Annotated in this window: 50 protein-coding genes and 1 rRNA gene (1 of these 51 running past the window's edge); 13 read left to right on the top strand and 38 right to left on the bottom strand. The window is 74.0% G+C overall.

Translation table 11 applies throughout. The features are described 5' to 3' along the window. Together GA0070214_RS30115 and rpsT are read left to right on the top strand one after the other, a co-directional pair. Positions 1–758: the 3' portion of a phosphotransferase family protein gene (locus tag GA0070214_RS30115; RefSeq protein WP_091269910.1), read on the top strand. It extends 214 nt beyond the left edge of the window; only the last 758 of its 972 coding nucleotides appear in the window; the start codon falls outside the window, past its left edge; it ends in the stop codon at positions 756–758. 223 nt (positions 759–981) lie between these two features. Further along, complete coding sequence (gene rpsT / locus GA0070214_RS30110; protein WP_091269909.1) at positions 982–1,248, top strand: 30S ribosomal protein S20; 267 nt, start codon at positions 982–984, stop codon at positions 1,246–1,248. A gap of 363 nt (positions 1,249–1,611) precedes the next feature. On the opposite strand, the gene GA0070214_RS30105 is transcribed toward rpsT, so the two are convergent. The 11 genes from GA0070214_RS30105 to pepN all read right to left on the bottom strand — a co-directional run bounded on the left by GA0070214_RS30105 (position 1,612) and on the right by pepN (position 13,552). Next, the gene (locus tag GA0070214_RS30105; RefSeq protein ID WP_244167918.1) at positions 1,612–2,073 is read right to left on the bottom strand and encodes a hypothetical protein; all 462 of its coding nucleotides are present in this window, start codon (positions 2,071–2,073) and stop codon (positions 1,612–1,614) included. Beyond that, the gene (gene holA / locus GA0070214_RS30100) at positions 2,070–3,050 is read right to left on the bottom strand and encodes a DNA polymerase III subunit delta (protein ID WP_091269908.1); all 981 of its coding nucleotides are present in this window, start codon (positions 3,048–3,050) and stop codon (positions 2,070–2,072) included. The genes GA0070214_RS30105 and holA overlap by 4 nt, the downstream gene beginning before the upstream one ends. A 148-nt stretch (positions 3,051–3,198) precedes the next feature. Beyond that, positions 3,199–5,604, bottom strand: a complete 2,406-nt coding sequence (locus tag GA0070214_RS30095; protein WP_377463755.1) for a ComEC/Rec2 family competence protein — start codon at positions 5,602–5,604, stop codon at positions 3,199–3,201. Then, a complete protein-coding gene (locus tag GA0070214_RS30090; RefSeq protein WP_244167917.1) occupies positions 5,601–6,590 on the bottom strand; it encodes a ComEA family DNA-binding protein in 990 nt (329 codons plus the stop codon). The genes GA0070214_RS30095 and GA0070214_RS30090 overlap by 4 nt, the downstream gene beginning before the upstream one ends. Before the next feature lie 142 nt (positions 6,591–6,732). Further along, complete coding sequence (locus tag GA0070214_RS30085) at positions 6,733–6,945, bottom strand: hypothetical protein (protein ID WP_091269907.1); 213 nt, start codon at positions 6,943–6,945, stop codon at positions 6,733–6,735. Positions 6,946–7,361: 416 nt separating this feature from the next. Beyond that, complete coding sequence (locus GA0070214_RS30075) at positions 7,362–8,138, bottom strand: SDR family NAD(P)-dependent oxidoreductase (RefSeq protein WP_091269905.1); 777 nt, start codon at positions 8,136–8,138, stop codon at positions 7,362–7,364. 142 nt (positions 8,139–8,280) lie between these two features. Then, complete coding sequence (locus tag GA0070214_RS30070) at positions 8,281–9,132, bottom strand: DegV family protein (protein ID WP_091269904.1); 852 nt, start codon at positions 9,130–9,132, stop codon at positions 8,281–8,283. A gap of 48 nt (positions 9,133–9,180) precedes the next feature. Next, a complete protein-coding gene (locus tag GA0070214_RS30065) occupies positions 9,181–9,810 on the bottom strand; it encodes a histidine phosphatase family protein (protein WP_091269903.1) in 630 nt (209 codons plus the stop codon). Then, positions 9,807–10,211, bottom strand: coding sequence for a ribosome silencing factor (gene rsfS, locus GA0070214_RS30060; protein ID WP_030503099.1), 405 nt, complete (start codon positions 10,209–10,211; stop codon positions 9,807–9,809). The genes GA0070214_RS30065 and rsfS overlap by 4 nt, the downstream gene beginning before the upstream one ends. A 109-nt stretch (positions 10,212–10,320) precedes the next feature. Continuing rightward, on the bottom strand, positions 10,321–10,917 hold the full coding sequence (gene nadD / locus GA0070214_RS30055; RefSeq protein ID WP_091269902.1) for a nicotinate-nucleotide adenylyltransferase: 597 nt from the start codon (positions 10,915–10,917) through the stop codon (positions 10,321–10,323). A gap of 118 nt (positions 10,918–11,035) precedes the next feature. Next, complete coding sequence (gene pepN, locus GA0070214_RS30050; RefSeq protein WP_091269901.1) at positions 11,036–13,552, bottom strand: aminopeptidase N; 2,517 nt, start codon at positions 13,550–13,552, stop codon at positions 11,036–11,038. A 66-nt stretch (positions 13,553–13,618) separates the two neighbouring features. Between pepN and GA0070214_RS30045 the strand changes: the two genes are divergently transcribed. Then, positions 13,619–13,837 carry a DUF397 domain-containing protein gene (locus tag GA0070214_RS30045; protein ID WP_091269900.1) on the top strand — a complete coding sequence of 73 codons (219 nt, stop codon included), beginning with the start codon at positions 13,619–13,621 and terminating at the stop codon, positions 13,835–13,837. 10 nt (positions 13,838–13,847) lie between these two features. Here GA0070214_RS30045 and GA0070214_RS30040 read toward each other — a convergent pair whose 3' ends face one another. Then, positions 13,848–14,237 carry a hypothetical protein gene (locus GA0070214_RS30040; RefSeq protein ID WP_091269899.1) on the bottom strand — a complete coding sequence of 130 codons (390 nt, stop codon included), beginning with the start codon at positions 14,235–14,237 and terminating at the stop codon, positions 13,848–13,850. 236 nt (positions 14,238–14,473) lie between these two features. On the opposite strand from GA0070214_RS30040, the gene GA0070214_RS30035 reads away from it, so the two are divergent. Then, the gene (locus GA0070214_RS30035; RefSeq protein ID WP_091269898.1) at positions 14,474–15,721 is read left to right on the top strand and encodes a cytochrome P450; all 1,248 of its coding nucleotides are present in this window, start codon (positions 14,474–14,476) and stop codon (positions 15,719–15,721) included. A gap of 10 nt (positions 15,722–15,731) precedes the next feature. Here the strand turns inward: GA0070214_RS30035 and GA0070214_RS30030 are convergent, their stop codons facing one another. The 5 genes from GA0070214_RS30030 to GA0070214_RS30010 form a co-directional block, all read right to left on the bottom strand. Beyond that, positions 15,732–16,190, bottom strand: a complete 459-nt coding sequence (locus tag GA0070214_RS30030) for a hypothetical protein (RefSeq protein ID WP_091269897.1) — start codon at positions 16,188–16,190, stop codon at positions 15,732–15,734. A 2-nt stretch (positions 16,191–16,192) separates the two neighbouring features. Next, complete coding sequence (locus GA0070214_RS30025) at positions 16,193–18,637, bottom strand: molybdopterin oxidoreductase family protein (protein ID WP_244167916.1); 2,445 nt, start codon at positions 18,635–18,637, stop codon at positions 16,193–16,195. 6 nt (positions 18,638–18,643) lie between these two features. Continuing rightward, positions 18,644–19,174 (bottom strand): HPP family protein, encoded by a 531-nt coding sequence (locus GA0070214_RS30020; RefSeq protein WP_091269895.1) that lies wholly within the window; start codon positions 19,172–19,174, stop codon positions 18,644–18,646. A gap of 63 nt (positions 19,175–19,237) precedes the next feature. After that, entirely contained in the window at positions 19,238–20,416 is a 1,179-nt protein-coding gene (locus GA0070214_RS30015) for a zinc-dependent alcohol dehydrogenase (protein WP_091269894.1), read from the bottom strand. Beyond that, positions 20,413–21,054 carry an SRPBCC family protein gene (locus GA0070214_RS30010; protein WP_091269893.1) on the bottom strand — a complete coding sequence of 214 codons (642 nt, stop codon included), beginning with the start codon at positions 21,052–21,054 and terminating at the stop codon, positions 20,413–20,415. The genes GA0070214_RS30015 and GA0070214_RS30010 overlap by 4 nt, the downstream gene beginning before the upstream one ends. 139 nt (positions 21,055–21,193) lie before the next feature. Here GA0070214_RS30010 and GA0070214_RS30005 point away from each other — a divergent pair, with 139 nt between their 5' ends. Continuing rightward, positions 21,194–22,312 carry a glycosyltransferase family 2 protein gene (locus GA0070214_RS30005; protein ID WP_244167915.1) on the top strand — a complete coding sequence of 373 codons (1,119 nt, stop codon included), beginning with the start codon at positions 21,194–21,196 and terminating at the stop codon, positions 22,310–22,312. Positions 22,313–22,400: 88 nt separating this feature from the next. Here GA0070214_RS30005 and GA0070214_RS30000 read toward each other — a convergent pair whose 3' ends face one another. From GA0070214_RS30000 to GA0070214_RS29990, 3 genes are read right to left on the bottom strand one after another with little or no spacing between them, the layout of a single operon-like run. Further along, the gene (locus tag GA0070214_RS30000) at positions 22,401–23,051 is read right to left on the bottom strand and encodes a DUF3618 domain-containing protein (RefSeq protein WP_091269892.1); all 651 of its coding nucleotides are present in this window, start codon (positions 23,049–23,051) and stop codon (positions 22,401–22,403) included. After that, a complete protein-coding gene (locus GA0070214_RS29995) occupies positions 23,048–23,512 on the bottom strand; it encodes a phage holin family protein (RefSeq protein WP_091269891.1) in 465 nt (154 codons plus the stop codon). Before GA0070214_RS29995 ends, GA0070214_RS30000 begins: the two co-directional genes overlap by 4 nt. A gap of 31 nt (positions 23,513–23,543) precedes the next feature. After that, complete coding sequence (locus GA0070214_RS29990; protein WP_091269890.1) at positions 23,544–24,326, bottom strand: hypothetical protein; 783 nt, start codon at positions 24,324–24,326, stop codon at positions 23,544–23,546. A gap of 202 nt (positions 24,327–24,528) precedes the next feature. Here GA0070214_RS29990 and GA0070214_RS29985 point away from each other — a divergent pair, with 202 nt between their 5' ends. Then, positions 24,529–25,011, top strand: a complete 483-nt coding sequence (locus GA0070214_RS29985; RefSeq protein ID WP_091269889.1) for a DUF4383 domain-containing protein — start codon at positions 24,529–24,531, stop codon at positions 25,009–25,011. Between the two features lie 124 nt (positions 25,012–25,135). Beyond that, positions 25,136–25,795 (top strand): DUF6766 family protein, encoded by a 660-nt coding sequence (locus GA0070214_RS29980; RefSeq protein ID WP_091269888.1) that lies wholly within the window; start codon positions 25,136–25,138, stop codon positions 25,793–25,795. A 9-nt stretch (positions 25,796–25,804) separates the two neighbouring features. Here GA0070214_RS29980 and GA0070214_RS29975 read toward each other — a convergent pair whose 3' ends face one another. The 10 genes from GA0070214_RS29975 to GA0070214_RS29930 all read right to left on the bottom strand — a co-directional run bounded on the left by GA0070214_RS29975 (position 25,805) and on the right by GA0070214_RS29930 (position 38,471). Further along, complete coding sequence (locus GA0070214_RS29975; protein ID WP_091269887.1) at positions 25,805–26,254, bottom strand: GNAT family N-acetyltransferase; 450 nt, start codon at positions 26,252–26,254, stop codon at positions 25,805–25,807. Between the two features lie 70 nt (positions 26,255–26,324). Beyond that, positions 26,325–27,788, bottom strand: a complete 1,464-nt coding sequence (gene obgE / locus GA0070214_RS29970) for a GTPase ObgE (RefSeq protein WP_091269886.1) — start codon at positions 27,786–27,788, stop codon at positions 26,325–26,327. Between the two features lie 89 nt (positions 27,789–27,877). Next, positions 27,878–28,132, bottom strand: a complete 255-nt coding sequence (rpmA, locus tag GA0070214_RS29965) for a 50S ribosomal protein L27 (protein ID WP_013288010.1) — start codon at positions 28,130–28,132, stop codon at positions 27,878–27,880. Positions 28,133–28,143: 11 nt separating this feature from the next. Next, positions 28,144–28,458: a 50S ribosomal protein L21 gene (gene rplU, locus GA0070214_RS29960; protein WP_018787289.1), complete on the bottom strand. Its 315-nt coding sequence runs from the start codon at positions 28,456–28,458 to the stop codon at positions 28,144–28,146. A gap of 409 nt (positions 28,459–28,867) precedes the next feature. Beyond that, complete coding sequence (locus tag GA0070214_RS29955; protein WP_091269885.1) at positions 28,868–31,903, bottom strand: Rne/Rng family ribonuclease; 3,036 nt, start codon at positions 31,901–31,903, stop codon at positions 28,868–28,870. 131 nt (positions 31,904–32,034) lie between these two features. Then, positions 32,035–32,754: a TIGR03936 family radical SAM-associated protein gene (locus GA0070214_RS29950; RefSeq protein WP_091269960.1), complete on the bottom strand. Its 720-nt coding sequence runs from the start codon at positions 32,752–32,754 to the stop codon at positions 32,035–32,037. A 244-nt stretch (positions 32,755–32,998) separates the two neighbouring features. After that, positions 32,999–34,372 (bottom strand): type VII secretion-associated serine protease mycosin, encoded by a 1,374-nt coding sequence (gene mycP, locus GA0070214_RS29945; protein ID WP_091269884.1) that lies wholly within the window; start codon positions 34,370–34,372, stop codon positions 32,999–33,001. 10 nt (positions 34,373–34,382) lie between these two features. After that, positions 34,383–35,852 carry a hypothetical protein gene (locus tag GA0070214_RS29940; protein ID WP_091269883.1) on the bottom strand — a complete coding sequence of 490 codons (1,470 nt, stop codon included), beginning with the start codon at positions 35,850–35,852 and terminating at the stop codon, positions 34,383–34,385. 13 nt (positions 35,853–35,865) lie between these two features. Beyond that, complete coding sequence (locus tag GA0070214_RS29935; protein ID WP_091269882.1) at positions 35,866–36,306, bottom strand: hypothetical protein; 441 nt, start codon at positions 36,304–36,306, stop codon at positions 35,866–35,868. Positions 36,307–36,485: 179 nt separating this feature from the next. Next, positions 36,486–38,471, bottom strand: a complete 1,986-nt coding sequence (locus tag GA0070214_RS29930) for a TIGR03960 family B12-binding radical SAM protein (RefSeq protein ID WP_091269959.1) — start codon at positions 38,469–38,471, stop codon at positions 36,486–36,488. 221 nt (positions 38,472–38,692) lie between these two features. Between GA0070214_RS29930 and GA0070214_RS32675 the strand changes: the two genes are divergently transcribed. After that, complete coding sequence (locus GA0070214_RS32675) at positions 38,693–40,348, top strand: hypothetical protein (protein WP_091269881.1); 1,656 nt, start codon at positions 38,693–38,695, stop codon at positions 40,346–40,348. An 88-nt stretch (positions 40,349–40,436) separates the two neighbouring features. Next, entirely contained in the window at positions 40,437–41,906 is a 1,470-nt protein-coding gene (locus tag GA0070214_RS29920; RefSeq protein WP_091269880.1) for a cryptochrome/photolyase family protein, read from the top strand. A gap of 4 nt (positions 41,907–41,910) precedes the next feature. Here GA0070214_RS29920 and GA0070214_RS29915 read toward each other — a convergent pair whose 3' ends face one another. The 3 genes from GA0070214_RS29915 to GA0070214_RS29905 all read right to left on the bottom strand — a co-directional run bounded on the left by GA0070214_RS29915 (position 41,911) and on the right by GA0070214_RS29905 (position 47,803). Next, on the bottom strand, positions 41,911–42,600 hold the full coding sequence (locus tag GA0070214_RS29915) for a lysophospholipid acyltransferase family protein (protein ID WP_091269879.1): 690 nt from the start codon (positions 42,598–42,600) through the stop codon (positions 41,911–41,913). 129 nt (positions 42,601–42,729) lie between these two features. Further along, positions 42,730–45,876 (bottom strand): isoleucine--tRNA ligase, encoded by a 3,147-nt coding sequence (ileS, locus tag GA0070214_RS29910; RefSeq protein WP_091269878.1) that lies wholly within the window; start codon positions 45,874–45,876, stop codon positions 42,730–42,732. Between the two features lie 355 nt (positions 45,877–46,231). Next, positions 46,232–47,803: an alkaline phosphatase D family protein gene (locus tag GA0070214_RS29905; RefSeq protein ID WP_091269877.1), complete on the bottom strand. Its 1,572-nt coding sequence runs from the start codon at positions 47,801–47,803 to the stop codon at positions 46,232–46,234. Between the two features lie 203 nt (positions 47,804–48,006). On the opposite strand from GA0070214_RS29905, the gene GA0070214_RS29900 reads away from it, so the two are divergent. Both GA0070214_RS29900 and sigJ read left to right on the top strand, forming a co-directional pair. Next, the gene (locus GA0070214_RS29900) at positions 48,007–48,447 is read left to right on the top strand and encodes a carboxymuconolactone decarboxylase family protein (protein ID WP_091269876.1); all 441 of its coding nucleotides are present in this window, start codon (positions 48,007–48,009) and stop codon (positions 48,445–48,447) included. Beyond that, complete coding sequence (gene sigJ, locus GA0070214_RS29895) at positions 48,444–49,331, top strand: RNA polymerase sigma factor SigJ (RefSeq protein ID WP_244167914.1); 888 nt, start codon at positions 48,444–48,446, stop codon at positions 49,329–49,331. Before GA0070214_RS29900 ends, sigJ begins: the two co-directional genes overlap by 4 nt. Positions 49,332–49,386: 55 nt before the next feature. Here sigJ and ndk read toward each other — a convergent pair whose 3' ends face one another. Further along, positions 49,387–49,812 carry a nucleoside-diphosphate kinase gene (ndk, locus tag GA0070214_RS29890; RefSeq protein WP_091269875.1) on the bottom strand — a complete coding sequence of 142 codons (426 nt, stop codon included), beginning with the start codon at positions 49,810–49,812 and terminating at the stop codon, positions 49,387–49,389. Between the two features lie 144 nt (positions 49,813–49,956). Between ndk and GA0070214_RS29885 the strand changes: the two genes are divergently transcribed. Continuing rightward, on the top strand, positions 49,957–51,204 hold the full coding sequence (locus GA0070214_RS29885) for a VOC family protein (protein ID WP_091269874.1): 1,248 nt from the start codon (positions 49,957–49,959) through the stop codon (positions 51,202–51,204). Between the two features lie 4 nt (positions 51,205–51,208). Here GA0070214_RS29885 and GA0070214_RS29880 read toward each other — a convergent pair whose 3' ends face one another. The 3 genes from GA0070214_RS29880 to GA0070214_RS29870 are packed head-to-tail and all read right to left on the bottom strand — an operon-like array spanning position 51,209 to position 55,663. Continuing rightward, positions 51,209–51,655 carry a DUF4233 domain-containing protein gene (locus GA0070214_RS29880; protein WP_244167913.1) on the bottom strand — a complete coding sequence of 149 codons (447 nt, stop codon included), beginning with the start codon at positions 51,653–51,655 and terminating at the stop codon, positions 51,209–51,211. Next, positions 51,652–52,986 carry a bifunctional folylpolyglutamate synthase/dihydrofolate synthase gene (locus GA0070214_RS29875; protein ID WP_091269873.1) on the bottom strand — a complete coding sequence of 445 codons (1,335 nt, stop codon included), beginning with the start codon at positions 52,984–52,986 and terminating at the stop codon, positions 51,652–51,654. The genes GA0070214_RS29880 and GA0070214_RS29875 overlap by 4 nt, the downstream gene beginning before the upstream one ends. Positions 52,987–53,044: 58 nt before the next feature. After that, entirely contained in the window at positions 53,045–55,663 is a 2,619-nt protein-coding gene (locus GA0070214_RS29870) for a valine--tRNA ligase (protein ID WP_091269872.1), read from the bottom strand. A gap of 70 nt (positions 55,664–55,733) precedes the next feature. Between GA0070214_RS29870 and GA0070214_RS29865 the strand changes: the two genes are divergently transcribed. Continuing rightward, positions 55,734–56,411: a hypothetical protein gene (locus tag GA0070214_RS29865; RefSeq protein WP_091269871.1), complete on the top strand. Its 678-nt coding sequence runs from the start codon at positions 55,734–55,736 to the stop codon at positions 56,409–56,411. Between the two features lie 58 nt (positions 56,412–56,469). Here the strand turns inward: GA0070214_RS29865 and rrf are convergent. Further along, positions 56,470–56,586 (bottom strand): 5S ribosomal RNA (gene rrf / locus GA0070214_RS29860). Between the last annotated feature and the right edge of the window lie 143 nt (positions 56,587–56,729).

Raw genomic sequence — 56,729 nt, 5'->3', positions numbered from 1 at the left:
AGCGGCACCTGGTCGACTGGTACGCCCACGAGGCCGATGTCCTGGCCCGCCTCCCCGCCGGCCTGCCGGTCCCCCGGCCGCGCTGGGCGCTCACCGAGGCCGGCTGGTACGCGCTCGCCCTGGACGCGGTCGACGGGCACACGCCCCGGCTGCCCTGGGACCCGGCCGAGCTGGACGCCGCCCTCACCGCGTACGCCGAGGTGGCCGCCGCGCTCGCCGTGCCACCCGCGGAGCTCGTCGCGCTCGGGCTCCCGCGCCTCGCCGACCTGGCCCGGGACGACATCCTCTGGTGGGGCGAGGTGGTCGCCGGCCGGGAACCGGCACCGGCGCTGCCGCCCTGGGCCCCGCTGCCCGAACTGGCCGCGCTGGAGTCCCGCCTGCCCGGCTACGCCGACGCCGCCCCCGGCCTGGCCCACGGCGACCTGCGGGTGGACAACCTGCTGCTGGACGCCGCCGGCCGGGCCTGGATCTGCGACTGGAACTGGCTGTGCCACGGCCCCGCCTGGTTCGACCTGGTCACCCTGCTGATCACCGGGTACGCCAGCGGCCTCGACGTGGACGCCGCCTTCGCCGGTCACCCGGCCGCGGCGGGCGCTCCCGCCGACGCGCTGGACGTGACCCTCGCCGCACTCTCGGGCTACTTCCTCACCGGCGCCGACGCCGGCGCGTCCACCGCCTCCCCGCACCTCCGGGCGCACCAGCGCTGGAGCGGTGAGCAGGCCCTGGCCTGGCTCGCCACCCGCCAGGGCTGGGCCTGACGCGGCTACCCGGCCGCTTGATTCACTCCAGCTCGCCGGGGTGGTGGTATCCCGGCGTGCCGGATACCGCCACCTCGCCGGGGTGGAGTCGATCAGCAGGGGCGGCCGAGGCGTTTTGGCTCGTCCCGGGGCGACCTGGTAACCTGGCTTTTCGCGCGGCGATGACGCATGCTCGTCGTGCGCGGAAGCAGACCAACCCGAGCTATCAAGACGAGGCTGTCGCGTGGCGAACATCAAGTCCCAGATCAAGCGCAACCGGCAGAACGAGAAGCGCCGGCTGCGTAACAAGTCGGTCAAGTCGTCGCTGAAGACCGCCATCCGGAAGTTCCACGAGGCTGCCGAGGCGGGCGACACCGAGAAGGCCACCACCCTCATGCGTGAGGCCACCCGCAAGCTGGACAAGGCTGCCAGCAAGGGTGTCATCCACGCCAACCAGGCGGCCAACCGGAAGTCGGCGATCGCCAAGCGCGTCGCCTCGTTCTCGGCCTGACGAGCGCCTCAGACCTGAACCGGAAGCCCCGGGGCACCGCCCCGGGGCTTCCGGCTGTCTGCGTTTCCCGGTGCCGCGCGTGGCTCCCGGTCGGCGCCTTTCGAGCTGACGTCACCGACGGATCAGGCCGTCGCCCGCCCTTCGGACGGTGGTGAGGTCTGCGCCGCCGGCCTCGGTCGCTCCTGCTGCGGCCCGCTACTGCGGCGGTCGCTCGTCGGCGCGGTCGCTTCTCCGGCGGCCCGCTCCTGCGGCGGTCGGTCTCCGGCGGCGGTCGCTCGTCGGCGCGGTCGCTTCTCCGGCGGCCCGCTCCTGCGGCGGTCGCTCTCCGGCGGCGGTCGCTTCTCCGGCGGCCTGCTGCGACGGTCAGCGGAAGGGGTCGTGCCCGGTCGGGTCCGACGGGTGCTCGATCTGCCCGGACGGGTCGACGGGGCGGGCGGCCCGCAGCGTCGGCTCGCCGGCCAGCGTCGCCCCGCCCGGCAGCGCCCGGGCCGTGGACGGCACGCTGGCCCGGCCGACGACCGGCTCCATCTGCCGGCGGAAGCGGTCCCGCTCCTGCTCCGGCACCTGCGCCGCGGTGCGGATCACGATCTCGGCGACCATGTCGTTGAGCTTCACCATGGCCGCCACCGCCGCCGGGAGCAGCAGCACCGCCCACCAGGTCACCAGCTCGGCGAGGGCGAGCAGCACGGCCAGCGCCACGGCGCCCTCGAAGAAGAGGAAGCAGAGCACCCCGCCCGGGTTGACGAAACGCAGACCGAGGACCCGGGCGTAGAGCGGCCGGTAGCGCTCCTCGTCCGTGGGGACCGTCGACCACGTTCGGGTCACCGGCCGCCACCCTGCCGCGCCGCGGCCACGGAGAACACCGCCCGTTCCAGCGCGTACGCCCGGTCGTCGGCACCGCCCTTGACCGCGGCGTTGCACTCGGCGGCCGCCCGCATGGCCTCCACGAGGCCCTCCGGCGTCCAGCCCCGGCCCTGCCGCTGGGCCCGCTCGATCTTCCACGCCGGCATGCCCAGGCTGCTGGCCAACTGGTAGGGGCTGCCCCGCCCGGCCGACGCGACCCGGGCCACGGTCCGCACCCCGTCGGCGAGCGCGTCGGCGATCGGCACCGGGTCGACACCCACGTGCAGCGCCCAGCGCAGCGCCTCCAGCGCCCCCGGCACGTCGCCGACCATCGTCGCGTCGGCCACGGTGAAGCCGGACACCTCGACCCGCCCCCGGTAGTAGCGGGACACCGTCTCCGCCCCGATCCGCCCGTCGGTGTCGGCCACGAGCTGGGAGCAGGCGGCGGCCAGCTCGCGCAGGTCGGTGCCGACCGCCGCGATCAGCGTCTCGGCGGCGTCGTCGGTGCACTTCCCGCCGAGGCGGCGGATCTCGTCCCGGACGAAGGCGACCCGCTCCCGGTGGCCCTTGAGCTTCGCGGCCGGCACCACCGTCGCGCCCGCGGCCCGCAGCCCGTCGGCGAACGCCTTGCCCTTGGCCCCACCGAGGTGCAGCACCACGAGCTGCACCTCCGGGTCGGGGTTCTTCGCGTAGCCCAGCAGGGCGGTGACGAGGTCCTTCCGGGCGTCCTGGCCGGAGCGCAGCACGAGCACCCGCCGCCCGCCGAACAGCGACGGGCTGAGCATCTCGGCGATCTCCCCCACCGTCAGCGAGCCCGCCTGGTACTCCCGGACGTCCACGTCCGGGTCGACGCTGCGGGCCCGGACGACGGCTTCGGAGACGGCTCGCGTGGCGAGCAGCTCCTCGTCGCCGAGAACGAGCAGAATAGGGGGCAGGCTGGCGGGGGTCACGTCGCCCATATTCGCACGGCCCCCGACCCGATCGTGCCTGCTCATCGAGGACTGTGACGGCGCAGCCCGCAGTCAACGCAAATACCGACATTCGAGTCGATCTACCAACTATCCCAACAAGCCTCCCTCGATCGCTGGGCTCCCTTCCGAACCGCCCTCACCGCCGCCGTCCCGGACCGGTCCCCCGGGCCACCACGGCCAGTCCCGCGCCGCCGTGGACGGCGGCGATGTCGCCGTCGGTGTCGGTGCGCAGCACCCGGGCGCCCGCCCGGGTCAGCCGGTCCAGCAGGCCCGGGTTGGGGTGCCCGTAGTCGTTGTCCGCGCCCACGCAGACCAGCGCGACCGCCGGGCGGACCGCGGCGAGGAACTCCGGATCCTGGTACGCCGACCCGTGGTGGGCCACCTTGAGCACGTCGGCCCGGATCACGGCGGCCGGCACCGTCTCCAGCAACGCCCGCTGCTCCTCGGTCTCCGCGTCGCCGGGCAGCAGGATCCGCACGCCGCCCACCGTGGCGGCCAGCACCAGCGAGTTGTTGTTCGGATCCGACCGGCTACCGCGCAGCGGGTACGGCGGCCCGACGGCGACCAGCTCGACCGCCCCGGCCCGCCAGCGCCAGCCCGCCGGCACCGGCGTCAGCACGCTCCCGCCCCGGCGGGCCGCGTCGCGTACCTGGGCGACGCCGTAGGGCGGCTCGGACCACTGCGGGGTCGCCACCGCCGCCACCCGCCGGCCCCGGAACACCCCGGCGATCCCGCCCACGTGGTCGACGTGGAAGTGGCTGACCACCAGCAGCGACACCTCGCGTACGCCGAGCCGGCGCAGGCAACCGTCCACCCCGGACGGATCGGGGCCGGCGTCGACCACCACCGCCCGACCGGCGGCGACCGGCAGCACCACGGCGTCCCCCTGCCCCACCGCGCACGCCACGACCACCCAGCCCCGCGGGGGCCAGCCGGCCGCGAGCAGCCGGACGGGCAGCGTGCCGAGCACCACCGCGACCACGACGACCGTGACCAGCCGCCGGACCACCGGCCGCCGCGCGGCCACCAGCAGCGCCACGCTGACGGCGGCCAGCAGCAGGGCGCCGGTCACCCCGCCCGGCCAGGGCAGCGTGCCGGCGGGCAGCCGGGCACCCTGCGCGGCCACCGCCACCAGCCAGCGGGCCGGCCAGCTCGCCAGCCAGGCGGCGAACTCGGCACCGGCCGGCCAGACCGGCGACAGGACCGCCGCGATCACCCCCAGCACCGTGGCGGGCGCGACCACCGGCACGGCGAGCAGGTTCGCCGGCACCGCGACCAGGCTCACCGTCCCGGAGATCCCGGCGATCACCGGGCCGCAGGCGAGCTGCGCCGCCGCCGGCACGGCCAGCGCCTCGGCCAGCCCGGGCGGTACGCACCGCCGGCGAAGCGCGTCCCGCCAGCCCGGGGCGAGCAGCAGCAGCCCGCCGGTGGCACAGACCGAGAGCGCGAACCCCGGATCCCCGGCCAGTTCCGGGTCGACGAGCACCAGCACGGTGACCGCGGCGGCCAGGGCGGGCAGCGCGGCCCGGGACCGCCCGGTGGCGAGCGCGGCCAACCCGATCGCCCCCATCGCCGCGGCGCGGACCACACTCGGCGACGGCCGCACGAGGATCACGAACCCGACCAGGGCGAGTACGCACAGCGCGGCGGCCGTCCGCGGGCCGGCCCGGGCCCAGCGGGCGAGCAGCAGCACGGCGCCGACGACGATGGCCACGTTGGAACCCGACACCGCGTTGAGATGGGTCATGCCGGTGGCCCGGAAGTCCTCCTCCACCTCGGGCGGCAGGTGGCTGGTGTCCCCCACCACGAGGCCGGGCAGCAGCCCGCCGGGTGCGTCGGGCAGCGGCGCGCACGCCCGTTGCAGCCCGGCGCGCAGGGTGCCGGCCGCCCGTTGCGGCCAGGGGGCCGGGCCGTGCCGGGCCGGTGGGCCGGTGGCCGACAGCACCGCGGCCGTCAGGTCCCCACCGCGCGGGGCCGACAGCCGGCCCCGCGCGGTCGCCCGCTGCCCCGGCAGCAGCGTGCGCCAGGCCGGGTCGGTCGCCAGCACCAGGCCACGCACCGTGCCGGTGACCCGGCGGCCGGCGGCGTCGGTGAGGCGGACCAGGTCGGCGCGGACCAGCAGGGTGGCCGGGCGGCCGGCGGCGCCACGGATCGGGCGGGGGTCGTCGCGGACCACCAGGTCGGCGGTGACCAGGGTCCGTTCGGCGAGGAGTGCCCGCACGGGGGCGGCGTCGCGGACCGCGACGCGGGCGGCGGTGGCGGTCGCGCCGCAGACCACTCCGAGCAGCACGGCGACCGCGATCCAGCCGTAGCGGCGGACCGGGGCGGCCGGACGGCCGAGCAGGCCGCACAGGTGGGCGCCGGTGAGGAGCGCCAGGCCGGCGGCGACGGCGGCCAGGGTGGCGCTCGCCGTCATGGTGGAGTGCAGGCCGGCCAGGGCGGCGAGCCAGGCGGCCACGGCCAGCCCGGCCAGCCGCAGATCGGGCACTCCCCCGCCGGTCCCGCTGCCGTCGGCGTCCGAGGGCGGCTCGCCGGTGTTCACACCGTCACCAGATCCTTGAGCTGCTCGTACCGGGCGTCGCCGATGCCGTCGACCTGGCGCAGGTCGGAGACCGACCGGAAGCCGCCGTGCTGGCCGCGGTGGTCGAGGATCCGCTGGGCGAGCACCGGGCCCACGCCGGGCAGCGCGTCGAGCTGGGCCAGGGTGGCCGTGTTCAGGTTGACCGGGCCGCCTCCCGGCGCGGCACCACCCGCTGCGGGTCCACCGCCGCCGGCCGCCGGACCGGGCGGGGCGGCCTGGCCGGGCGGAGCGCTGATGCCCACCAGGATCAGCTCACCGTCGGTGACCTTGCGGGCGGGGTTGAGCAGCGCCACGTCGACGCCGGGCAGCGCCCCTCCGGCCGCCTGGATCGCGTCGGCCACCCGCGCGCCCGCCGGGAGCCGGACGAGGCCGGGCCGGCGGACCTTGCCGGCCAGCGCGACCACCACCTGCCCGCTGGAGGCGGTGGGCGCGGACGCGGTCTCGGGTGCGTCGACCGCGGCGACCGGACGGACCGGCTCGGCCCGCGGGCGGGAGCGCCAGGCCCAGACTCCGGCCACCAGGACCACCACGGCGGCGACCACCGCGAGGGCCCGCACGCCCCGCCGGCCGGGGTCGAAGGCCCCCGGCCCGAGCAGCCGGGACGCCGGCGAACGCTGTCCACCACCGGCGGCGTCGGCCGCTGCGGCGGGAGCGTCGTCGGTGCGGCTCGCCAACGGCCACCCGTCGCCGACTCCGACGTCCGGAGACAACCGATCCGGCTCCCGCCCGGAGCCGGACGCGCGCTCGGGCACGGAACCCCGGACCACTGCCGCTGGCTGAGGATCAGGAGAGGAGGCCGGCGCGGGCCACGGCAGGTCCGGGTCGATTTCCCGAGCCGGCCGGAGGGCCGCCGGCATGGCGGCACCGCCGGGCGAGGCGAGACCGTCGACCGGCTCGAAGAGCCGGGACAACCGCCGCCGTACCGTCGTCTCCTCGTCGTCTGGCACGGTCGGAAGCTACGGCGGACCAGGGCAGCCAGGCCGGACCGCCGAGCCTGCCTGTGGACGACGAGCCGCCCTGTGGACGAACCCGCGATCATCCCCCGGCTGTGCTAGCGCCGACCGGGCAACCCGGTGGGCGCCGGAGGGTTCAGCTCTCGTCCTGATCCGCGCCGCGCGGCTGGTGCGGCCGGTACTTCCTGATCCACGCTTCCACCGCCGCGCGGTCCCAGACGCGCACCTTGCCGCTTGCCACCGTGTCGAGCGGCGGCGGGAAGGTGGCCCGGTTCGTGATCTCGGTAGCCCTGGTGCGCGACACGCCACCGAGCATGTCCGCGATGTCGGAGAGGGCAACGAGTCGCACGGCCTGACCGTATGTACGTGCAACCTTCACACGTTGCCACTTCCAACATTGACAGTGTGCACGTTACAAGGGAGGCTGTTGGGGCAGTCGCGGTCCGGCTACCTGATCGGGGATCGGTGGCCGGATCTGCCTGCTCCTGGAGGTGGTCATGATCGAGCGGGAAGCGCCCCGATCCGAGTGGGTCCCCGAGCTGGCGAAGCGGATCATCCGGCGGCACTGGATCCTCGGCCACTGCGACCGGTGCCAGGGGAAGGCCGACACGTGCGGATCCCTGCGGTGGGCTCGGGACCGGATCAGAGCGCGCCGCCCGGGCGACAACGGACCCGACGTGCACTGAACGGCTCACCCAGGCGACTCGGCGGTGACGTCGGCAGTCGCGGCTGTCACCGGCCGCTGGCGAAGCAGGGAAGCAGTGCTCAGCCGGCCTCCGGGTCGAGGCCGAGCGCCGCACGGCCCCCGTCGACGGGCAGGGTCACGCCGTTGACGAAGGACGCTGCGGCCGACAGCAGGAAGGCGACCACGTCGGCGACCTCCCCGGTACGCCCGATCCGGCCCACCGGGTGCAGCCGGGCCAGCTCCGCCTCGACCCGGTCCGCCTCCACGGGATCCAGGCCGGCCAGGAACGCGGCGTGGCGCTCGGTGTGCACCGAGCCGAGCGCGACCGCGTTGGTGCGGATCCCCCGGCCGCCGTAGTCCACCGCGAGGGCCCGGGTCAGTCCCTCGACGGCGGCCTTGGCGGTGGCGTACGGCAGGGCGCCCGGCACGGCCCGCCGGGCCTGGTGGGAGGAGACGTTGACGATGGCGCCGCCGGTGCCGGCGGCCAGAAAGCGGCGTACGGCGGTGCCGGCGCCGACCACGGCCGGGCGCAGGTTGGCGGCGATCAGGTCGAACACCTCCCCCGCCGGCGCGTGGTGCAGGGCGGCGTCCCGGAACACGGCGGCGTTGTTGACCCAGCCCGCCAGCGGGGCGGCCGCCTCGGCGACGTCGGCGGCCCGGGCGGTGACCTCCTCGTCGGCGGCGTCCCCGGCCAGCGGGAGCAGCCGGTCGGCGGCCGGGTGAGCGGCCAGCCAGGCTAGCGCCGCCTCGTCCCGCTCGATGACGACCACCGTGCCACCGTCAGCCGTCAACCGTTCGACAATGGCCCGCCCGACGCCCCGTCCGCCCCCGGTGACCACGTACGACCGTGCCGTCATCCGACCACCCGGGTCACCGACGTCCTCGCGGTCGCCCCGTGGCCGGCGGGACCGACCAGGCGGCAGCCGGCGATCTTGGCGAGTTGCCGTTCGCCAGGAACGGAAACTCGCCAAGATCGGAAAAACCTGGCGGGGAACACCGTCATGGGCGCCGGTGGACGACCACGCAGGCCAGGCCCGGACCCGCGTGCGCGGCGACCACCGCTCCCGCCTCGGAGACGTACGTGTCGTGCAGCCGGTCGTCCAGCCGCTCGGTCAGCGTGGCCAGCAACTGGTCGGCGCGCTGCGGGGCGGCGAGGTGGTGCACGGCGAGGTCGACCTCAGCGTCGCCGGCCGCCTCGACCGCCAGGTCGACCAGGCGCGCCACGCCCCGGCTGGCGGTGCGCACCTTGTCCCGCACCACGATCGCGCCGTCCGGCATGTGCATGATCGGCTTGACCGAGAGGGCGGTGCCGAGCAGCGCCTCGGCGGCGTTGATCCGGCCGCCCCGGCGGAGGAACTCCAGCGTGTCGACGTAGAAGAAGATGGTGGTCCGGTCGACGGCGTCGAGCGCCGCCTCGCGTACCCCGGACAGGTCCGCGCCCTGCGCGGCGGCCGTGACGGCCGCGAGCACCGGGAAGCCCAGGCCCATGCCGGTGGAGCGGCTGTCGACCACGGCGACCCGGTCGTCGCCGACCTCGGCGGCGGCCAGCCGGGCCGCGTCGACGGTGCCGGACAGTTCGGCGGACAGGTGCACCGAGACGACCCCGTCGGCGCCCGCGGCGAGCAGCTCCCGATAGACCTGCGCGAACTGTTCCGGGGCGGGCCGCGACGTGCTCACCGTGACCCGACGGCCGCTGAGCACGCGGGTGGCGTCCTCGGGGGACGTCTCGACGCCTTCCAGCCCCTCGGCGCCGTTGAGCACGACGGTCAGCGGGATGACGGTGAGCCGGTGCGCGCGCACCAGCTCGGCCGGCAGGTAGGCGGTGGAGTCGGTGACGACCGCGACGGGCATGCCCGGCACGCTAGCCGATGTCACGGCGGCGCGCCGGGGCCGAACGGCTCAGACCGCGTCGGTCAGTGCGGGCTGGGTGATCAGCCCGACGTTGTGCGCCCGCAGGTGCCAGCCCCGGACGTCGTCGTGCCGCAGCTCGGTCCAGTGGCAGTTGGCCAGCGACCCGAGGCTGCGCAGCACCATGTGGTCCCAGCCGAGCAGGTGTCCGACGCCCTGGCGGGCGCCGCCGCCGTGGGTGGTCACCACCACGGTGCCACCGGTGGCCAGGTCCGCCGCCGCCTGGAACGCGGCGCCGAGCCGCTTGCCCAGGTCGTGGAGGCTCTCGATGCCCGCGCCGGGGTCGGGGTCGCCGGCCCGCCAGCGGGCGTACTCGTCGGGGAAGCGCTCGGCCGCCTCGGTGAGGGCGAGGCCCTGCCACTGGCCGAAGTGCCGCTCGCGCAGCCGGGCGTCGGAGCGGACCGGCAGCCCGGTCAGCGCGGCGAGCGCGGCGGCGGTGTCGGCGGCCCGGCGCAGGTCACTGGCGACGATGGCGTCCGGGCGCAGCGCGGCCAGCACCGGCGCGGCGGCCCGGGCCTGCTCCCGGCCGAGGTCGTTGAGCGGGACGTCTGTCTGCCCCTGGACCCGGCCGGCGGCGTTCCAGTCGGTGTTGCCGTGCCGCCAGACGATCAGACGGGTCATTCCGCGGTGGCGGTGCCGGCGGCCGAGTCGGCGAGGTCCCGGTCCACGAACGGGATCTGCGGGCAGTCCTTCCAGAGCCGGTCGAGGGCGTAGAACTCGCGCTCCTCGGTGTGCTGCACGTGGACCACGATGTCGACGTAGTCGAGCAGCACCCAGCGGCCACCGCGCTCGCCCTCGCGGCGGACCGGCTTGGCCTTCTCGGGCAGCTCGAGCAGGCGCTCCTCGATGGCGTCGACGATGGCGAGCACCTGACGCTCGTTCGGAGCGGCGGCCAGCAGGAACGCGTCGGTGATCGCGAGCTGGTCGCCCACGTCGATGATGACGATGTCCTGCGCCTTCTTGTCGGCCGCGGCCTGGGCGGCGGCCATCGCCAGCTCGTGCGCGCGTTCGGAAACTGTCACCGTTCTCCTTCGATCAACCGTGCGACTCTCCAAGCCTCTCACACCCGTCGGGGCGGCGACTTGTCAGTTCTGGTCGATTACGCGGACAAAGGCCACGTTCCGGGCGGAATTACCGCTGATAGAGCCGCCGTTTCGCGATGTACTGCACCACACCGTCGGGCACCAGATACCAGACCGGCTCGCCCCGGGCCACCCGCGCGCGGCAGTCCGTCGAGGAGATGGCCATGGCGGGGACCTGCACGAGGCTGACCGTGTCGGCGGGCAGGTGCTTGTCGGAGAGTTCGAAGCCGGGCCGCGTCACCCCGATGAAGTGGGCCAGCTCGAACATCCGGTCCACCTCCTTCCACGACAGGATGCGGTCCAGGGCGTCCGCGCCGGTGATGAAGAAGAGCTGCACCTTCGGGCCGTACTCGTCGTGCAGGTCCTGGAGGGTGTCGACCGTGTAGGTGGGGCCGCCCCGGTCGATGTCGACCCGGCTGACCTGGAAGCGGGGGTTGGAGGCGGTGGCGATCACCGTCATGAGGTAGCGGTCCTCGGCAGAGCTGACCGGTTCGTCGGCCTTCTGCCACGGCTGCCCGGTGGGCACGAAGACCACCTCGTCCAGGCCGAACCGGTCCGCCACCTCGCTGGCGGCCACCAGGTGCCCGTGGTGGATGGGGTCGAACGTGCCACCCATGATCCCGATTCGCCGGATGTCTTCCTCCACCCCGCGATCGTAGGCCGGGGTCCACGGGCGGTCGGGCCGGGCCGCCGGGCGTCCCACGGGCCGCGCCGGGCGCGGTCACCCCCCCCCCCCCCCCCCCCGCCCCCCCCGGTCCCACAGGTCAGGCGCCGGCGACGGCCACCGCGGTCCGGGCGACCAGGGCGCGGCGCAGGTCGTCGTCCAGGTCGACGACCCGCCGGCGCAGCCCCGGCGTGAGGTCGTCGCGGGCCAGCAGCGCCGCGGCCAGCTCCCGGGTGGTCTGGGCCACGGCGAAGCGGGGGAAGGCCAGGGCGGCGACCCGGTCGGCCGTCCACGGGGTACGCAGCCGCGCGGCATCCGGCATGTCGGCGAAGTACCGCTCGACGTAGCCGGCGGTCAGCTCGGCCTGCTCCGGCTGCCAGAAGCCCTCCGCCGTCGCCTCCACGAGCCGGTTGGAGAGCTCGGTGTTGTGGATGACGATCTCCCACGCGGCCCGCTTGGCGTCGGCGTCGGGCAGGGCGGCCCGGCAGCTCGCGGCCCGCTCGGCCCCGGTGGCGCTGCGGTCGGTGGCCGCCTCGGCGGCGATCTCGGGCTCGCCGGCCGCACCCAGCACCACGAGCCGGTACAGAAGCGCCCAGCGCAGGTCGGCGTCGACCGCCAGACCCTCCGGCACGCCCGCGCCGGCCAGCCACCCGCCGAGCAGCCCGGTGTCGGTGGTGGCGCCGATGAGCCCGCGGGCCGCGGCGAGTTGCAGGGAGCCGCCGGCCGGGGCGCCGGCCAGCAGGGTGGCGCAGGCCCCGGCGACGCGGAGCAGGGCCGCGTCGCGGGCCAGCGGGTCCAGGTAGCGGTCGACCAGGTTGCGGCTGAGGCTGAGCACGTCCTCCGCGATGATCACCTCGGTCTCGGCCGGCAGCGCCGCCGCGATCAGCGCGACCACCGAGGTCACCGGCCGCTCGCCGTCGGTGGCGGCGTCCAGCGCCTCGCCCCACAGCAGCGCCCGGGCCAGCGGGTCGGCCAGCCCCGGGAGCACCATGGGCACCGCGTCCGCCGAGGCGGCGTCGAGCCGGATCTTGGCGAAGGTGAGGTCACCGGCGTTGGGCAGCAGCAGGCCGGTGGCCGGCTGCCCGACCAGCTCGGTCAGCACGGTCCGGCCCCCGTCGGCGGCCGGGTCGAGGTCGACCTCGAAGTGGCGCACCGGGGCGTCGGTGGCGTGCCGGGCCACGCCGATGCGGTGCGGGCGCAGCACCGGGTGGGCCTCCGGCGCGGTCTGCACCACCGCCGCCCCGGTCCACCGGCCGTCGGCGTCCACCGCCGTCTCCATGCGCAGCGTGTTGACCTGGGGCCGGCGCAGCCAGCGCTCGGCCCAGTCGGCCAGGTCCCGCTCGCTCGCGGCGCTCAGGCTCTCCAGCAGGTCGGCGAGGGTGGCGTTGCCGAACCGATGCTTGGCGAAGTGCGCGTTCAGGCCGGCCAGGAACGGCTCGTCGCCGACCCAGGCGACCAGCTGGCGCAGCACGCTGGCGCCCTTGGCGTAGGAGATGCCGTCGAAGTTGAGCAGCGCCTGGGCGGCATCGGCCACCTCCTCCGGCGCCACCGGGTGGGTCGAGGGGCGCTGGTCGGCCGCGTAGCCCCAGGCCTTGCGACGCATGGCGAAGGTGGTCCACGCCTGGGTGAAGCGGGTGGCCTCGGCCGTGACCCGGGTGCCCAGGTATTCCGCGAAGGACTCGTTGAGCCACAGGTCGTCCCACCAGCGCATGGTGACCAGGTCGCCGAACCACATGTGCGCCATCTCGTGCGCGATGGTGGTGGCCCGCAGCTCCCGCTGGCTGTCGGTGACCGCGGAGCGGAAGATGTAGTCGTCGCGCAGGGTCACCAGGCCCGGATTCTCCATGGCACCGGCGTTGAACTCGGGGACGAACGCCTGGTCGTACTTGCCGAACGGGTAGCGCTCGGCGAAGAGCTGGTGGAACCGGTCGAGGCACTGCCGGGTCACGGTGAAGATCTCGTCGGCGTCGGCGTCCAGGTGCGCGGCGAGCGACCTGCGGCAGTAGACGGCGAGCGGGATGCCGTCGTGCTCGTCCTGCCGGACGTGCCAGGGGCCGGCGATCAGCGTGACGACGTACGTCGCCAGCGGCGCGGTGGGTGCGAACTCCCAGCGCCCCGGCGCCGGCCGGTCGGCGACCTGGCCGTTGGCGGCCACCGTCCACTCCGGCGGAGCGGTCACCGCGAGCGTCACCGGCGCCTTGAGGTCCGGCTGGTCGAACGCGGCGAAGATGCGCTGCACGTCGTCCAGAAAGGACATGGCGTAGAGGTAGGTCTCGCCGTCGGCCGGGTCGACGAAGCGGTGCATGCCCTCGCCGGTGTTCGAGTAGGCCATCTCGGCGCTGACGGTCAGCGTGTTGGTGGCGGCGAGCCCGGTCAGCGGCAGCCGGTTGTCGTCGAGCAGGGCCGGGTCCAGGTCCTGGTCGTTGAGGCGTACCCCGAGCAGTCGAAGGGGCTTGACCTCGGCGAAGGTCTCGGCGCCGGGGTTGGCCCGGAACCGGATGGTGACGGTGGAGCGGAACCGCTCGGCGTCGCCGGTCAGGTCGAGGTCCACCTGGTAGGACTCGACGGTGATCGACGCGCCACGCGCGGTCGCCTCTACACGGGTCAGGCTCGGCATCCGCTTATCCTGCCCGATGGGGCCCGAGCGGGCTCCCCCGATGCGCATGGCGATGGAGGAACAACGATGGGTCAGCACCCCAAGGGCGATTTCGACCTGTCTCGCGCGGTCTGGCAGCGGGCCGAGGGCGACACGTCGGACAGTGCGGTCGAGGTGGCCTTCGTCGGCGACCTGATCGGGATGCGCAACTCGGCCGAGCCGGACGGGCCGGTGCTCGTCTTCACCCAGGACGAGTGGGACGCCTTCGTGGCGGGCGCCCAGGACGGCGAGTTCGACCTGGACTGAGCCCGCCCGCTCAGTCACCGTCGCCCCAGCCGAGCCCGCCCGGGCCGGGCGCGTGGTGGAAGCCGGGGTGGCCGGCCACGTCCGCGCAGCGCTCGCCGTCGGGGCCGACCGCCCCGCAGAACAGCCGCTCCGCGCGGTGCCAGGCGTCGGCCGGGGAGAGCGCCGCCGCGCCGAGCGCCACCTCCGGGCGGAGCAGGCCGAGCGCCTCGGCGTACGCGACCGCGAGCTCCCGTGCGGTGGCCGGGTCGGCCGCCTCGAAGCCGAGGTGCACGGTGAAGTGCCGGGGTGGCCGGGCCGCCGCACGCCGGGGCGGCCCGACGAGCGGCTCCCCCCGGTCGCCCCGCCGCAGCCCGGTCACCGCCCGCCGGTGCCGCCAGTGCGCCGCCCTGTTGTCCCGCATGCGTCCTCCCCGTCGCCGATGGCCGCCCGCCGGACCTCGCGCCGGCGGGTGCGGGGCCGGCCGGCGCCGGCCCCGTCCCGAAGCGAACCAGCTTTTCCGCGCCCTGGGAGGGGCCAGCTCGCGCGCTCGGCGCTGGCCCCCTCCCCCGGTCGCCGGGGTGAGGATTCGCCGCCGCCGGCCCGGGTAGGTAGCGCAGCGACCGCGCAGGGTTCGCCGAGCCGCGTCAGGAGCAGCCCATGAGCACCATCCCGAGCGACCGCAGCCCGGAGAGCACCCTGGCGTTCCTCCGCGAGGGCTACCGGTTCGTCGGCGCGCGGTGCGACCGCCTGGGCACCGACATCTTCCAGACCCGGCTGCTGCTGGAACCGACGATCTGCCTGCGGGGCCGCCCGGCGGCGGAGCTGTTCTACGACACCGAACGCTTCGTCCGGCGCGGCGCCATGCCGATGCGCGCGCAGCGCACGCTGACCGGGGTGGGCGGCGTCCAGGGCCTCGACGGCGCCGAACACCGCAGCCGCAAGGCGATGTTCATGTCGATCATGACGCCGGCGGCGGTCCGCCACCTCGGCCAGCTCTTCGACGACGAGTGGCGGGCGCGGATCCCGGCGTGGGCGGAGTCCGGGCCGGTGGTGCTCTACGACGAGGTGGGCCGGATGCTGACCCGGGCGGTCTGGGCCTGGGCCGGCGTGCCGCTGGCCGACGCCGACGTGCCGCGCCGGACCGCCGAGATGCACGCGATGATCGAGGGACCGGCCGCGGTGGGTCCGGGGCACTGGCGGGGCCGGCTCGGCCGCCGCCGCGCCGAACGGTGGGCCGGCGAGGTGATCGAGCGGGTGCGGTCCGGCGCGCTGCCGGCGCCGGAGGGCAGCGCGCTGCGGGTCGTCGCCGGGTACCGGGACGAGCAGGGCATGCTGCTGCCCCGCCGGATCGCCGCGGTGGAACTGCTCAACGTGCTCCGCCCGACCGTCGCGGTGGACCGCTTCGTGGTCTTCGCGGCGCTGGCGCTGCACGACCACCCGCAGTGGTGCGAGCGGGTCCGCGACGACGACACGGCGGCGATGAGCTTCGTGCAGGAGGTACGGCGCTACTACCCGTTCTTCCCGGTCGCCGCGGCCCGGGTCCGGCGCCCGTTCGAGTGGCAGGGGCACGCGTTCCCGCAGGGCCGGCGGGTGCTGCTCGACCTGTACGGCACCAACCACCACCCGCAGCTCTGGCCGGAGCCGGAGCGGTTCCGGCCGGAGCGGTTCGACGGCTGGCGGGGCGACCCGTTCGGGCTGGTCCCGCAGGGCGGCGGCGACCACTTCACCGGCCACCGCTGCGCGGGCGAGTGGATCACGATCGAGCTGATGAAGCGGGCGGTCGCCAACCTCACCGGGTCGATGAGCTACCGGGTGCCGCCGCAGGACCTGGCCCTGGACCTCGGCCGGATGCCCGCCCTGCCGCCCAGCGGCCTGGTCCTCGACGGGGTACGCCGGACCGCCTGAACGACCACCGTCACGACGCCACCACGAGCGCCTGCGGGGCGGCCTGCTTCATCCGGGTGCGCAGCCACTTGAGCTGCATCGACGTCTCCTGCTCGCACGCCTTGACCACGCCGAGCAGGTCCTCGTCCCGCGCCCCGTACGCGGCCTGCCCGACCACCGTCCAGCAGATGTCGCACTCGGCGGCCATGAGGTAGAGGTCCTGGAGGTCGCGGAGCAGCCCGATCGGCCCGGTACGCGTGCCGGCGAACAGCTCGGAGTGCAGCCGGTCCGGCTCGCCGGGGGCCTCCTCGGCGTACCGGCGGGCGAAGGGGGCCAGCCTCTCCGCGTGTGCGCGGCACTGGGTGGCCAGCTTCTCGCAGGTGTGGAAGACGTCCGGCTCCTCCCCGTGCGCCTTCCCCACCTCGGTGTAGGCGTCGCCGAGCCGTTCCTGGGCCTTGTGCAGCAGGCCGAGATAGTGCGCGAGGTGCATGGTCACTCCCCCCTCGACGGCGCCTCGGCGGCCGGCCCGCCGACCGTGGCCGGGATTCCGGAGCCCTCCGGCGGGGCGGAGCCGCCCACCGTGGGGGCGGGTGAGGGCCGGCCGCCCGAGTCGGCCTCCTTCACCAGCCGCACGGCCGCCACCTTGAAGATGGGCTGTTTGGAGACCGGGTCCCAGGCGGTGATGGTCAGCTCGTTGGCCGCCCGGTCGTGCCGCCCATCGCCCGGGGCGGCACCGTCGGCCGCGTCCCAGTAGCCGTAGTGGAAGGGCAGGAAGACCACGCCGGGGCGTACCCCGCAGACGCGGGCCCGGGCGCGGACGACGCCGCGCGGCGACTCGATCCGGAGCAGGTCCCCCTCGGCGACGCCGAGCCGGTCGGCGTCGGCCGGGTTGACCTCCACCCACGACTCCGGGGCGGCGTGCACGAGCTGGCTGGCGCGGCCGGTCTTGGTCCGGGTGTGGAACTGGTAGACGGTCCGCCCGGTGGTGAGCAGCAGCGGGAACTCGCCGCTCGGCACCTCGGGCGACGGCTGGTAGGGCGCGGCGTGCAGGAACGCCCGCCCGCCGGGCTGCTTGGCCCGGTACTCCCCGGGCAGCAGCTCGGCACCGGTGGCCAGGTCGTGGCCGTACGACTCGCAGTAGTCCGGGTCGGTGTTGAACACCCCGTCGGTGTAGAGCCGCTCGGTGCCGTCCGGGTGCTCGTCGGTGCAGGGCCACTGGATGCCGCCGGTGCGTAGCCTGTCGTAGGTGATCGCGGTGTAGTCGCAGGGCCGGCCGCGGGAGCACTCCTTCCAGGCCTCGAAGACCTCCTCCGGCCCGGTCCAGGTGATCAGCGGGCCGCCGTCGGAGTCGCGGAAGTCCATCCGGCGCGCGTAGTCGAGGAAGATGTCCAGGTCGGGTCGGGCCTCGCCGGGTGGCTCGACGGCCTTGTCGGAGATGTGCACGGTCCGGTCGACGCTGGTGAACGTGCCGGTCTTCTCGCCCCAGGTGGCGGCCGGCAGCACCACGTCGGCCAGCTCGGCGGTCTCGGTCAGGAAGAGGTCCTGCACCACCACGAACAGCTCCGGGTTCGCCAGGATCCGGCGGATCCGGGCCAGGTCGGGCAGGGAGACCGCCGGGTTGGTGGCCGAGATCCACAGCAGCTTGATCGAGCCCTGCTCGGCGTACCGGAAGATCTGCATGGCGTGCGTCGGCGGCGCCCAGTGCGGGATCTTGTCGACCTCGACGTTCCACAGCCGGGCCAGCTCCGCGATGTGCTCCTCGTTGGCCCAGTTGCGCAGGCCGGGCAGGTCTCCGTCGGCGCCGCACTCGCGGTTGTTCTGCGCCGTGGGCTGGCCGTTCATCTGGTAGAGCCCGGCGCCGGGCCGCCCGAGCATGCCGCGGATCAGGTGCAGGTTGTTCACCTGGCAGGAGGCCGCGGTGGCCTGGTTGGACTGGTAGAAGCCCTGGAGGACGGTGGAGAGCAGCCGCTCCGACCGCCCGAGCAGCTCGGCGGCGCGCTCGATGTCCGCGGCCCGCAGGTCGCAGATCTCGGCGACCTTCGCGACCGGGTAGTCGTCCACCACCCGGCACAGCTCCTCGAACCCGAGCGTGTGCTCCCGGACGTACGCCTCGTCGTACCAGCCGCGGTGGATCACCTCGCGGAGCAGGCCGTTGAGCAGCGCCTGGTTCGTGCCGTTGCGCAGCGCCAGGTGCACGTCGGCCTCCCGGGCCACCGGGGTGGCGCGCGGGTCGATCGCGAGCATGGCCGGCGGGTTCGGCCCGCGCCGCCGGTCCAGCATCCGCATCCAGAGCACCGTCTGGGTCTCCGCGACGTTGTGCCCCCACAGCGCGATGGCGTCGCAGTGGTCCACATCGGTGTACGACCCGGGCTGCCCGTCGGTGCCGAAGGACGCCTTGAGCGCGGCGGCGGCGGTGGCGGTGCAGAGCCGTGTGTTGCCGTCCATGTGCGGGGTGCCGATCCCGGCCTTCCCGATCACCCCGAGCGTGTAGTACTCCTCCAGGAAGAGCTGGCCGCTGGTGTAGAAGCCGAAGTGCCCCCAGCCGCCCGGGCCGTCCAGCAGCTCCTTCGACCGGGCCACGATCCGGCCCATGGCGGTGTCCCAGTCGGTCTCGACCAGGCGGTCCCCCTCACGGACCAGCGGCCGGCGCAGCCGGTCCGGGCTGTGGTTGGCCTGCCAGCCGTAGAGGTCCTTCGGGTCGACCCGGCCGTGGTTGATCCGGTCCCCGGCGCGGCCCCGGACACCGACGATCCGGTCGTCGGCCACCGCGATGTCCATGGCGTCGCCGTTGGAGTGCAGGATCGAGGCGCTGGGCACCCAGCGCTGCACGTCGGCCTCGGTGTGCCCGTCGGCCAGGAAGGTGTCCACCCGCACCGGCCAGCGCTCACCCGGCCCGTACGGCGTGCGCGGGCCCCAGGGGTCCGCGATCCGGTCCACCACCGCTCATCCCTCCTTCGGCGCCGCCCACAGCGGCATCGGCCGGCCGGTCGCCCGGTTGAACAGCAGGTCCACCGCGGTCACCAGCAGCACGGCGGCGAACGCCACGACGAGCTGGACCGGGGTGTGCAGCAGCCCGAGACTCACGATCAGTGTGGTAGCGCCGGCCGGCGGATGCGCGGCCTTCAGCAGCACCAGCACCGCGGCGGTGACCGCGAGCGAGCCGGCCGCGGCCACGATCCGCACCCCGGACATTCCCTCCTGGAGCGCCGACGGCCGGTGGGCCAGCCCGGTGAGCACCAGGAACGCGTACCCGGCCAGCAGCGCCACGAGGTGCCCGAGGACGGTGTTGCGGGGCGAGGACTCCGGCCTGCCGGGCTGCTCGACGTGCAGCATGATCGCCGGCCCGAGGCTGGGGAACAGCCACGGCTGCCGGGTCAGCAGGGCGATCGCGCCGGCCACCACCACGGCGACCGCGCTGCCGGCGAGGGCCCGCACGGCGGGCCGGGACGGCGTCTCATCGATCTCGGGGGGCATGTGTCGTGCTGTACCCCGCCGTGGAATTTCGAATCGACGCACGTCCCGGTGATCGCCGCCCGGTCAGGCCGCCTGCGGGTGCAGCACGGTGCGCAGGCAGCCCTCCTCCTTCTTCTGGAAGATCTCGTAGCCCCGGGCACCCTGCTCCAGCGACATCGGATGGGTGGCCAGGTAGCCGGGGTCGATCTCGCCGATGGCGATCCGGTCCAGCAGCATCGGGATGTAGCGCTGGGCGTGCATCTGCCCCATCCGCAGCACGAGCGCCTTGTTCATGGCCGCGCCGAGCGGGAACTTGTCCACCAGGCCGCCGTACACCCCGACGATGCTCACGGTGCCGCCCTTGCGGCACGCCATGATCGCCTGCCGGACCGAGGTGGGCCGGTCGGTCTGGAGCCGGGCCGTCTGCTTGGCCCTGTCGTACGTGTAGGTCGGCCCCACGTCGTGCGACTCCATGCCGACCGCCTCGATGCAGGCGTCCGGCCCGCGCCCGGCGGTCAGCTCGCGCAGCGCCTCCAGCACGTCGGTCTCCGCGTAGTTGATCGTCTCGACGCCGAGCCGCTGCGCGGCGGTGGCCAGCCGTTCCGGCAGCCGGTCGATGACGATGACCCGCTCGGCGCCGAGGATCTGCGCGGACCGGGCGGCCATCTGGCCCACCCCGCCGGCGCCCCACACGGCCACCACCTCGCCGCCCTTGAGGCCGCAGAAGTCGGCGGCCATCCAGCCGGTCGGCATGGCGTCGGAGGCGAACACCACCGAGTCGTCCGGCACCCCGGCCGGCACGGTGAAAGCGCCGACGTCGCCGAACGGCACCCGGATGTACTCCGCGTGGCTGCCCGAGTAGCCGCCGGCCGCGTGCGAGTAGCCGAGGATCCCGGCGGGCGAGTGCCCCCAGAGCTTCTCGGTGAAGACCGGCTGCGGGTTGGAGTTGTCGCACAGCGAGTACTGCTCGGTGCGGCAGTACCAGCAGCCGCCGCAGGCCACCACGGAGCCGACCACCACCCGGTCGCCGACCTTGATCCGCTGCACGTCGGGGCCGGTCTCCACCACCTCGCCCATGAACTCGTGGCCGAGGATGTCCCCCTCCCGCATCGCCGGCAGGTACCCGTTGATGAGGTGCAGGTCGGAGCCGCACACGCTGCTGGCCCGCACCCTGACGATGATGTCGCCACCCGACCGGATGGTCGGCTCCGGCACGTCGCGGACGGCCAGCCTGCCGACGCCCTCCCAGCACAGCGCCCTCACGGCCGGCCTCCCGCCATCAGCTTTTCCCGGACCCGGTCGGTCGCCTGCTCCTGCTTCGGGCTCCGCCCCGACGGGTCGTGCCGGGTGTCCAGCACCTGGCCGGTCTCGATGAGGGACTTGATCCGGCGCAGGCCGCTGCGCAGCGCGATGTCCGGGTCACCCCCGCCGGCCAGGCCGAGCGCCCGGCGCACCGGGCCGGACCGCCAGCGCAGCTCGGCGCGGATCTCGGTGCCCCGGTCCTGCGGGGCGGGCGCCAGCTCGACCCGTCCCTGCTGGGCCACCGGCCCGTCGGTGACCCGCCAGCTCAGCCGGCCCGGGCCGTCGACGGTGATCTCGGCCCGCCATTCGGTGCCGCCGCCGGCCGGGTCGCTCGCCACGCAGCGCCACCGGTTGTCGCCGAGCTGCTCCAGGGTCGCCCACTCGGCGAGGCCCCGGTCCAGCCGTTCCCGGTCGGTCCAGAAGCCGATCACCGCGTCCACCGGCCGGTCCACGGTGATTCCCCGGTGGACGACGTACCAGCCGTCCACCCGGTCGGGTTGGTGCCGGCGCCGTCGCCGCGCCAGCACCCGGCCGACCCCGAGCACGGTCACCGTGGCGGCGCCGGCCAGCGCCCACCTCGTCGCGTTGCTGCTGCTCATCACGTCTCCTCCGCCGGGGCGCCTCGGACCGCCCGCATCCCGGTGCGCTACCCGGCCCGGAGGCGTCGAAACGGCGAAGCGGTTTGATCACCGAAATTTCGGGCACGCTGCCGTCCCGCCAGACCGAGAGGGGCGCGCCGTGGCCTTCGACACCAGCGAGTCCGGCCGGCACCGTCCGGCCGGCGGTTACCCCCGGGCGCTCGCCCGCCTCGACCCCGGCACGGCGTCCGCGCCGGGCCGGCTACCGCTGGCGTACGTCCTGCCGCTGCGCGCGGACGCCGACACCGGCGGCAGCGGGCTGACCGGGTACCTTCGCGAGCTGAGCCGGTGGGTGGACGTGATCGTCGTGGACGGGTCACCCCCGGAGCGGTTCGCCCGGCACGCGGCCGCGTGGCGGGGGCTGGTGCGGCACGTCCCGCCCGATCCGGCGCTGCGCGGGCGCAATCCGACGGCGCTCGGCGTGCTGACCGGCGTCGCCCTGGCTCCCCACGAGCACGTGGTGATCGCCGACGACGACGTCCGCTACGACCTCGCAGGGCTGCGCGCCGTGCACGGGCTGCTCGACCGGGTGGACCTGGTCCGGCCGCAGCACCACGCCGACCCGCTGCCCTGGCACGCCTGGCGGGACACCGGCGGGACGCTGCTGCGCCGGGCGCTCGGTGGGGACGCGCCGGGCACCCTCGCGGTGCGCCGGAGCACCTTCCTGGCCATGGGCGGCTACGACCCGGACGTGCTCGCCGGGAGCCTGGAGCTGGTCCGGACGGTCCGCGCGTACGGCGGTGCCACGGCGGCCCCCGCCTGGCTGTACGTGCGCCGGCAACCGCCGACCGCGGGGCGGCCGGCCCGGCCGGCGTACGACGAGCCGGCCCGGCCGGGGTGGCTGCTGGCCGCGCTGGCGGTGCTGCCGGCCGCAGCGGCCGCGCTCGCCACCCGTCGGCCGGGTCTGCTGCTGCGCGCCGGTGCGGCGACGGTGGCCGTGGCGGAGCTGGGCCGGCGACGGGCCGGCGGCGCCCGGGTCTTCCCGGCGCACACCACGCTCGCGGCGCCGCTCTGGCTGCTGGAACGCGGGGTCGGCGCCTGGCTCGCCGTGGGCCGGCGGCTGCGCGGCGGCGCGCCCGCCGGGGCTGCCGGTCAGGCCGCGCACACGACCCGGGCCCTGCGCCGGCGGCTCGCCGAGCGGCGGCCCGACGACCTGGTGCTCTGGGTGGAGACCGGCGCCGCGCCGGCACCGGTCCGGGCGGACCGGCTGCCGCGCTGAGCCGGTGACCCCGCACGCGACAGCTCGCGGCCACTCCCCGGCGTGCTGCCGGGAGTGACCGCGAGCTGCGGCGTACGGATGTCGGCGGTCAGTACCGCGCCTGGTCGCGGGACTGCTGCGCGGTGTCCTTGACGTCCTGCGCGGCGGACCTGGTGTCGTCCTTGACCGCGTGCACGGCGTCCTGGGCGGTGGCCTTCACCGACTCGGCGGCGTGCTGCGCGGGCTCGCGCAGCTCCTCCTTCAGCTCGCCGGCGACCTCGGTGAGCTTCTCCTTCACCACGCCGCCGTGCTCGGCCGCCTTCTCCTTGACCTGGGCGGCGACCTGCTGCTCGCGGCGGGTGGCCGGGATCAGCGAGGAGACCAGCATGCCGACGCCGAAGGCGATCACGCCGGCCGCGATCGGGTTGCCCTCGGACTTCTCCCGCAGCACCTGCGGCGCCCGGTGGGCGGCGTCGCCGACGGTGGAGGCGGCGGCGTGCGCCTTGTCGCCGACGGTGGACGCCGCCGAGGAGGCGTGGTCACCCACCGAGTGGGCGGCGTGGCCGGTGCTGTGGCCGAGGTCCGATGCGGTTCCCATCACCTTGTCCTTCACATTCGTCAGCGCGCTGCGCACACGCTGCTTGCGGTCGTCGACGATGCGGCTCGGGCTGACCTTGTACGCCAGGGCGTCCACGTCCGAGCTCAGGTTGCTGCGAGTGGCTTCGATCTCCCGGCGGATCTGGTCGGGATCGGTGCTCATCGGTTGACTCCCTCCGGGTGCGGCTTGAGCGCGTCGGGGATGCGCTGCACGCTGTCGTTGGTCTGCTTGAGGCCGCGGATCCGCTCGGCGTTCTTCTTGCCCATCGAGTAGAGGACCGCGGCGACGACGGCCCAGATCACGGCCACGATCAGCGCGGCCAGACCCGAATCCATCACGTTGTCGAGGAACTGCCAGATCGCGATGGAGACGAAGAGCGCCACCATGTAGCCGCCGAAGCCGGCGCCGCCGAAGAGGCCGGCGGCCTTGCCCGCCTTCTTCCCCTCCTGCCGGATCTCGGCCTTGGCCAGCTCGACCTCCTGGCGCATCAGCGTGGAGAGGTCCGTGGTCACCTGGCGCATCAGCTCGCCGATGGAGTTGCCCCGGACCTCGTCCGCGGTGTGCGGCGCGCCCGGCGCGGTGTAGCCGGAGTCCAGCCCGGACCCCTGCGTCGGCATGCTCATGCCGTCGCCTCCCTTCTGCCGGTCAGGCCGTTCACGGACGGTTGACGCCGCTCGACGGCACGCCCGGCAGCGGGTCGGTCCGGCTCGGCGGGGGCAGCGGCTGGCCGGTGCCACCCTCCGGGTCGGCCCAGGTGTTCGGGGCGCCACCGCCCGGGTAGGTCGCGCCCGGCGCGGAGTAGCCCGGGTCCGGCTCGGCGTACGTGCCGGGGGTCGGGTCGAGGTAGCCGCCCGGCGGCACCTGCTCCGGCACCGCCCGCGAGGTCGGGATGACCGCGGTCCGGTCCGGGTCGTACGACGGCTGCACGTCGTTGCCGTCGCCGACGGCCGCGATGTTCCGGGTCAGCCGGCCGGCCACCACGCCCAGCAGGGCGGCGCCGACCAGGAAGGTGCCCGGATTGCGGCGCGCGTAGTTCTTCACCTCGTTGAGGAGGTCGCCCGGCTCGCGCTGCTCCAGCCAGCCGGCCACGCCGTGCACCCGGTCGGCGGCCTGGTGGGCCAGTTCGGTGACCGGGCCCGCGCCGCCGCCGTTCTGCGCCATCGAGCGCATCTCGTCGGCCAGCGAGCGCAGCCCGCTCGCCGCGCGCTGCTGCTGCTGGCTGGTCTGGGCGGTGACCTGGTTCCGGGCCTCGCCGTAGAGGTTGCGGGCCTGGCGCTTGGCCTCGCCCACCACCTCCTGGCCCTGTTCCTTGGCGGTCTGCGCGACCGCGCCGCCCGCGTTGGCGGCCTCGTTGCCGACCTGGCGGGCCTGGTCACGGACCCCGCCGCCGTTGGTCGACTCGTACGTGCCGGACGAGGATGAGAGATCGTAAGTCATGACGTCCCTTCCGCTCGGGAACTCGTAGCGGTTGTGCTCGGGGGGATCACACCGGCGTTGCTGCCGGCGTGTCGGAATCCCTACCCCCGGTTGCCGGGTCCATGCCTGATTCGTCATTTCTCTGCGGCGGCGCCCCGCGCCGGTCACACAATGGAGGGTCTGCCCGCTCCGGGCGGCGGTGAGCACCACGGAGGTGACAGCGATGGCACGTGACGTGCGCGGACGCGCCGTGGCCCGGTCCCGGCCGCTGATCCAGAAGGTCGCCCTCGCGGTGGCCGCCGTCTTCGTGCTGATCGGTGTGCTCGGCTTCGTCCCCGGCTTCACCATCCACTACGGCGACCTGGAGTTCGCCGGCCACCACTCCGAGGCCAAGCTGATCGGCCTGTTCCAGGTGTCGATCCTGCACAACCTGCTGCACCTGCTCTTCGGCCTGGTCGGCCTCGTGCTGGCCCGCCGGGTCGCCGGGGCGCGGCTGTTCCTGGCCGGCGGCGGCGCCGCCTACCTGGGCCTCTGGCTGTACGGCTTCGGCATCGACCGGGAGACGGCCGCGAACTTCGTGCCGTTCAACGACGCCGACAACTGGCTGCACCTCTTTCTCGGCTTCGGCATGCTGGCGCTGGGTCTGCTGCTCAACAACGAGGTGGGCACCGGCGGGCGGCCGGACACCCCCCTCGACCGGCCCTGACCAGCACCGTCACCCGTTCGGGCGGCGTCGGCCGCGACACACCGGGCCCACGTTTGCCCGCGCACGGCCCGGGGCACCAGGACCACCACGGGGAGTGACCCCGGTGGGACGAGGAGGTCCGGCGATGCCACGGTGGTTGCGGGACAACGCGCTCACGGTTGCCATGCTCGGCGCGTTCGCGATCTTCCTGGTGTTACAGAGCGTGTTCGGCTGGCACGTGCACAACGAGGAGCTGGCCGAGAACGGCGCCGCACCGCTGAGCTGGTGGGCGTACCTGGGCACCGGGCACTTCGCGGAGGCGGTCTTCGAGAACTGGGAGTCGGAGTTCCTCCAGATGGGTGGCTACGTGCTGCTCACCGCGTACCTGGTGCAGAGGGGCTCGGCCGAGTCGAAGCCGGAGGGCCAGACGGACCGGCCCGAGGACGACCCGCGGCGCGCGACGCCGGACTCCCCCTGGCCGGTACGGGCCGGCGGCCTGCCGCTGGTGGTCTACCGCAACAGCCTCTCCATCGCGCTGTTCATGATCTTCGCGGGCTCGTTCCTGGGGCACCTGTTCGGCGGCGTGGCCGCCTACAACGAGGAGCAGGCGCTGCAGAGCGGGGCCGCCCCGATCAGCGCCTGGCAGTTCCTCGGCACCAGCGACTTCTGGTTCCAGTCGATGCAGAACTGGCAGAGCGAGTTCCTCGCCGTGGGCGTGCTCATCCTGCTCAGCATCGTGCTGCGCCAGCACGCCAGCCCCGAGTCCAAGCCGGTCACCGCGGCCCACGCCGAGACCGGCGCGTAGGGATCGGCGTCAGGCGGCGACCGGCAGCCGCTTGGCGAAGCAGACGCTGTACGGGTTGTCGACGTACTCGCCGTACACCGGGATCGGTTGGTAGCCGCAGGACCGGTAGAGACCGACGGCGGCCGGGAGGTAGGTGCCGGTCTCCAGGCACACGGTGGTGTGCCCCTGCCGGAAGGCCAGCTCCTCCAGGGCGGCCAGGAGCTGCCGGGCGATCCCCCGCCCCCGGTACGCCGGGCGGACGTACATCCGCTTCAGCTCGCCGGTGTCGGCGTCGAGCGCCTGGAGGCCGCCGCAGGCGACCGCCCGGCCACCCTCGACCACCGCCAGGTAGCGGATGTCGTCGTGGGTGACCGTGGCCTGCCCGTCCAGGCCGCCGTCGGCCTCGCGCAGCTCGCGCTGCTGGGCGGCGACCAGGGCGGCGATCTCGGGATCGGTGGCGGGACGGGATTCGATCAGCATCCCGTCACGGTAGGTCGACCGGATTTCACGGAGGTTTCCGGCCAACGTCCCGAACACGGACGGAGCGGAACTAGTCCCAGTCCTCGTCGTCGGCGTCGTCCTGCGGGGCGCCGGCCTCCAGCTCGTCCTCCGGGCGCACCCGGCGCGCCTTGCGGGCGGCCAGCCGCTCCGCGGCGGAGGCCCGGGTCGACTTGTCCTCCAGCCGGACGTCGGTGCCCCGGTTGCCGGGGACGAAGTCGACCCCGGCGTAGAGGGTCGGCTGCCAGTCGAACTCCCGCTCGCCGATCCGGACCAGGTCGCCCGCCTGCGCGCCGGCCTTGGCCAGCTTCTCCTCCACGCCGAGGCGGGCCAGCCGGTCGGCCAGGTAGCCCACGGCCTCGTCGTTGTCGAAGTTCGTCTGCTTGACCCAGCGCTCCGGGCGGTTGCCCCGGACGGTGAAGGAGCCGTCCTCCTCGGCCTCGATGGTGAAGCCGGTGTCGTCGACCGCCTTCGGGCGGAGCACGATCCGCGTCGGCTCGGCCGGCGGCGCGGCGCGGCGGGACTGGTCGACCAGCTCGGCCATCGCGTACGTCAGCTCCCGCAGCCCCTCGCGGGTGGCGGTGGAGACGTCGAACACCCGGAAGCCGCGGGCCTCCAGGTCGGGCCGGACGATGTCGGCGAGGTCCCGCCCGTCCGGCACGTCGATCTTGTTGAGCGCCACGAGGCGGGGGCGCTCGGCCAGACCGCCGTACTGGGTCAGCTCGGACTCGATGGCGTCGATGTCGGCGAGCGGGTCGCGGCCCGGCTCCAGCGTCGCCGTGTCGACCACGTGCACCAGCACGGCGCACCGCTCGACGTGGCGGAGGAACTCCAGGCCCAGACCCTTGCCGGTGGCCGCGCCCGGGATGAGCCCCGGCACGTCGGCGACCGTGAAGGTGTGGTTGTCCACCCGGACGACGCCCAGGTTGGGCACGAGGGTGGTGAACGGGTAGTCGGCGATCTTCGGCTTGGCCGCGGAGATCACCGAGATCAGCGAGGACTTGCCCGCCGACGGGAAGCCCACCAGGCCGACGTCGGCGACGCTCTTCAGCTCCAGCACCACGTCGAGCCGGTCGCCGGGCTCGCCCAGCTCGGCGAAGCCGGGGGCCTTGCGCCGGGCGTTGGCCAGCGAGGCGTTGCCCCGGCCGCCGCGGCCGCCCCGGGCCGCCTCGAAGGTGGTGCCCACACCGACCAGGTCGGCCAGCACCTCGCCGTCGAGGGTCTGCACCACGGTGCCGTTCGGCACCTTGATGACCAGGTCGCGGCCGTTGGCCCCGTCCCGGTTCGAGCCGGCACCGCCCTTGCCGTTCTCGGCCTTCATGTGCGGCCGGAAGTGGAAGTCGAGCAGGGTGGTCACCTGCGGGTCGACGACCAGCGAGACGCTGCCGCCGTGCCCGCCGTTGCCGCCGTCGGGGCCGCCGAAGGGCTTGAACTTCTCCCGGTGGATGGAGACACAGCCGTGCCCGCCGTCGCCGGCCTGCATGTGCAGGACGACCCGGTCAACGAACGTCGTCACGACGCAATCCTTCCAGCGAGACAACGCCCCGCATCTGAAAAAGCGAAGCGGGCCGGGACCCGAGGTCCACGGCCCGCAACGCCTGCGAATTACTGCTGCGGCACGATGCTGACGGTCTTGCGACCGCGCTTGGTGCCGAACTGGACCGAGCCGGCGGCCAGCGCGAACAGCGTATCGTCGCCGCCACGGCCGACCAGGTCACCGGGGTGGAACTTGGTGCCACGCTGACGGATGAGGATCTCACCCGCGCTGACGACCTGACCACCGAAGCGCTTCACGCCGAGCCGCTGGGCCGCGGAGTCGCGACCGTTACGCGAGCTGGACGCACCCTTTTTGTGAGCCATTGGAGGACGACCTACTTCCCGCTGGAGATGCCGGTCACCTTGACCTGGGTCAGCGGCTGGCGGTGACCCTGGCGCTTGTGGTAGCCGGTCTTGTTCTTGAACTTGTGGATCCGGATCTTCGGGCCCTTGGTGTGCGCGGCGATCTCGCCGGACACCGCGACCTTGGCAAGCTTCGCCGCGTCGGTCACCAGGTCGTCACCGTCGACGAGGAGCACCGCGGTGAGCTTCACCGCGTCGCCGGGGGCACCGGCGAGCTTCTCGACCTCGATCACGTCGCCCTCGGCGACCTTGTACTGCTTGCCGCCGGTCTTGACGATCGCGTACATCGGAGGCGGACTCCCTGTCGTTGAGGCTGCTGGCGTCTTCACCCACCGTCACCGGTAGGTCGTTCCCACGGCGTCTCGCCGGGAGCCGTGACACCGGCGGCGCGGGCACGCGGGAACTCGGCACACCAAAGTGCGCCGCAGGCAAGCGTACGCCATACCCGGCCCGCCACCCAAACCGGGCCGCCGGTCAGGCCGCGGCCGGTGGCGCGCAGCATCTCGGCCGGCTTGAACACGTACGTCTGCACGGCGGCGGAGCCGGCCTGCCTGGCACGCGCGCAGACGCCGGTCCCTGGTGACGATCGGGGCCGGTGTGGCTGCCGTGGGCGCTGGGACGGAGACGGCAGGGCCCCTGCCCCGGACTCTGTTGCCGGTGCAGGGGCCCTGCCAGAACGCCGTGCAGGTCAGCGGCTCACGGCCGGGTACGCCGCCGGGCGCCGCCGCGCCGGGAACGCCGGCGGGCGGTGCCACCCTCGGCGCCCTCCTCGTCCCCGTCACCGATGGCGTCCGGGTCGTCCGCGGCGGCCAGCCGGGCCGAGTCGCCCTGCTGGCTGTCCGCCACCGCCGGGGCGGCCGCCGTGTCCGCCTCGTACCGGGACAGGTCGTAGCCCTGGGTGTCGTAGTAGTCGTCCGTGCTGTCGACCACCTCGACGACGGCCTTCTCCGGCGCGGCCGGGGAGGGCTGCTCCGCAGCCTCGGCGGCGGGCTTCTCCGCCGCGCCCTTGCGGCCCCGGCGCCGGCCCTTCTCCTCGGTGGCGGGGCTGGTGACGGCCGAGGCCACGGCCTTGACCTTCTCCCCCGCGCCGCCGCGCGGCTTCTCCGGCACCGGCTCGGTGTGGATGATGACGCCCCGGCCCTTGCAGCACTCACAGGTCTCGCTGAACGCCTCCAGCAGGCCCGCACCGATCCGCTTGCGGGTCATCTGCACCAGGCCGAGCGAGGTGATCTCGGTGACCTGGTGCTTGGTGCGGTCCCGGCCGAGGCACTCGGTGAGCCGGCGCAGCACCAGCTCCCGGTTCGACTCCAGCACCATGTCGATGAAGTCGATCACCACGATGCCGCCGAGGTCGCGCAGCCGGAGCTGGCGCACGATCTCCTCGGCCGCCTCCAGGTTGTTCCGGGTGACCGTTTCCTCCAGGTTGCCCCCGGAGCCGGTGTACTTGCCGGTGTTGACGTCGATGACGGTCATCGCCTCGGTGCGGTCGATCACCAGCGAGCCGCCGGAGGGCAGGAACACCTTCCGGTCCAGCCCCTTCAGGATCTGCTCGTCGATCCGGTACTCGGCGAAGACGTCGGTGGTGCCGGCGTGCCGGCGCAGCCGGGCCACCAGGTCCGGCGAGACGTGCGACAGGTAGGACTCGACCAGGTCGTACGCCGACTCCCCCTCGATGACCAGCTCGCGGAAGTCCTCGTTGAACAGGTCCCGGACCACCCGGATGACCAGGTCGGGCTCCTCGTAGAGCAGCACCGGGGCGCCACCCTCGGCCGCCTTGGCCTGGATCTCCTCCCACTGCGCCTGGAGCCGCTTGACGTCCCGGGCCAGCTCGTCCTCGCTGGCGCCCTCGGCGGCCGTCCGGACGATCACGCCGGCGCCGTCCGGCACCAGCTTCTTGAGGATGTCCCGCAGCCGCTTGCGCTCGGTGTCCGGCAGCTTGCGGCTGATGCCGGAGGCGTTGCCGTTCGGCACGTAGACCAGGTGCCGGCCGGAGAGCGCGATGTGGCTGGTCAGCCGGGCGCCCTTGTGCCCGATCGGGTCCTTGGTGACCTGCACCAGCACCGAGTCGCCGGACCGGAGGGCCTGCTCGATCGAGCGGGCCCGGCCCTCCAGGCCGGTGGTGTCCCAGTTGACCTCACCGGCGTAGAGCACGGCGTTGCGGCCGCGCCCGATGTCGACGAAGGCCGCCTCCATGCTGGGCAGGACGTTCTGCACCTTGCCCAGGTAGACGTTGCCGGCCATGGTGCCGGACGAGTTTCGGGTCACGTAGTGCTCGACCAGCACGCCGTCCTCGAGGACCGCGATCTGGGTGCGGTCGCCCCGCTGGCGGACGGCCATCACCCGGTCGACCGCCTCCCGGCGGGCCAGGAACTCCGACTCGCTGAGGATCGGCGGGCGGGTACGCCGCTGCTCGCGGCCGTCCCGGCGACGCTGCCGCTTGGCCTCCAGCCGGGTCGAGCCGGAGACGCCCTGCACCTCGTCGACGGCCTTGCGCGGCTCGCGGATCTTGACGACGGTCGGGACGCCGTCCTCGGCGGCGGTCTCCGCCTCGCCCGCGCCACGGCGGCGGCGCCGACGGCGGCGACGGGTCATCCCCTCGCCCTCGGCCTCCTCCTCGTCCTCGCTCTCCTCGGCCTCGGCCTCGGCGGACTCGGCCCGGACGGCCTCCTCGGCCTCCTCGTCCTCGGCCTCCTCGACGCCCCGGCCGCGGCCCCGGCCCCGGCGGCCCCGACGACGACGACGGCGGTTGGCCGCCTCGTCCTCGTCCTCCTCCGCCTCGGCGACCTCCTCGGCCTCGGCGGTCGGCTCCTCCTCGGCCTCGACCTCCACCGGCTCGACCTCGCGGCGGCCGCGGCGGCGGCGCCGGCCGGTCTCCGCCGGCTCCTCGACCGGCTCCTCGGCGACCGGGTAGGTGACCCGGACGACCGGGGCCTCCTCGGGCTGCGGGGGCATGAACAGGACGGTGGGCGCGGAGAGCGCCGCGCGGCGCCGCCGGCCGGTCGGCGCAGGCTCCTCGGCCGGCTCCTCGGCGGGACCCGGGACCGCGGCGCCGGGCGACACCTCACCGGTACGGTCCTCCGGACCCCCGGCCCGGGCCAGGACGGACTCGTCGGCGCGCCGGTCGTCGGGGGTCGGCTCGTCCTCGGCGTCCTCGCCGACCGCGTCCTCGTCCTCGTCCTCCGGCGCACCCTCGGCGGAGGCCGGGGACTCCGGGGCGGCGGGCGGCTCGGGAGCGGCGGGCGGCTCGGTGTCGGCCTGCGGCTCGGCGACCGCGTGGGGCTCGACCGCCGGGCCGGCGGCCTCGACGGGCGCCTCCCCCGCGGCGGCCTCGACCGGCGGGGTGCTCTTGCGGCGGCGGGTGCGGGTCACCTTGACCGGCGGCACCACCTCGTCCGAGGCAGCCTCCACGCCGGCCGCGGCCACCGGCTCCTCGACCGCCTTGGCGGGGGTCGCCTTGCGCCGCCGCCGGGTCTTCGGCGCGGCCTCCAACTCCCCGGCGATCGGGGCGAACACCTCGGCCTGCGGCGACTCACCGCTCCCGGTCGCCGCGGTCGACGCCTCGGCCGGCGCGTCGGTCTGCTCCGGCTGGTTCAGCGGGGCAGCCTTGCGCCGGCTGGCCCGCTTGCGGGCCGGCGGCTTGACCTCGGCGGTGCTGTCGGTGCTGCTGGTGGCGGTTGCCTCGGCCGGCTCCGCGCCGGTCCGTTCGCCGCCCTCGGGCTCGTTCTCGAGCATGGACGTTCTCCAGTTCTGGCTGCCCCGGGCGCGGGTGAGCGCTGCCACGCAGGGTCGCCGCAAAAGGTGTTTCCGCCGGGCGCGCAGGTGCGCGACCGCCGAAGTCTGCCTGCCAGAACGCTGACCGTCGGTCAGCGCTCTCCGATGGCTGCCCCGTCGCGATCCGCGTCCAACGGATCGACGATCTCGCCCTGCGCGGTCAGCGTGCCCTGCGCCAGCCGGATCACCCTCGGGGAGACCGGCGGCTCCAGGTCGGCCACCACGCGGAGGCCGGAAAGGACGTCATCGGGTCGTACGGAGGGGGTGACCTGCCGCACGACCAGTTCGAGTATCGCACACGGTACGGCCGTCGCCCCGGAAGGCGTCTCGGACGGCGGCAGCGCATCGATCGCCATGACGGCGGCGCGGGCGTCGAACGTGCGCCGCCCCTGCTTGGTCATCCGCTCGACCTGGATCTCCTCGGCGGCGGTGAACGCGCTCACGGCGCGCTCCAGCACGGCCGGGTCGACCTCGGGCAGCTCGATCCGCCAGCGGGAGGCCTCGATCCGGTCGGCCAGGCTGCCGCCGGTGGCCTCCACGGCGTCCAGCACGTCCAGCCCGGGCGACAGGGCGGCGTCCAGGGCCGCCCGCAGCTGCGCCGGGTCGACCGGCTCGCGCAGGCCGATCTCCAGGTACTCGGCCTCGCTGGCCACACCGGTCGGCGCGGCGGAGGCGTACGAGATCTTCGGGTGCGGGGTGAAACCCTGGGAGAAGGCGATCGGTACGCCGGCCCGGCGCAGCGCGCGCTCGAAGGCCCGGGCGAAGTCCCGGTGCGAGGTGAACCGCAGCGGTCCACGCTTGGCGTACCGGATCCGGACCCGCTGGACGACCGGCGCCTGGCCGCCCTCGGGTTGAGGCTTTCTGGCGATCGTGAGCTCCTCGGCTGTGCCGTCGTGTCGGTCCCATCCTGGCGCAGCGGCCGGCACGGCCCGCAGCCGGGGCGGCGGAAACGGCCGTACGAACCGGTCGGAACCGGTCGGCGAGGGATGTCCGCCCCACCCGGAGACGACGGTGGCCGGCCGGCGACGCACAGGTCGCCCGGCCGGCCACGACGGTTCAGGACCGGTTGCCGCCCGGTGGCGGGTACGTCCCCGGCGGCGGCGGAACGTGGCCGGGCGGCGGGGCGTAGGGACTCGCGCCCGGCGGGACCGGGCCGCCCGGCGCGCCCGGCGGGGCGTGGTAGCCGGCCGGGACCGGTGGGGTGCCGTAGCCACCCCCGGCGCCCTGGTCGAGCAGGTGGTCCGGCACGGCGGCCGCCCGGGCCGCCTCCCGCCGGTAGCGGCGCCGGTTCCAGATCAGGAAGACCACCAGCGCCACCAGCACCAGCAGCACCACGGCGATGCCGATGCCGATGACCATGACCTGCTGGTCGGAGGGGCCGCCCCGGTCGCCGTACTTCGTCACGTCGAAGTCGTCGTCCTCGCCCGCCTGCGGCGGGGCCGCGCTGGGCGGGGCCGCCTCCAGCAGCGGGTTCGTGGAGACCGCCGGCACCCTGGCGGTCAGCGCCGCCACCGGGTCGATCCGGCCGAAGCCGAACTGCGGGTCGCGGCCGGGCGGGCCGGCGTCCCGGGCCGTGCGGATGATCCGGTTGATCACGTTGGGCGCGGACAGGTCCGGGTATTTCGACCGGATCAGCGCCGCGATGCCGGAGACGATGGCGGTCGCGTCGGAGGTGCCGTCACCCCAGCCGTAGCCATGGTCCCGGCCGGCGTTGTAGATGCTGTCGGCCGGCGCGGCCACCACGGCCTCGGGCCCCTGGGTCGAGCCGGACCAGAAGCGCCCGCCCCGGGTGGTGCCGGTCACCGCGATCACCCCGGGGACGTTGGCCGGGCTGATCACCTCGCTGTGACCCTTGGCGGTGTTGCCGGCGCCGGCCACCACGACCACGTCGCGGTCGAGGGCGTACCGGATCGCCGCCTCCTCGTCGGCGGACGCCACGCCCATGCTGCCGTAGGACAGGTTGATCACCTTGGCGCCGCCGTCGACGGCCATCCGGATGCCCTGGGCCGACGCCGCCTCGCTGGTGTCCCCATCGCCCGGCTTCGTCTTGATCGGCAGGATCCGCGCGCCGGGCGCGATGCCGGTCACCCCGTCCGAGCCGGCGTTCTTCGCCGCGATGATGCCGGCCATGTGGGTGCCGTGACCCTCCACGTCGGAGCGTCCGTCCCCGGGGGCGCCGTAGCTGCGGCCGCCCGGAAGCACCTGGCCGGTCAGTTCCGGGTGGGTGGCGTCGACACCGCTGTCCACCACGGCGACGGTCACGCCGCGCCCGGTGGACAGCTCGTGCACCTGGTCGATCCGCAGCTCGTCCAGGTACCACTGCTCGGCCCGCCGCGGCGCGGCCGCCGCCGGTTGGGCGGCCCCCAGCACCATGAGCCCGGCCACCAGGCCGGCCGCGACCGGGCGCAGCGCGCCCACGTGCAACCTCATCCGTCCGTCCTCAGCGCAGGATGCCCGGGGACGCGGCGTCACCGCTGCCCCACGGATCGTCGTCCTCAGTCAACCACGACGAGTGCTCGCTGCCGGCGCCGCCGTGCCCGGCGCCGCCGTGCCCGCCCATCATGCCGCCGCCCATCATGCCGGCGCCGCCGCGCAGGCCGCCCGCGCCCGCACCGGCGCCGGCCGCGTTGCGCAGCGCGCTCGCCGCGCTGGTCATCGGCGGCACCTTGCCGTTGCCGCCACCGACCATGCCGGGGATGCCGCCCATGCCGATCCCGCCGGCCGCGCCCACACCGCCGCCACCGATGCCGCCGGCCGAGCCGAGACCGGCGCCGCCGCCCCCGAAGCCGCCACCCGCGCCGCCGAGCCCCGCGGAGCCGCCACCGAGACCGCCGGTGCCGCCGTAGCCACCGCCCATGCCGCTCGGCCCGCCGGCGCCGGCGAGGCCGCTGCCGTAGTCGTGGTCGCCGGTGCCGACACCCGGGTAGCCGGCGCCGGTCGACGGCGGGGTGTAGGTGCCGGCGCCGCCGCCGCTCCCGCCGCCGAAGTCGGGGCCGCCGGTGGTGGGCGGGGGGGTCAGCGATCCGCCACCGCCCGAGAAGGAGCCCCCACCGCCACCGACGCCGGTGCTGCCGAGGCCCGGCGCGCCGCCACCGTAGCCGCCGCCCGCACCCCCGGCGCCGACGCCGCCGCCACCGCCGCCCGGCAGGCCGGACGGCGGCTTGCGGTCGTCGGGTCGGTAGTCGTCGATGCTGCCCCTCGGGGTCGGTACGACCAGCTTGGGGCGCTCGGTCTCCACGGCGGCGGGCAGCGGCGACATGGCCGAGTTGGCCGCCTGCTGGTTGTCCCGGTACCAGTTGTCCAGGTGGGACTTCGTGTCCCACCAGCCGCCGCGCTTGTTGTCGTCGGCGTTGCCGTCGACCTTCATGGTCGCCTCGAGGTCGTCGGCCTTGTCACGGAACGCGCCGTCGGCGTACGAGGCCGGGTTGCTCTGGTAGTCCTTGCGCAGCGCGGCCAGGAAGCCCGAGGAGCTCTCGCCGTCGCGCGCGTCGTCGAGCTCGGTGCCGTTGGGCAGGCTCCACTCGTTCCAGCCGAAGTCGTCCATGAGCGGGATCGGGATGCTCGCCACCGACTTGCGGATGTCACCCTCGATCCGCGACAGCGCACCGCTGACGTTGCTGGCGTGGGTGATGAGGTCCTCGATCTCCTTGCCGATGTCGCCCAGGTGCTCGCGGTACGCGTCACCGCCGCTGCCCTTCCAGCCGCTGAGCAGGCCGGGCAGGCCGCCGCTGTGCGGGCGTTCCTGGCCGGGCGCGATCGGGCCGACGAAGGACCGCCCGACGAGCGCGTCGCGCAGGTAGCCCAGGCCGGTGGAGAGGTTGCTCCACCCCACCCCGACCGAGCCGACCGTCTCCGGGTCCGCCGACAGCGTCACCTCGCGGACGCACCGCTCCCAGGTTCCTCCAGCCATGACCTTCTCCCCCTCAGGCCGTGTACGGGTAGGTGGGCTGCTCGCCCGTCGCCGGCGGCGGGGCGGCGGACTCCAGCATCCGCTCGATCTCCTTGCCGTTGGCCGCGTTGCGGGCCTCGGTGTCGCGGAACGCCTTGGCGATGTCCTCGGTGCCCTGCTTGAGGGTGGCGAGCTTGGTGGAGAGCGCCTTGAGGTGGGCCTCCATGTTCGCCGTCGACCTCGTCAGCGCCTGCCACTGCATGCGCGCGTCCTCGTACGCGCCGAACGGCGTGCCGTTGGGCACCGTCTGCGCGTTGTTGCTGTCGCCCTTCATCCGCTCCTTGATGCGTTCCATCTCGTAGCTGATGGTGTCGTCGACATACTGCTTGAGGCGCTCGACGTAGTCCGCCGCGGCGTCCAGGTCCTCGACGCTGACGTGCAGATCGCCGGTGTCCGGCGGCCTGATGTCACCCATGCTGCTGCCCTCCCCGCTGCCGGCACACGGCCGGTCCAATACGGACGCAGCGTATCGAGAGACCGCCAGTCGGGGCACCCCCACCCCGCGTGACGGGACATCGACGGGCGCGAGGTCCCGGAATGTGACGGAGCGCGGAACCCCCGTGGGGATTCCGCGCTCCGGTGTGGTCGGCGGTGCTACTGCTGGGCGCCGGTCGGCAGCTTCAGCCCGCTGACCGGGGTCAGCGGCAGCAGCTTCCGGCCGGTCGGGCCGATCTGGATCTCGGTGTCCATGGACGGGCAGACGCCGCAGTCGAAGCAGGGCGTCCAGCGGCAGTCGTCCTGCTCGTACTCGGCGAGCGAGTCCTGCCAGTCCTGCCAGAGCCAGTCCTTGTCCAGGCCCGAGTCCAGGTGGTCCCAGGGCAGGACCTCCAGCTCGTCACGCTCGCGGGTGGTGAACCAGTCGAGGTCCACCCCGAACGACGGGAGCACCTCGGCCGCCGCGTCCACCCAGCGCTGGTAGGAGAAGTGCTCGCTCCAGCCGTCGAACCGGCCGCCGTTCTCCCAGACCCGGCGGATCACCGCGCCGACCCGGCGGTCGCCCCGGGACAGCAGGCCCTCGATCAGCGACGGCTCGCCGTCGTGGTAGCGGAAGCCGATGGCCCGGCCCAGCGAGCGGTCGCTGTTGATCGCCTGCTTGAGCAGCCTCAGCCGGCCGTCGATGACCTCCGGGCGCTCCATGGCGGCCCACTGGAACGGGGTGTGCGGCTTCGGCACGAAGCCACCGATCGAGACGGTGCAGCGGATGTCCTTGGACCCGGTCGCCGCCCGGCCGGCCCGGATGACCTCGTGGGCCATGTCCGCGATCTCGAGGACGTCCTCGTCGGTCTCGGTGGGCAGGCCACACATGAAGTAGAGCTTCACCTGCCGCCAGCCGTTGGTGTACGCCGTCACGACGGTGCGGATCAGGTCTTCCTTCGACACCATCTTGTTGATGACCTTGCGGATCCGCTCCGACCCGCCCTCGGGGGCGAAGGTCAGGCCGGTCCGCCGGCCGTTGCGCGACAGCTCCTGCGCCAGGTCGATGTTGAAGGCGTCCACCCGGGTCGACGGCAGCGAGAGCGACACGTTGGTGCCCGCGTACTGCTCGGCGAGGCCGGAGCACATGTCGCCGATCTCCGAGTGGTCGGCCGACGACAGCGACAGCAGGCCCACCTCGTGGAAGCCGGAGAACTCCAGCCCCTGCTGCACCATCTGGCCGACCGTGGTGATCGAGCGCTCCCGCACCGGACGAGTGATCATGCCGGCCTGGCAGAACCGGCAGCCCCGGGTGCAGCCGCGGAAGATCTCCACCGCGTACCGCTCGTGGACCGTCTCGGCCAGCGGCACGAGGGGCTTCTTCGGGTACGGCCAGGCGTCCAGGTCCATGGTCGTGCGCTTGTGCACCCGGAACGGCACGTCGGGGCGGTTCGGCACGACCCGCTGGATCCGGCCGTCGGGCAGGTAGTCCACGTCGTAGAAGCGCGGCACGTAGATGCTCTCGGTGCGGGCCAGCCGCAGCAGCAGCTCGTCCCGGCCGCCCGGGCAGCCCTCGGCCTTCCAGTCCCGGACGATCGCGGTGATCTCCAGCACCGCCTCCTCGCCGTCGCCGAGCACGGCGGCGTCGACGAAGTCGGCGATCGGCTCCGGGTTGAACGCGGCGTGACCGCCGGCCACGATCACCGGGTCGGCCTCGGTGCGGTCGGCCGCGAGCAGCGGGATGCCGGCCAGGTCGATCGCGGTGAGCAGGTTGGTGTAGCCCAGCTCGGTGGAGAAGGAGACGCCGAACACGTCGAAGTCGCGCACCGCACGGTGGGCGTCGACGGTGAACTGCGGCACGCCGTGGGCGCGCATCAGCTTCTCCAGGTCCGGCCAGACCGCGTAGGTCCGCTCGGCGAGCACGTCGGGCAGCTCGTTGAGCACCTCGTAGAGGATCTGCACGCCCTGGTTGGGCAGACCCACCTCGTACGCGTCGGGATACATCAGCGCCCAGCGCACGGTCGCCGCGTCCCAGTCCTTGACCACGGCGCCCAACTCGCCACCCACGTACTGGATGGGCTTGGTCACCTGGGGAAGCAGCGGCTCCAGCCGCGGCCAGACCGAATTGGCCGCGACCGGGCGCGGCGTCGTCGACGGGGCACTCATGATGCCCAAGGGTACGCGGTCCCCCGCCACTCCCACCCCCACCTGCACCCCCGCCGGGTTGATCAAGAAGTTTGCGCCGGGATCCGGGCCGATCCCGACGCAGACATCTTGATCGACGAGCGGGCGGGCGGGACCGGGCCCACCTGGGTGGTGTCGGCGGATTCGTCGGGGGTGGCGGGGCGGTACTAACCTCGCTACGGGCGCGAGAGGAGATTGCCGCGATGTCGCAGCCGCAGCCGGGGGCGGACCGGCCGGCCGACGGGGGCACGCCGGCCACCGGCCGGAACGGGGATCCGGTGGTCGCCGGGCCACCCGCCGACGGTCCGTCGCAGGCCGACGCCGCGCTCCCGAGCACGACGGAGGCGGCGTCCGCGCCGGAGTCCGCGCCGCTGGAGTCCGCCACGCCGGACGCCGAGGCCGGGAGCGCCGCACCCGACCCGCAGCCGGCCCCACGGACCGAGGCCGCCCGGGAGGGCGAGCCCACCCCGCAGATCGAGGCCGCGCAGGCGGAGGCCACGCCGCAGGGCGAGCCCACCCCGCAGGCCGCGGAGGCCGGGCAGCCGGAACCTGCCGTGCAGGCCGACCCCGACGGACAGGCCGACGAGGCGGCACCGACAACCGGAGCCGAGCCGGCCCCGGAGGCTCAACCCGACGCCCAGGCCGCGCCGGGGGCCGACGCCGACACCGCCGAACAGGCCCGGCCCGCGGACCCCGACCCCACCCCGATCTCGCCGGCCCCTGCCCGCGGTTCCGCCGCCGTGCCCGGCCCGGCCCGCGCCGCCGGCTCCGCCAGGGTCACGCCCCGCCCCGACGCCACCCGCGTGGAGCGACACCCCGACCCCACGAAGGTCGAGGACGCCGGGAGCCGCACCCGCGTCGAGACCCCGCCCGCGCCGCGCTGGAGCGGTTCCGCCGCGGTCCCGCCCCCACCGCCGCGCAAGCGCGCCTGGGGCGAGTCGGCCGAACCCACCCCGGTGCCGCCGGTCGACTCGCCGGAGCACCAGGTCCCGGTCGACCCGTGGGCAGGCGTGGACACGACCGGTTGGGACCTGCACTCCGCCGACTTCCCGGCGCTGCCGCCGACGCTGCCCTACACGTCGCCGTACCCGGTGCCGCAGCCGCCGCCGGCGCACGTCCCGCACCACCCCGCCCCGCCGGTGGCCGCCGCGCCGCCGGTCAACCCGCCGCCGGTCAGCCCGAACCCGGCCCGGCCGGTCTCGCCGCCCGCGCCGCCGAAGCAGCGCCGGGGGAAGAAGAACCCGCCGCCGGTGACCGCGCCGCCGGGTTGGGGGCCACCCAAGGGGTACGTGGCCGTGCCGGTCCGCCGCCGGCGCCGCTGGCCCTGGGTGCTGCTGCTCAGCGTCGCCTGCTGCTGCGGCGTGCCGCTCTGGTGGGCCCAGCCGCTCTCCGCCCAGTACCCGGCGACGGCGAGCATGCCCGACCAGCTCGGCTCGCTGCGGCTGCGCCAGGACGAGGGCAGCCAGGCCGCCGCCGCGGAGCTGAAGCAGCAGGTACGCCAGGCGCACCTGCTCGCCGAGGACACCTTCGCCGGCATCTACACGACGGGCGACGGCAAGCGGGTGACCCTGTTCGGCGGGACGGGGTTCCGGTTGAGCCCGGAGTCGGACGCGCAGGCCGAGCTGGACCGCCTCACCGACCGGTACGCGCTCAAGCCGTCGGTGCCGGTGGAGACCGGGGTCCGGGGCCGGTACGAGCGCTGTGCCGTGGGCCGGTCCGACGGCGACACGGTGGTGGTGTGCACCTCGGTCGACCACGGCAGCCTGGCCACCGGCGTCTTCACCCGACTGTCCGTGGAGGACAGCGGCCGACTGCTGGACGACCTGCGCCGACAGGTGGTGACCCCCCAGCAGTCCTGAGTGATCGTCACCGTTCGCAACGTATCGAACACGTAAAGGTTCCGCCTTCCTCCCGGGCCGGATCGGTCCTAGGGGTGACAATCAGGACATGTCGCGGCGTTGGCTCTTCGCTGACCAGCTGGGGCCGCACTTCCTCGACGAGCGGAAGCAGCCGGTTCTCCTCATCGAGTCCAAGGCGGTCTTCCGGCGGCGGGTCTACCACCGGCAGAAGGCCCACCTGATCCTCTCCGCGCTCCGGCACCGCGCCGCCGAGCTGGGCGACCATGCGATCTTCCTGCGCGGCGAGACGTACGGGCAGGCGCTCAGGCAGGTCCGCGAGCCGCTGGAGGTGTGCCACCCCACCTCGCGGCGGGCGCTGGAGTTCGTCCGGAACCTGGACGGGGTGACCGTGCTGCCGGCGCGCGGCTACGTGACGAGCATGGCCGACTTCGCCGACTGGGCCGACGGCCGGCGCGGCGCGCTGCGGATGGAGGCGTTCTACCGGTTCGCCCGGGAGCACCACGGGGTGCTGCTGGACGGCCGCGAGCCGGCCGGCGGCCGGTGGAGCTTCGACGCCGAGAACCGCGAGCCGCCACCGAAGGACGGCCGGCTCGGCGTCCCGGCCCCGCCGATGCCGAAGGAGGACGACATCGACGCGGAGGTCCGGGCCGACCTGGACCGCTGGGCGCGGGAGGGCATCCGGTTCGCCGGGCGGGACGGGCCGCGCCGCTTCCCGGCCACCGTCGGCGAGGCCCGGTCCCGGCTGCGGCACTTCCTCCGGCACCGGCTCGCCGCGTTCGGCCGGTACGAGGAGGCCATGCTCTCCACCGACCCGTGGCTGGCGCACAGCGTGCTGTCGTCCTCGTTCAACCTGGGCCTGCTGGACCCGGTGGAGGCGGTCCGGGGCGCCGAGGGGGCGTACCGGCGGCAGGAGGCGCCGCTGGCGGCGGTGGAGGGCTTCGTCCGGCAGGTGCTGGGCTGGCGGGACTACATCTGGCACACCTACTGGTACTTCGAGCAGGGCTGGCGGGACAGCAACGCGCTGGGTGCCCGCGGGTCCCTGCCGGAGTGGTGGCGCGACCTGGACACCGAGGCGGTCGAGGCGCGCTGCCTCGCCGACGTGCTCACCGGCGTCCGCGACCGGGGCTGGGTGCACCACGTCCCGCGGCTCATGGTGCTCGGCAACTACGCCCTCCAGCGCGGCTGGCGCCCGTCCGAGCTGGTCGAGTGGTTCCACACCCGCTTCGTGGACGGCTACGACTGGGTGATGACCGGCAACGTGGTCGGCATGAGCCAGTACGCCGACCTGGGCCGGATGACCACGAAGCCGTACGTGGCCGGCGGCTCGTACATCAACCGGATGAGCGACTACTGCGGCGGCTGCCGCTACGACCCGCGCCAGCGGCTCGGCGCGGACGCCTGCCCCTTCACCGCCGGCTACTGGGCATTCCTGGCCGGCAACCGCGGCCGGATCCCGGCCAACGCCCGGATGGCGCGGGCCATGAAGCAGCTCGCGCTCCTCGGTGACCTGGACGCGGTGGTCGCCCAGGAGCGGCGGCGCGGCAACGACCCGCCGTGACGCCTCAGGCGGACGGGTCGGCCGTGGGCTCGGCGCGCTTGGGGGCGTAGCGCGGCACGTACTCCTGGCCCGTGAGCTTCTGGATCTCGGCCATCATCTCGTCGGTCATCTCCCGCAGCGACGTGCGGTCGTCCGACCGGCCGGTGAAGTCCAGCGGCTTGCCGAACCGGATGGTGATCTGCGCCCGGCCCGGCCGGGGCACCCGCGTGCCGATGGGCTGCGCCTTGTCGGTGCCCGTCACGCCCACCGGGATGATCGGCACGCCGGCCGCCACCGCCAGCCGGGCCGCCCCGGTGCGCCCCCGGTAGAGCCGGCCGTCCGGCGAGCGCGTGCCCTCCGGGTAGACGGCCACCAGGTCGCCGGCCTTGAGCACCGGGATGGCGGCGTCGAACGCGGACAGCGCCGCCCGCCCGCCGGCCCGCTCGACCGGGATGGCGCCCAGCCCGGTCAGCACGAACTTGGAGAAGGCGCCCTTCACGCCGGTGCCCTTGAAATACTCCGACTTGGCCCAGAAGGCCAGGTGCCGGGGCACCACGGTGCCGAGCAGCAGCTCGTCGGCGACGGAGAGATGGTTGCCCGCGAAGATCGCGCCGCCGGTCGCCGGGATGTGCTCCAACCCCTCCACGTGCGGACGGAAGGCCAACCGCAGCGTGGGCGCCACGGTGAGCTTGCCGATGGTGTAGAGCAGGGGCACGGGTCCTCCGGCGGTCGTACGTGAACAGGCGCTGTCACGGTAGCGGACGGGTCCGCATCCGGCGGATCGGGTGGTCAGCCGTCCGCGGGGTGGTCCGGCGGCGCGGACGCCGCCGGACCTGCCACGACCTCATACCCGCCGGACGGCCACCGTCACCCGCTCGCCCTCGCCGACCTCGCCGGCGAAGCCGTCGACGCCCTCGGTGAAGTCGACCGTGTCGGCCAGCACCTCCCGGGCCACGAAGTCGGTGTACGCGGCGACCGCCGCGCGCACCTCCTCCGAGGCGGAGACGGCCACCACGATCCGGTCCGAGACGTCCAGGTCGGCGTCCCGGCGGGCCTGCTGCACGACCCGGACCACGTCCCGGGCCAGCCCCTCGGCGGCCAGCTCCGGGGTGACCTCGGTGTCCAGCACGACCACGCCCTCCCCGCCGGGCAGCGGCGCGGAGTGTTCGGCGTCGGCGGCGACCAGGCGCAGCTCGTACTCGCCCTCGGCCAGGGTGATGCCGGCGGCGACGGGGGCGCCCTCCACGAGCTGCCACTCCCCGGCCTTGACCGCCTTGATCACCTGCTGGACCGCCTTGCCGACCCGCGGGCCGAGCGCCCGGGGCACCACGGTCAGCACCTGCTGGCAGTACGCGGACACCTCGTCGGTGAACTCCACCGCCTTCACGTTGACCTCGTCGGCGACCAGGTCGGCGAAGGGCCGCAGCTGGGCCGCGACCGGGGAGGCCACGGTCAGCTTCGACAGCGGCAGCCGCACCCGCAGGCCCTTGGCCTTGCGCAGCGACAGCGCCGCCGAGGCGACCGCCCGGACGTTGTCCATGGCGGCGACCAGCTCGTGGTCGGCCGGGAACTCCTCCGCCGACGGGAAGTCGGTCAGGTGCACCGACCGCTCGCCGGTGAGCCCGCGCCAGATCTCCTCCGCGGTCAGCGGCGCCAGCGGCGCCACCACCCGGCAGAGCGTCTCCAGCACCGTCCAGAGCGTGTCGAACGCGTCGGCGTCGCCCGCCCAGAACCGGTCGCGGGAGCGGCGCACGTACCAGTTGGTGAGCGCGTCCAGGTAGGACCGCACGCTGGCGCAGGCGCCCGAGATGTCGTACGCGTCGAGCTGCCCCTGGACCGTCGACACCAGCTCATTCGTCTTCGCCAGCACGTACCGGTCGAGCAGGTGCGTCGAGTCGGTGCTGCGCTTCGCCGTGTAGCCCTCGGCGTTGGCGTAGAGCGAGAAGAAGTACCAGACGTTCCAGAGCGGCAGCAGCACCTGGCGGACCGCGTCGCGGATGAGCGTCTCGGTGACCGCCATGTCGCCGCCGCGCAGCACCGGCGAGGACATCAGCATCCAGCGCATCGCGTCCGACCCGTACGCGTCGAAGACGTGGTAGACGTCCGGGTAGTTGCGCAGGCTCTTGGACATCTTGCGCCCGTCCGAGCCGAGCAGGATGCCGTGGCTCAGGCAGTTCCGGAACGCCGGCCGGTCGAACAGCGCGGTGGCCAGCACGTGCATGGTGTAGAACCAGCCGCGCGTCTGTCCGATGTACTCGACGATGAAGTCACCCGGGTAGTGGTGCTCGAACCACTCGCGGTTCTCGAACGGGTAGTGCACCTGGGCGAACGGCATCGAGCCGGACTCGAACCAGCAGTCCAGCACCTCGGGGACCCGGCGCATCATCGACTTGCCGGTCGGGTCGTCCGGGTTGGGGCGGACCAGGTCGTCCACCGCCGGCCGGTGCAGGTCGGTCAGGCGTACGCCGAAGTCCCGCTCGAGGTCGGCCAGCGAGCCGTACACGTCGACGCGCGGGTAGTTCGGGTCGTCGGACTTCCACACCGGGATCGGCGAGCCCCAGAACCGGTTCCGGCTGATCGACCAGTCGCGGGCGTTGGCCAGCCACTTGCCGAACGAGCCGTCCTTGATGTGCCCCGGCGTCCAGTTGATCTGCTGGTTGAGCTCGACCATCCGGTCCTTGAACCGGGTCACGGCCACGAACCAGGAGGACACCGCCTTGTAGACCAGCGGGGTGTCGCAGCGCCAGCAGTGCGGGTAGGAGTGGGTGTAGGTGTCCTGCCGCAGCACCACCCCCCGCTCCTTCAGCTCCCGGATCACCGGCTTGTTCACGTCGAAGACCTGCTCGCCCTGGTAGGGCGGGACCAGCCCGGTGAACCGGGTGTGGTCGTCCACGGTGACGATGGTCGGGATGCCGGCCGCGTTGCAGGTGTTCTGGTCGTCCTCACCGAAGGCCGGGGCCAGGTGGACGATCCCGGTGCCGTCCTCGGTGGTCACGAACTCCGCGCCGAGCACCTGGTAGGCGTTCTCGCCGGCCTGGTCGACGAGGAAGTCGTAGAGCGGGGTGTAGCGGCGCCCGACCAGGTCCCGGCCGTGCACGGTGCCGACCTGCTCGTAGCCCTCCAGCTCCTTGGCGTACGCGCCGAGCCGGGCGGCGCCGACCAGGTAGCGGTCGCCGTCGCGCTCCAGCACCGCGTACTCGATGTCCGGGCCGACGGCGAGCGCCAGGTTCGACGGCAGGGTCCACGGCGTGGTGGTCCAGACGCCGAGCCGCACCGGGCCGCGCACCGGCTCGGGGGCCGAGTCGTCGGCGGTCAGCTCGAACCACACGGTCAGCGTGGGGTCGTGCCGGTCCTTGTAGACGTCGTCCATCCGGGTCTCGGTGTTCGACAGCGGGGTCTCGCACCGCCAGCAGTACGCCAGCACCCGGAAGCCCTCGTAGACCAGCCCCTTGTCGTGCAGGGTGCGGAAGGCCCACATGACGCTTTCCATGTAGTCCAGGTCGAGCGTCTTGTAGTCGTTGGTGAAGTCGACCCAGCGGGCCTGCCGGGTGACGTACCGCTCCCAGTCCTGGGTGAACTCCAGCACCGAGGTGCGGCAGGCCTCGTTGAACCGGGCCACGCCGAGGTCGAGGATCTCCGCCTTGGTGGTGATGCCGAGCTGCTTCTCGGCCACCACCTCGGCCGGCAGGCCGTGGCAGTCCCAGCCGAACCGGCGCTCGACGTGCCGGCCGCGCATGGTCTGGTAGCGGGGCACCACGTCCTTGACGTACCCCGTGAAGAGGTGGCCGTAGTGCGGCAGGCCGTTGGCGAAGGGCGGGCCGTCGTAGAAGACGAACTCGTTCTTCCCGTCCTCGCCGGCGGGGCGGGCCTCCACGGACGCCTCGAAGGTCTTGTCGGCCGTCCAGTGCTCCAGGACCCGGCGCTCGACCGCGGGCAGGTCCGGGCTCGCCGGGACGCCGGCGGCGGTCGGGTCGTGCAACGGATAGGCCATCGGGGGTCGCTCTCCTCAGCAGCTCACATGTCCGTGTGGGTCTGCGAGGACGAACCCGTTCCCGGTACGCCGTGCCGGCGTGCCCGGGGCTGGGCCCGCGGTACCACCCCGCTTGGCGGCCGAGGTGCGACCGCCCGCTCGTTGGCCGGCTGTGACGGGCCGTCCCGTCCGGTTCTACTGAGCCGGGAACCCGGCCGTTCTTCCGGAGGCTCACCGGTGATGGCCGGGTCGTCGCCTGTGCCCACAAGCGTACTCGACCCACCCGCCGTCCCGCCCCCGACTATCGCCCGTCCCGGTGATCATGAGGTTGGCGGCGACATCCGAGATCGTCATCGCCGCCAACCTCATGATCGACCTACCGGGTGGGGGCCGGGAGGGTGGGGGCCGGGAGGGTGGTGGTCCAGAGGGCGGTGCCCGCGCGGTCGCGGAGGTTCACCGTCAGGGCGGCCGACTCGCCGTCGATCTCGACCTCGCCGAAGTGCTGGAAACCCTCGGCCGGGGAGGTGTTGGCGCGGGGCGGGGCGTGCACGAAGACGGCCTGCGGGCCGAAGGTGCCGTCCAGGGCGTTCGGGCCGAACGCGCCGGCGTGCGCCGGGCCGGAGACGAACTCCCAGAACGGCGTGAACTCCCCGAAGGCCGCCCGGGCCGGGTCGTAGTGGTGCGCGGCCGTGTAGTGCACGTCGGCCGTGAGGAAGACGAGGCCGGTCACCCCGGCCCGGTGCACGGCCCGCAGCACCTCGGCGAACTCCCGCTCGCGCCCGGCCGGCGCGCCCGGGTCGCCCTGCGCCACGCCCTCCTGCGCGCCCGGGCCGTCCGGCACCACGAGGCCGATCGGCAGGTCGTTGGCGATCACCTTCCAGGTCGCCCGCGACCGGGTCAGCTCGCGGACCAGCCACTCCCGCTGCTCCCGCCCGAGCAGGCCGCGCCCCGGGTCGGCGTAGGTGTTGCCGTCGTTCGGGTCCTTGTACGTGCGCATGTCGAGGACGAACACGTCCAGCAGCGGCCCGTACGACAGCCTGCGGTAGAGCGGCCCGTCGGCCGGGGCCGGCACCCACTCGTGGAACGCCTGGCGGGCCCGGGCCGCGAGCACGTCCACCCGCCGCTCGGTGTACCGGTCGTCGTCGAGGATCTCCCCCGGGTACCAGTTGTTCAACACCTCGTGGTCGTCCCACTGGTTGACCTGGGGAACCTCGGCGGCGAACGCCCGCAGGTGCTCGTCCAGCAGGTTGTACGCGAACTGCCCGCGGTACTCGGGCAGGGTCTCGGCGACCTTGCTCTTCTCCGGGGTGACCAGGTTGCGCCAGATCCGCCCGTCGGGCAGCGTGACGCTCTCGGTGAGCGGGCCGTCGGCGTAGACGGTGTCGCCGCTGCACAGGTAGAAGTCGGGGCGGCGCTCGCGCATCGACCGGAAGATGGCCAGGCCGTCGAAGTCGGGGCTGATCCCCCAGCCCTGCCCGACGATGTCCCCGGTCCAGACGAACCGCAGGTCCCGGCGCTGGTGCCGCCCGGGTGCCGTGGCGAACGAGCCGGCCAGCGGCTCGCTGCACAGGCCGGACCGGTCCAGGCTCTCCACCCGGACCCGGTAGTACAGCCGCTCCCCCGTCGGCAGGCCGCGCAGCCGGACCCGGCCGGTGAAGTCGCCCGTCGGGTCGAGCACCGGACCCCGCACCACGCGCGCCCCGCGCAGGTCGGGCCGGCGGCTCACCTCCACCAGCATGCAGCCGGGCCGGTCGGCACGGGTCCAGACCAGCGCCGAGTCGCCGGTCACGTCGCCGCTCTGCACGCCGTGGGTGAGCAGCGGCCGCCCGGCCGGCCGCCAGGCGGGGGCGGCGAGCGCGCCGGGCGCGCCGAGCAGCGCGCCGCCGGCGACACCGGCGCCGGTGAGCAGGCCGGCGCGGAGCAGGGTACGTCGGTCGAATTGCGTCATGGATCCTCCCGTTCGACAAGTCGCCAGGACGGTCTACCGGGCGGACGTGACCCGGGGCGCCGAACGAGGTGACCGGCACCTCAACGACGGCTGTCGAAACACGGCACCGGTCCGCCGATGACCACCGTCACACCCCCGCACCGTCACACCGCCCGGGTCCCGATCCGTCGTGTGGGCGTAGGCACGAGACGAAGGAGGCGGCGATGAGCCGGATGGACACGGCGGCGGTGGCGCCGGAGGCGTACCGGGCGGTGCTCGGGCTGGAGAAGTACGTCCAGAAGAACGTGGACCACACCGTGCTGGAACTGGTCAAGCTGCGTGCGTCGATGTTGAACGGCTGCTCGTTCTGCGTCGACATGCACAGCCGGGACGCGCTGGCGGCGGGTGAGAACAGCCGGCGGCTGTTCGCCGTCGCGGCGTGGCGGGAGGCGCCGTTCTTCGACGAGCGGGAGCGGGCCGCGCTGGCGCTGACCGACGCGGTGACCCGGCTCGGCGAGCACGGCGTGCCGGACGACGTCTGGGACGCCGCCGCGAAGGTCTGGTCGGAGAAGGAACTGGCCGACCTGCTGGTCGCGATCGCCACAATCAACGTGTGGAACCGCATCTCGGTGAGCACCCGTACCGAGCCGCCGGTCGAGGTGTGACCTCACCCTCGGCGGCGGCGCAGGCGGCCGGTGCGCTCACCGCGCACCGGCCGATGCTGCTCGGGCTGGCCTACCGGCTGCTGGGCAGCCTGCACGACGCCGAGGACGTGCTCCAGGAGGCGTACCTGCGCTGGCTGGCCGTCGACCGGGACAGCGTGGCCGAGCCGCGCCGCTACCTGTCGCGGGTGGTCACCCGGCTGGCCCTGGACCGGCTGCGGGCGCGGCAGGCCGCCCGGGAGACGTACGTCGGGCCGTGGCTGCCCGAGCAGGTGCCGACCGACCCGTCCCCGTTCGGCCCGCTGGACACGGTCGAGCAGCGAGAGACCCTCTCCACCGCCCTGCTGCACCTGCTCGAACGGCTCACCCCGCCGGAACGCGCGGTGTACGTGCTGCACACCGCCTTCGCCCTGCCGTACGCGGAGATCGGTGACCTGCTGGACCGGTCCGCGGCGGACTGCCGGCAACTGCACCACCGCGCGGTGGCCCGGATCGCCGACGGCCGGCGGCGGTTCACCGCCGGCCCGGCCGAGCAGCGACGGCTGCTCGACGCCTTCCTGGCCGCGGCGCGCGACGGCGACCTGGCCCGGCTGACCGGCCTGGTCGCGGCAGACGCCACCGCGTGGAACGACGGCGGCGGCCGGGTCTCCGCGGCCCGCAACCCGGTCCATGGAGCCGACCGGATCGCCCGCTTCTTCGCCGGCCTGTACCACCAGCGCCATCCCGACGTCCGGGGCACCGTGGTCGAACTCAACGGCGCGCCCGCGCTGCTGCTGAGCTGGCCGTCCGGCCCCCGCTACACGCTCTCGGTGGCCGCCGCGGACGGCCGGATCACCGGCGTCTACCTGGTCGGCAACCCGGACAAGCTGCCCGGCCTGGCGGGCTGAGCACGCGCGACGGCCCCGGCCCGCACGCGCGGGACCGGGGCCGTGGCGAAGCCGGTCAGCCCAGCTCGGGGAACCAGAGGGCGATCTCGCGCTTGGCGCTGTCGACCGAGTCGGAGGCGTGCACCAGGTTCTCCCGGTTGGAGAGGGAGAGGTCGCCGCGGATGGTGCCGGCGGCGGCCTTGCGGCCGTCGGTGCTGCCGATCATCCCGCGGACCACCTCGATCACCTGGTCGCCGGAGAGCACCAGGGCCACCAGCGGGCCGCTCGTCATGAACGCCTTCAGCGGCGGGTAGAACGGCTTGTCCACGTGCTCGGCGTAGTGCTGGTCGGCGAAGTCGCCGTCCAGGGTGCGGGTCACCAGCGCGTCGATCCGCAGGCCCTTGCGCTCGAAACGGGCGAGGATCTCCCCCACCAGCCCGCGGCGGACCGCGTCGGGCTTGATCAGTACGAGCGTCCGCTCGTCCGGGCTGCTGCTGGACACGCTGGTTTCCTCCTGTGCGCGGAACCGGGTCGGGCTGGGTACGGTCAGCGTAGCGACCCGGTCCCGGCGCCGGCGCGGCGGCTGCTCCTTCCCTGGGTCGCCGCGGCGGCCTAGCCTGGCCCTGGAACCCCTGGGAGGTCCACTGTGGCGAATGGCGGGAACCGACCCATCGCGCCGGTGCGCAAGCTGATCGGCGCGGTGCTGGGCACCGTGGCCACGTTCGTGACCCTGTTCGGGCTGGGCATGACGAGCTGGGCCATCGTGGCGCTGGGCGTCGCCCTGCTGGTCCTGGCGATCGCCCTGGCCACGGTCCGCGGCGGCGGCCGCACCTGGGTGGTCGGGCTGGGCCACGTGCACAGCGCCTCCGAGCCGCCCACCCAGTACGCCTTCGGCCGCTGCGAGCTGCAACTGGTGATCGACGCCCCCGGCCTGCCGCCCCGGTCCAAGAAGATCATCGAGCCGCGGGTGCCCGTCGCGAAGTGGCCCTCGCTGGGCCAGGCGCTGCCCGTCCGGGTCGCCCTGGACGACCAGCGGCACGTCCGCGTCCTCTGGGACGAGGTGCCCACCCACGCCGAGACGGCCGCCGCGGTCGCCGACCTCCCGCCCGAGTTCGCCGACCCGGCCCCGGTCGACGACGTGCTCATCGGGCAGGAGGCCCCGCCGTGGGCCGACCGGGCCCCGGAGGACGACTTCCGCGACGACTTCCCACCCGCGCCCGACCCGCTCCTCGACGACCTCACCGTGCTGCCGGAGGACCGCGAGCCGGTCGTGCTGCACCAGCGCCCCGGCGGCGGCGTCGTGCTGGAGGGGCAGCTGGTCGAGCCGGCCGCAGCCGGCCCGCTCCCCCGCCGGGCCCCGACGCCGCGCCCGCCCGCCGAGGAGCGGTTCGACACGAGGCCGGTGGACCCGATCGACGTCCCGCTCGACGAACCGGCCGGCGAGGCGCCGCCCACCCCCGAGGAGCTGGACGAGGCCATCTTCGGCCCGGCCGGCGACGACGAGCCGGCCGAGGCGGCCAGCCCGATCAGTGGCGTCGGCATCACCCTGCTCGTCACCGACCTGGACCGGTCGCTGGACTTCTACCGGGACCTCGGCTTCGCCGAGCTGGACCGGGGCGAGGGCAACGCCGTCCTGTCCTCCGGGCCGACCCGGCTCGTGCTGCGCCGGGTGACCGGGGCGGCCCCGATGAGCCGCCGGCTGGTCCACGTCAACCTCGAGGTCGCCGACATCCAGGCGGCCTACCTGCGGCTGCGCGAGTCGGGCGTCCGGTTCACGTACGCCCCGCGGGTGGTCAACCGGGGCACCAAGCTGGAGGTGTGGGCGGCCGCCTTCCGTGACCCGGACGGGCACGGCGTGGCGCTCACCCAGTGGCGCACCCTCGCCGACGCCTGAGCGTTCAGCCGAGGATGACCCGCCGCACGTGCAGCGCGTACACCCACACCAGGGCGAAGATGACGCCGAGCGCGAACAGCGACCAGTGCAGCAGCCCGGAGAGCAGCAGCAGCCCCTGAAGGACCGTGCCGGCGTGCCAGGCCCAGGGCCGCTTCATCTGACCGGCCAGCACCACGCAGGCGACCGCCAGCACGACGATCGCGGCGACGGCCGCGCCACCGAGGTCGCCGCCGACCACCCGGATCGGCTGGATGGCCAGCAGCAGCACCAGCGCCTCCAGCGCGAGCGTGCCGGCACCGAGGCCGCGGACGGCCTTGTCGGGATTGCGCAGCCCGGAGCGCCGCGGCCCGCCGCCCTCGGTCTGCGTGCCCTCGATCTTCTGCGTGCCCTTGACCGGAGCGCCCTCCGTCGGGGCGCCCTGGCCGGGGCGCTCGTCCACCGGGCCGGTCATCGCTTGAGCAGCCGGCGGGCGTCGGCCACGGTCACCACCGATCCGGTGATCAGCACGCCCACCCCGGCCAGCTCGCCCGGCACGTCGGACTCGGCCTCGGCGACGGCCGACTCGATGGCGTCCGGCATCTCCTCGGCCACCTGCACCCGGTCCGGCCCGAAGACCTCCCGGGCCAGCGCGGCCAGCTCGTCGGCGGGCATGGCCCGGGGCGAGCTGTTGGCGGTGACCACGATGGAGTCCAGCACCGGTTCGAGCAGCTCCAGCAGGCTGGCCGCGTCCTTGTCGCCGAGCACGGCGAGCACGCCGACCAGCTTGCTGAACGCGAACTCCTCCTGGAGCGCGGTGACGGTGGCGGCCATCCCGTGCGGGTTGTGGGCGCCGTCGAGCAGGATCGTCGGGGCGGTGCGAACCTTCTCCAGCCGGCCCGGCGAGCTGGCCGCCGCGAAGCCCTCCCGGACCGCCTCGATGTCGAGCTGCCGCCGCGCGCCCGCGCCGAGGAACGCCTCGACCGCGGCCAGCGCCACGGCGGCGTTCTGCGCCTGGTGCGCGCCGTGCAGCGGGATGAAGATCTCCTCGTACACCCCGCCGAGGCCCTGGATGGTGAGCACCTGGCCGCCGACCGCCACGGCGCGGCGCAGCACGCCGAACTCGGCGCCCTCCCGCGCGACGGTGGCGCCCACCTCGGCACAGCGCTCCAGGATCGGCCGGGCGGCCTCCTCCTCCTGCGCCGCCGCGATCACCGTGGCGCCGTCGTGGATGATGCCCGCCTTGTGCAGCGCGATGTCCTCGATGGTGTCGCCGAGCCACTCGGTGTGGTCCAGCCCGATCGGGGTGATCACGGCCACCCCGGCCTGGATCACGTTGGTGGCGTCCTCGGCGCCGCCGAGCCCCACCTCCACCACGGCGACGTCGACGGGGGCGTCGGCGAAGGTGGCGAAGGCCAGCGCGGTGGTCAGGTCGAAGTAGGTCAGCGGCTCGTCGAAGCGCTGGTCGACAAGCTCCGCGAGGGGCGCCACCTCGCGGTACGTGGCCACGAAGCGGTCCTCGCTCACCGGCTCGCCGTCCAGGCTGATCCGCTCCCGGACGGTCTCCAGGTGCGGGCTCGTGTAGCGGCCGGTGTGCAGCCCGAACGCCCGCAGCAGCGAGTCGATCATCCGGGCCGTCGAGGTCTTGCCGTTGGTGCCGGTCAGATGGATCGACGGGTACGCCCGCTGCGGGCTGCCGAGCAGGTCGAGCAGGCTCTCGATCTTCTCCAGCTCGAAGCGCATGCGGGTGAAGCCGCGCGCGTTCAGCGCGGCCTCCACCTCGGCGAATTCGGTGCGGTCGGTCACGCGAGTTCACCCTTCGTTCGCGACTGCGGGGCTCGCAACCCCGGCTCACTCCTCGCGCTCACGCTGGCAACGCCTCCAGGGCGGCGTCGATCCGGACCAGGTCCGCCTCGGCCACCGCCAGCCGCTCGCGGATCTTGGCCACCACCGGCTCGGGCGCCTTGCCGACGAACGCCGGGTTGTTCAGCTTCGCCCGCGCCTGCGCGGCCTCCTTCTCGGCGGCCGCCCGGTCCTTGGTCAGTCGGGCCCGCTCGGCGGCCACGTCGATCGAACCCCGGGTGTCCAGCGCCACGCTGACCTCGCCGGGCATCGCGAGGGTGGCACTGGCCTGGAAGTCGTCGCCCGGCGCGTCGAGCCGGACCAGCGAGCGGACCAGCGGCTCGTGCGCCGCGATGCCCGCGCCGGCCAGGCCGTCGAGTCGCGCGGCGACCCGCTGCGTCGGGCGCAGCCCCTGGTCGGACCGGAACCGCCGGATCTCGGTCACCACCCGCTGGAGGGTGCCGACCTCGACCTCCGCGGCGTCGTCGACGAGGGTACGGTCGGCCGCCGGCCAGGCGGCGGTCATCACCGTCTCGCCACCGGTCAGCGCGGTCCACAGCTCGTCGGTGACGAACGGGATCACCGGGTGCAGCAGCCGCAGCAGCTGGTCCAGCACATGACCCAGCACCCGGCGGGTGGCGTCGGCGGCCGGCCCGCCCTCGGCGAGCACCGGCTTGCTCAGCTCCACGTACCAGTCGCAGACGTCGTCCCACGCGAAGTGGTAGAGCAGGTCACAGACCTTCGCGAACTCGTACGCCTCGAACTGCTCGTCGACCTCGGCCGTGACGTGCGCCAGCCGGGACAGGATCCACCGGTCGACGGTCGACAGCTCCGCCGCCGCCGGCAGCGGCCCGTCGGTGTGCGCGCCGTTCAGCAGTGCGAACCGGGTCGCGTTCCAGAGCTTGTTGCAGAAGTTGCGGGAGCCCTGGCACCACTCCTCGCTGACCGGCACGTCCTGACCGGGGTTGGCGCCCCGGGCCAGGGTGAACCGGGTGGCGTCGGCGCCGAACCGGTCGATCCAGTCGAGCGGGTCGACCACGTTGCCGAACGACTTCGACATCTTCTTGCCGTGCTCGTCGCGCACCATGCCGTGCAGGGCCACCACGTCGAACGGCTGCACGCCGTCCATGGCGTAGAGGCCGAACATCATCATCCGGGCGACCCAGAAGAAGAGGATGTCGTAGCCGGTGACCAGCACGCTGGTCGGGTAGAACTTCGCCAGGTCCGGCGTGCGCTCCGGCCAGCCGAGCGTGGAGAACGGCCAGAGGCCGCTGGAGAACCAGGTGTCCAGGACGTCCTCGTCCTGCCGCCAGCCCTCGCCGGTCGGTGGCTCCTCGTCCGGGCCCACGCAGACGATCTCGCCGGCCGGGCCGTACCAGACCGGGATGCGGTGGCCCCACCAGAGCTGCCGGGAGATGCACCAGTCGTGCATGTTGTCGACCCAGGCGAAGTAGCGCTTGGCCAGCTCGGCCGGCTCGATCTTCACCCGGCCGTCACGCACCGCGTCGCCGGCGGCCTTGGCCAGCGGGGAGGTGTTGACGAACCACTGCAGCGACAGCCGCGGCTCGACCGTCGTCTTGCAGCGGGAGCAGTGCCCCACGGCGTGCACGTACGGCCGCTTCTCGGCGACGATCAGGCCCTGCTCGCGCAGCGCCGCCACGATGGCCGGCCGCGCCTCGTAGCGGTCCAGGCCCTGGAACGGGCCGGGCGCCGTGATGATCCCGCGCTCGTCCATGATCGTGAGCTGCGGCAGGTCGTGCCGCTGGCCGATCTCGAAGTCGTTCGGGTCGTGCGCCGGGGTCACCTTGACCATGCCGGTGCCGAAGCTCGGGTCGACGTGCTCGTCGGCCACGATCGGGATCCGCCGGTCGGTGAGCGGCAGGTCCACCTCGGTGCCGATGAGGTGCCGGTAGCGCTCGTCCTCGGGGTGCACCGCGACCGCGGTGTCGCCCAGCATGGTCTCGGCCCGGGTGGTGGCCACCACGACCTCGTCGCTGTAGCGGATCGAGATCAGCTCACCCTCGTCGTCGGTGTGCTCGACCTCGATGTCGGAGAGCGCCGTGAGGCAGCGCGGGCACCAGTTGATGATCCGGTTCGCCCGGTAGATGAGCCCATCGTCGAAGAGCTTCTTGAACATGGTCTGGACGGCCCGCGACAGGCCCTCGTCCATGGTGAAGCGCTCGCGGTCCCAGTCGACGGCGTTGCCGAGGCGGCGCATCTGGCCCAGGATGGCGCCGCCGGACTCGGCCTTCCACTGCCAGACCCGCTCCACGAACTTCTCGCGGCCCAGGTCGTGCCGGGACAGCCCCTCGCCGGCGAGCTGCCGCTCGACCAGGTTCTGGGTGGCGATGCCGGCGTGGTCCATGCCGGGCAGCCAGAGCGCCTCGAAGCCCTGCATCCGCTTGCGCCGGTTCAGCGCGTCCATGAGGGTGTGCTCGAACGCGTGGCCCATGTGCAGCGAGCCGGTGACGTTCGGCGGCGGGATGACGATGGTGAACGGCGGCTTGTCGCTGTCCGCCGACGCCCGGAAGTGGCCGGCGGCTACCCACTGCTCGTACCGTCGCTGCTCTACCTCGCCGGGCTGGTACTGGCCGGCAAGGGTCGGGGCGTCGGGGCGTCGGGCATCCAGTCTCTCGGTCACCCTGAAAGTCTACGGAGCGCTTTCGGAGACCCGACGTGCGCCACCTGTTAGTTCGCGTACGGTGGCGGACATGTCCGACGCGCACCTCACCGAGCGTCCGGTCGACGACGGTCCCGAGCCGGTCGACCTGACCGACGAGCCGATCCGGCTGAGCCGCCGCGACCCTGCCCTGGAGCCCGAGCGACGCCCGGTCTCCCGACGGCGGAAGATCGCCCTCACGGCCGCCCTGGTGGTCGGGCTGGCCGGCGCCGCGGCGCTCGGCCTCGGCGGTTGGCGGGTGCTCGCGGAGAAGGACACCGAGCTGGACGCGCCGGCCACCGTGGCCGGGCTGACCCGGGACGACAGCGACCGGGCCCGCAGCACCGCCGACTACCTGCGCGACGGCTTCGCCGCCGACATCGAGCTGGACCGCAGCTTCGGCACCGTCTACACGGACCCGGCGGACGCCAAGCGGTCGGTGCTCCTCTTCGGCGGCACCACCCTGCTCTGGCAGCCGGAGCGCGACCTGGACAGCCTGTTCGGGCTGATGGCCGACGAGACCGGCAGGGTGACCGGCCTGCGCGAGGTGAACGCCGGCGGTCTGGGCGGCGTCATGAAGTGCGGCACGACGAGCGGCGACGGCGGCGATTTCGCGGTCTGCGGCTGGGCCGACCACGGCAGCGTGGTGATGGGGATGTTCCCGGGCCGGTCCGTGGACGATTCCGCGGCGCTGTTCCGCCAGCTCCGTGAGGGCATCCAGCACCGCTGAAAACGCCAACGGAAACGCAGTCAGGGCCACCCCGAAGGGTGGCCCTGACTGGAAGATTGTCCGGCGGTGTCCTACTCTCCCACACCCTCCCGAGTGCAGTACCATCGGCGCTGGAGGACTTAGCTTCCGGGTTCGGAATGTTGCCGGGCGTTTCCCCTCCGCCATGACCGCCGTAACTCTATGAACATGTCAAACACACACACGTTGGGGTGTTCGCTTGTTCAGAGTTGCACAGTGGACGCGTAGCAGCTTGGTAGTCAAGTCCTCGGCCTATTAGTACCGGTCAACTGAACCCGTTACCGGGCTTACATTTCCGGC

The sequence above is a fragment of the Micromonospora chaiyaphumensis genome (assembly GCF_900091435.1).
In the GTDB taxonomy this organism is placed as follows: Bacteria; Actinomycetota; Actinomycetes; order Mycobacteriales; family Micromonosporaceae; genus Micromonospora; species Micromonospora chaiyaphumensis.
This window is presented reverse-complemented; position numbering and strand designations above follow the sequence as displayed.

What these genes read in the sequence shown, in the direction of transcription:
- holA (WP_091269908.1), bottom strand. Translation starts at nt 3,050, where the DNA reads ATGGGCGACGTGACCCCCGCCAGCCTGCCCCCTATTCTGCTCGTTCTC.
- GA0070214_RS30075 (WP_091269905.1), bottom strand. Translation starts at nt 8,138, where the DNA reads ATGACGGCACGGTCGTACGTGGTCACCGGGGGCGGACGGGGCGTCGGG.
- GA0070214_RS30070 (WP_091269904.1), bottom strand. Translation starts at nt 9,132, where the DNA reads ATGCCCGTCGCGGTCGTCACCGACTCCACCGCCTACCTGCCGGCCGAG.
- GA0070214_RS30065 (WP_091269903.1), bottom strand. Translation starts at nt 9,810, where the DNA reads ATGACCCGTCTGATCGTCTGGCGGCACGGCAACACCGACTGGAACGCC.
- pepN (WP_091269901.1), bottom strand. Translation starts at nt 13,552, where the DNA reads ATGCCGAGCCTGACCCGTGTAGAGGCGACCGCGCGTGGCGCGTCGATC.
- GA0070214_RS30045 (WP_091269900.1), top strand. Translation starts at nt 13,619, where the DNA reads ATGGGTCAGCACCCCAAGGGCGATTTCGACCTGTCTCGCGCGGTCTGG.
- GA0070214_RS30040 (WP_091269899.1), bottom strand. Translation starts at nt 14,237, where the DNA reads ATGCGGGACAACAGGGCGGCGCACTGGCGGCACCGGCGGGCGGTGACC.
- GA0070214_RS30035 (WP_091269898.1), top strand. Translation starts at nt 14,474, where the DNA reads ATGAGCACCATCCCGAGCGACCGCAGCCCGGAGAGCACCCTGGCGTTC.
- GA0070214_RS30030 (WP_091269897.1), bottom strand. Translation starts at nt 16,190, where the DNA reads ATGCACCTCGCGCACTATCTCGGCCTGCTGCACAAGGCCCAGGAACGG.
- GA0070214_RS30020 (WP_091269895.1), bottom strand. Translation starts at nt 19,174, where the DNA reads ATGCCCCCCGAGATCGATGAGACGCCGTCCCGGCCCGCCGTGCGGGCC.
- GA0070214_RS30010 (WP_091269893.1), bottom strand. Translation starts at nt 21,054, where the DNA reads ATGAGCAGCAGCAACGCGACGAGGTGGGCGCTGGCCGGCGCCGCCACG.
- GA0070214_RS30000 (WP_091269892.1), bottom strand. Translation starts at nt 23,051, where the DNA reads ATGAGCACCGATCCCGACCAGATCCGCCGGGAGATCGAAGCCACTCGC.
- GA0070214_RS29995 (WP_091269891.1), bottom strand. Translation starts at nt 23,512, where the DNA reads ATGAGCATGCCGACGCAGGGGTCCGGGCTGGACTCCGGCTACACCGCG.
- GA0070214_RS29990 (WP_091269890.1), bottom strand. Translation starts at nt 24,326, where the DNA reads ATGACTTACGATCTCTCATCCTCGTCCGGCACGTACGAGTCGACCAAC.
- GA0070214_RS29985 (WP_091269889.1), top strand. Translation starts at nt 24,529, where the DNA reads ATGGCACGTGACGTGCGCGGACGCGCCGTGGCCCGGTCCCGGCCGCTG.
- GA0070214_RS29980 (WP_091269888.1), top strand. Translation starts at nt 25,136, where the DNA reads ATGCCACGGTGGTTGCGGGACAACGCGCTCACGGTTGCCATGCTCGGC.
- GA0070214_RS29975 (WP_091269887.1), bottom strand. Translation starts at nt 26,254, where the DNA reads ATGCTGATCGAATCCCGTCCCGCCACCGATCCCGAGATCGCCGCCCTG.
- rpmA (WP_013288010.1), bottom strand. Translation starts at nt 28,132, where the DNA reads ATGGCTCACAAAAAGGGTGCGTCCAGCTCGCGTAACGGTCGCGACTCC.
- rplU (WP_018787289.1), bottom strand. Translation starts at nt 28,458, where the DNA reads ATGTACGCGATCGTCAAGACCGGCGGCAAGCAGTACAAGGTCGCCGAG.
- GA0070214_RS29955 (WP_091269885.1), bottom strand. Translation starts at nt 31,903, where the DNA reads ATGCTCGAGAACGAGCCCGAGGGCGGCGAACGGACCGGCGCGGAGCCG.
- mycP (WP_091269884.1), bottom strand. Translation starts at nt 34,372, where the DNA reads ATGAGGTTGCACGTGGGCGCGCTGCGCCCGGTCGCGGCCGGCCTGGTG.
- GA0070214_RS29940 (WP_091269883.1), bottom strand. Translation starts at nt 35,852, where the DNA reads ATGGCTGGAGGAACCTGGGAGCGGTGCGTCCGCGAGGTGACGCTGTCG.
- GA0070214_RS29935 (WP_091269882.1), bottom strand. Translation starts at nt 36,306, where the DNA reads ATGGGTGACATCAGGCCGCCGGACACCGGCGATCTGCACGTCAGCGTC.
- GA0070214_RS29930 (WP_091269959.1), bottom strand. Translation starts at nt 38,471, where the DNA reads ATGAGTGCCCCGTCGACGACGCCGCGCCCGGTCGCGGCCAATTCGGTC.
- GA0070214_RS32675 (WP_091269881.1), top strand. Translation starts at nt 38,693, where the DNA reads ATGTCGCAGCCGCAGCCGGGGGCGGACCGGCCGGCCGACGGGGGCACG.
- GA0070214_RS29920 (WP_091269880.1), top strand. Translation starts at nt 40,437, where the DNA reads ATGTCGCGGCGTTGGCTCTTCGCTGACCAGCTGGGGCCGCACTTCCTC.
- ileS (WP_091269878.1), bottom strand. Translation starts at nt 45,876, where the DNA reads ATGGCCTATCCGTTGCACGACCCGACCGCCGCCGGCGTCCCGGCGAGC.
- GA0070214_RS29905 (WP_091269877.1), bottom strand. Translation starts at nt 47,803, where the DNA reads ATGACGCAATTCGACCGACGTACCCTGCTCCGCGCCGGCCTGCTCACC.
- GA0070214_RS29900 (WP_091269876.1), top strand. Translation starts at nt 48,007, where the DNA reads ATGAGCCGGATGGACACGGCGGCGGTGGCGCCGGAGGCGTACCGGGCG.
- GA0070214_RS29880 (WP_244167913.1), bottom strand. Translation starts at nt 51,655, where the DNA reads ATGACCGGCCCGGTGGACGAGCGCCCCGGCCAGGGCGCCCCGACGGAG.
- GA0070214_RS29865 (WP_091269871.1), top strand. Translation starts at nt 55,734, where the DNA reads ATGTCCGACGCGCACCTCACCGAGCGTCCGGTCGACGACGGTCCCGAG.